Annotated in this window: 45 protein-coding genes (2 of these 45 running past the window's edge); 17 read left to right on the top strand and 28 right to left on the bottom strand. The window is 34.5% G+C overall.

What is annotated here, in order from left to right; genetic code table 11:
• Positions 1 to 11, top strand: the final stretch of a protein-coding gene (locus OZP12_RS17000) for a peroxiredoxin-like family protein (RefSeq protein ID WP_281226271.1). Its footprint begins 529 nt before the window's first position; the window shows 11 of its 540 coding nt (coding positions 530-540); the start codon falls outside the window, past its left edge; the stop codon is at positions 9 to 11.
• Between the two features lie 42 nt (positions 12 to 53).
• Here the strand turns inward: OZP12_RS17000 and OZP12_RS16995 are convergent, their stop codons facing one another.
• From OZP12_RS16995 to OZP12_RS16955, 9 genes are all read right to left on the bottom strand, one after another.
• Positions 54 to 1,403 (bottom strand): DEAD/DEAH box helicase, encoded by a 1,350-nt coding sequence (locus OZP12_RS16995; protein WP_281226270.1) that lies wholly within the window; start codon positions 1,401 to 1,403, stop codon positions 54 to 56.
• A 248-nt stretch (positions 1,404 to 1,651) separates the two neighbouring features.
• Complete coding sequence (locus tag OZP12_RS16990) at positions 1,652 to 2,074, bottom strand: response regulator transcription factor (RefSeq protein WP_281226269.1); 423 nt, start codon at positions 2,072 to 2,074, stop codon at positions 1,652 to 1,654.
• A gap of 854 nt (positions 2,075 to 2,928) precedes the next feature.
• Positions 2,929 to 5,088, bottom strand: a complete 2,160-nt coding sequence (locus tag OZP12_RS16985) for a glycoside hydrolase family 20 protein (protein WP_281226268.1) — start codon at positions 5,086 to 5,088, stop codon at positions 2,929 to 2,931.
• A gap of 298 nt (positions 5,089 to 5,386) precedes the next feature.
• Positions 5,387 to 6,658, bottom strand: coding sequence for a YaiO family outer membrane beta-barrel protein (locus OZP12_RS16980; protein ID WP_281226266.1), 1,272 nt, complete (start codon positions 6,656 to 6,658; stop codon positions 5,387 to 5,389).
• Positions 6,659 to 6,686: 28 nt separating this feature from the next.
• Positions 6,687 to 8,117: a glycosyltransferase family 2 protein gene (locus OZP12_RS16975; RefSeq protein ID WP_281226265.1), complete on the bottom strand. Its 1,431-nt coding sequence runs from the start codon at positions 8,115 to 8,117 to the stop codon at positions 6,687 to 6,689.
• A complete protein-coding gene (locus tag OZP12_RS16970; protein ID WP_281226264.1) occupies positions 8,117 to 9,178 on the bottom strand; it encodes a HEAT repeat domain-containing protein in 1,062 nt (353 codons plus the stop codon). Before OZP12_RS16970 ends, OZP12_RS16975 begins: the two co-directional genes overlap by 1 nt.
• A 180-nt stretch (positions 9,179 to 9,358) precedes the next feature.
• Positions 9,359 to 10,123, bottom strand: a complete 765-nt coding sequence (locus OZP12_RS16965) for a TIGR02757 family protein (RefSeq protein ID WP_281226263.1) — start codon at positions 10,121 to 10,123, stop codon at positions 9,359 to 9,361.
• A gap of 4 nt (positions 10,124 to 10,127) precedes the next feature.
• Positions 10,128 to 11,825: an LIC_10190 family membrane protein gene (locus OZP12_RS16960; RefSeq protein WP_281226262.1), complete on the bottom strand. Its 1,698-nt coding sequence runs from the start codon at positions 11,823 to 11,825 to the stop codon at positions 10,128 to 10,130.
• 9 nt (positions 11,826 to 11,834) lie between these two features.
• Complete coding sequence (locus OZP12_RS16955; RefSeq protein WP_281226261.1) at positions 11,835 to 12,530, bottom strand: ABC transporter ATP-binding protein; 696 nt, start codon at positions 12,528 to 12,530, stop codon at positions 11,835 to 11,837.
• Positions 12,531 to 12,693: 163 nt separating this feature from the next.
• Here OZP12_RS16955 and OZP12_RS16950 point away from each other — a divergent pair, with 163 nt between their 5' ends.
• Positions 12,694 to 12,993 carry a hypothetical protein gene (locus OZP12_RS16950; protein WP_281226260.1) on the top strand — a complete coding sequence of 100 codons (300 nt, stop codon included), beginning with the start codon at positions 12,694 to 12,696 and terminating at the stop codon, positions 12,991 to 12,993.
• A 26-nt stretch (positions 12,994 to 13,019) separates the two neighbouring features.
• Here the strand turns inward: OZP12_RS16950 and OZP12_RS16945 are convergent, their stop codons facing one another.
• The 3 genes from OZP12_RS16945 to ychF form a co-directional block, all read right to left on the bottom strand.
• The gene (locus tag OZP12_RS16945) at positions 13,020 to 13,541 is read right to left on the bottom strand and encodes an NADPH-dependent FMN reductase (protein ID WP_281226259.1); all 522 of its coding nucleotides are present in this window, start codon (positions 13,539 to 13,541) and stop codon (positions 13,020 to 13,022) included.
• A 57-nt stretch (positions 13,542 to 13,598) separates the two neighbouring features.
• Entirely contained in the window at positions 13,599 to 14,267 is a 669-nt protein-coding gene (locus OZP12_RS16940) for a hypothetical protein (RefSeq protein ID WP_281226258.1), read from the bottom strand.
• A gap of 278 nt (positions 14,268 to 14,545) precedes the next feature.
• Complete coding sequence (gene ychF / locus OZP12_RS16935; protein WP_281226256.1) at positions 14,546 to 15,640, bottom strand: redox-regulated ATPase YchF; 1,095 nt, start codon at positions 15,638 to 15,640, stop codon at positions 14,546 to 14,548.
• Between the two features lie 344 nt (positions 15,641 to 15,984).
• On the opposite strand from ychF, the gene OZP12_RS16930 reads away from it, so the two are divergent.
• Positions 15,985 to 16,728, top strand: coding sequence for a class I SAM-dependent DNA methyltransferase (locus tag OZP12_RS16930; protein WP_281226255.1), 744 nt, complete (start codon positions 15,985 to 15,987; stop codon positions 16,726 to 16,728).
• Here the strand turns inward: OZP12_RS16930 and OZP12_RS16925 are convergent.
• Together OZP12_RS16925 and OZP12_RS16920 are read right to left on the bottom strand one after the other, a co-directional pair.
• Positions 16,712 to 17,875 carry a hypothetical protein gene (locus tag OZP12_RS16925; protein ID WP_281226254.1) on the bottom strand — a complete coding sequence of 388 codons (1,164 nt, stop codon included), beginning with the start codon at positions 17,873 to 17,875 and terminating at the stop codon, positions 16,712 to 16,714. The genes OZP12_RS16930 and OZP12_RS16925 overlap by 17 nt on opposite strands.
• 148 nt (positions 17,876 to 18,023) lie before the next feature.
• Positions 18,024 to 18,374, bottom strand: coding sequence for a 4Fe-4S dicluster domain-containing protein (locus tag OZP12_RS16920; protein WP_281226253.1), 351 nt, complete (start codon positions 18,372 to 18,374; stop codon positions 18,024 to 18,026).
• Between the two features lie 145 nt (positions 18,375 to 18,519).
• Between OZP12_RS16920 and OZP12_RS16915 the strand changes: the two genes are divergently transcribed.
• The 9 genes from OZP12_RS16915 (at position 18,520) to OZP12_RS16875 (ending at position 30,210) form a co-directional block, all read left to right on the top strand.
• A complete protein-coding gene (locus tag OZP12_RS16915; RefSeq protein ID WP_281226251.1) occupies positions 18,520 to 19,578 on the top strand; it encodes an acyl-CoA reductase in 1,059 nt (352 codons plus the stop codon).
• Positions 19,579 to 19,773: 195 nt separating this feature from the next.
• A complete protein-coding gene (serC, locus tag OZP12_RS16910; protein ID WP_281226249.1) occupies positions 19,774 to 20,844 on the top strand; it encodes a 3-phosphoserine/phosphohydroxythreonine transaminase in 1,071 nt (356 codons plus the stop codon).
• A 53-nt stretch (positions 20,845 to 20,897) separates the two neighbouring features.
• Positions 20,898 to 21,863, top strand: a complete 966-nt coding sequence (locus OZP12_RS16905) for a D-2-hydroxyacid dehydrogenase (protein ID WP_281226247.1) — start codon at positions 20,898 to 20,900, stop codon at positions 21,861 to 21,863.
• A 105-nt stretch (positions 21,864 to 21,968) separates the two neighbouring features.
• Positions 21,969 to 22,526 carry a DUF937 domain-containing protein gene (locus OZP12_RS16900; protein WP_281226246.1) on the top strand — a complete coding sequence of 186 codons (558 nt, stop codon included), beginning with the start codon at positions 21,969 to 21,971 and terminating at the stop codon, positions 22,524 to 22,526.
• 572 nt (positions 22,527 to 23,098) lie between these two features.
• On the top strand, positions 23,099 to 23,536 hold the full coding sequence (locus tag OZP12_RS16895; protein ID WP_281226245.1) for a DUF6146 family protein: 438 nt from the start codon (positions 23,099 to 23,101) through the stop codon (positions 23,534 to 23,536).
• Positions 23,537 to 23,730: 194 nt separating this feature from the next.
• A complete protein-coding gene (locus tag OZP12_RS16890; RefSeq protein WP_281226244.1) occupies positions 23,731 to 24,039 on the top strand; it encodes a DUF6787 family protein in 309 nt (102 codons plus the stop codon).
• 431 nt (positions 24,040 to 24,470) lie between these two features.
• The gene (locus OZP12_RS16885) at positions 24,471 to 26,342 is read left to right on the top strand and encodes a DNA topoisomerase IV subunit B (protein ID WP_281226243.1); all 1,872 of its coding nucleotides are present in this window, start codon (positions 24,471 to 24,473) and stop codon (positions 26,340 to 26,342) included.
• Positions 26,343 to 26,356: 14 nt separating this feature from the next.
• A complete protein-coding gene (locus OZP12_RS16880) occupies positions 26,357 to 27,460 on the top strand; it encodes a PDDEXK nuclease domain-containing protein (protein ID WP_281226242.1) in 1,104 nt (367 codons plus the stop codon).
• Positions 27,461 to 27,483: 23 nt separating this feature from the next.
• On the top strand, positions 27,484 to 30,210 hold the full coding sequence (locus tag OZP12_RS16875; RefSeq protein WP_281226241.1) for a DNA gyrase/topoisomerase IV subunit A: 2,727 nt from the start codon (positions 27,484 to 27,486) through the stop codon (positions 30,208 to 30,210).
• 280 nt (positions 30,211 to 30,490) lie between these two features.
• Here the strand turns inward: OZP12_RS16875 and fbp are convergent, their stop codons facing one another.
• From fbp to OZP12_RS16830, 9 genes are all read right to left on the bottom strand, one after another.
• Positions 30,491 to 31,510 (bottom strand): class 1 fructose-bisphosphatase, encoded by a 1,020-nt coding sequence (fbp, locus tag OZP12_RS16870; RefSeq protein WP_281226240.1) that lies wholly within the window; start codon positions 31,508 to 31,510, stop codon positions 30,491 to 30,493.
• 33 nt (positions 31,511 to 31,543) lie between these two features.
• The gene (locus tag OZP12_RS16865) at positions 31,544 to 32,281 is read right to left on the bottom strand and encodes a rhamnogalacturonan acetylesterase (RefSeq protein WP_281226239.1); all 738 of its coding nucleotides are present in this window, start codon (positions 32,279 to 32,281) and stop codon (positions 31,544 to 31,546) included.
• Between the two features lie 20 nt (positions 32,282 to 32,301).
• Entirely contained in the window at positions 32,302 to 33,651 is a 1,350-nt protein-coding gene (locus OZP12_RS16860) for a glycoside hydrolase family 28 protein (RefSeq protein WP_281226238.1), read from the bottom strand.
• Positions 33,652 to 33,662: 11 nt separating this feature from the next.
• Positions 33,663 to 35,705 carry a pectate lyase gene (gene pelA / locus OZP12_RS16855; RefSeq protein WP_281226237.1) on the bottom strand — a complete coding sequence of 681 codons (2,043 nt, stop codon included), beginning with the start codon at positions 35,703 to 35,705 and terminating at the stop codon, positions 33,663 to 33,665.
• Positions 35,706 to 35,717: 12 nt separating this feature from the next.
• Positions 35,718 to 37,349: a glycoside hydrolase family 43 protein gene (locus OZP12_RS16850; protein WP_281226236.1), complete on the bottom strand. Its 1,632-nt coding sequence runs from the start codon at positions 37,347 to 37,349 to the stop codon at positions 35,718 to 35,720.
• Positions 37,350 to 37,366: 17 nt separating this feature from the next.
• A complete protein-coding gene (locus tag OZP12_RS16845) occupies positions 37,367 to 38,587 on the bottom strand; it encodes a glycoside hydrolase family 88/105 protein (protein WP_281226235.1) in 1,221 nt (406 codons plus the stop codon).
• Between the two features lie 28 nt (positions 38,588 to 38,615).
• A complete protein-coding gene (locus OZP12_RS16840; protein ID WP_281226232.1) occupies positions 38,616 to 39,830 on the bottom strand; it encodes a glycoside hydrolase family 88/105 protein in 1,215 nt (404 codons plus the stop codon).
• A gap of 61 nt (positions 39,831 to 39,891) precedes the next feature.
• The gene (locus OZP12_RS16835; protein WP_281226231.1) at positions 39,892 to 40,827 is read right to left on the bottom strand and encodes an alpha/beta hydrolase; all 936 of its coding nucleotides are present in this window, start codon (positions 40,825 to 40,827) and stop codon (positions 39,892 to 39,894) included.
• 121 nt (positions 40,828 to 40,948) lie between these two features.
• The gene (locus OZP12_RS16830; RefSeq protein ID WP_281226230.1) at positions 40,949 to 42,262 is read right to left on the bottom strand and encodes a glycoside hydrolase family 28 protein; all 1,314 of its coding nucleotides are present in this window, start codon (positions 42,260 to 42,262) and stop codon (positions 40,949 to 40,951) included.
• A gap of 435 nt (positions 42,263 to 42,697) precedes the next feature.
• On the opposite strand from OZP12_RS16830, the gene OZP12_RS16825 reads away from it, so the two are divergent.
• The 5 genes from OZP12_RS16825 (at position 42,698) to OZP12_RS16805 (ending at position 52,118) form a co-directional block, all read left to right on the top strand.
• Complete coding sequence (locus OZP12_RS16825) at positions 42,698 to 43,723, top strand: LacI family DNA-binding transcriptional regulator (RefSeq protein ID WP_281226227.1); 1,026 nt, start codon at positions 42,698 to 42,700, stop codon at positions 43,721 to 43,723.
• A 663-nt stretch (positions 43,724 to 44,386) separates the two neighbouring features.
• Complete coding sequence (locus OZP12_RS16820; protein ID WP_281226226.1) at positions 44,387 to 47,605, top strand: SusC/RagA family TonB-linked outer membrane protein; 3,219 nt, start codon at positions 44,387 to 44,389, stop codon at positions 47,603 to 47,605.
• 34 nt (positions 47,606 to 47,639) lie between these two features.
• Positions 47,640 to 49,436: a RagB/SusD family nutrient uptake outer membrane protein gene (locus tag OZP12_RS16815; RefSeq protein ID WP_281226225.1), complete on the top strand. Its 1,797-nt coding sequence runs from the start codon at positions 47,640 to 47,642 to the stop codon at positions 49,434 to 49,436.
• 39 nt (positions 49,437 to 49,475) lie between these two features.
• Entirely contained in the window at positions 49,476 to 51,047 is a 1,572-nt protein-coding gene (locus OZP12_RS16810) for a DUF4957 domain-containing protein (protein WP_281226223.1), read from the top strand.
• Positions 51,048 to 51,113: 66 nt separating this feature from the next.
• Positions 51,114 to 52,118: a pectinesterase family protein gene (locus tag OZP12_RS16805; RefSeq protein WP_281226222.1), complete on the top strand. Its 1,005-nt coding sequence runs from the start codon at positions 51,114 to 51,116 to the stop codon at positions 52,116 to 52,118.
• Between the two features lie 277 nt (positions 52,119 to 52,395).
• Here OZP12_RS16805 and OZP12_RS16800 read toward each other — a convergent pair whose 3' ends face one another.
• The 5 genes from OZP12_RS16800 to OZP12_RS16780 form a co-directional block, all read right to left on the bottom strand.
• A complete protein-coding gene (locus tag OZP12_RS16800) occupies positions 52,396 to 54,009 on the bottom strand; it encodes a UxaA family hydrolase (RefSeq protein WP_281226221.1) in 1,614 nt (537 codons plus the stop codon).
• A 27-nt stretch (positions 54,010 to 54,036) separates the two neighbouring features.
• The gene (locus OZP12_RS16795; RefSeq protein ID WP_281226220.1) at positions 54,037 to 55,479 is read right to left on the bottom strand and encodes a tagaturonate reductase; all 1,443 of its coding nucleotides are present in this window, start codon (positions 55,477 to 55,479) and stop codon (positions 54,037 to 54,039) included.
• 799 nt (positions 55,480 to 56,278) lie between these two features.
• Positions 56,279 to 56,938, bottom strand: coding sequence for a beta/alpha barrel domain-containing protein (locus OZP12_RS16790; protein ID WP_281226219.1), 660 nt, complete (start codon positions 56,936 to 56,938; stop codon positions 56,279 to 56,281).
• A gap of 5 nt (positions 56,939 to 56,943) precedes the next feature.
• Positions 56,944 to 57,393: a NanQ anomerase/TabA/YiaL family protein gene (locus OZP12_RS16785; protein WP_281226218.1), complete on the bottom strand. Its 450-nt coding sequence runs from the start codon at positions 57,391 to 57,393 to the stop codon at positions 56,944 to 56,946.
• Positions 57,394 to 57,403: 10 nt separating this feature from the next.
• A protein-coding gene (locus OZP12_RS16780; RefSeq protein WP_281226217.1) for a sugar kinase crosses the window boundary here: on the bottom strand, positions 57,404 to 57,671 show its final stretch. The gene runs 776 nt beyond the window's last position; the window shows 268 of its 1,044 coding nt (coding positions 777-1,044); its start codon lies off the right edge, out of view; it ends in the stop codon at positions 57,404 to 57,406.

The raw sequence follows: 57,671 nt of genomic DNA, 5'->3' as shown, positions 1-57,671 counted from the left end.
TAAATATCTAAAAGAAAAGCCTAAAAATGTAACTCATTTTTAGGCTTTGGAATTTACTTTTTATTCTTACGCTTCTTTGCTTGATTTTTTAGCATATTTCTATTGACAGAACCATGTGTTTTTTTCTTGGTAACACCAGGGCCGCCTAAATTGACTTTTTGGTTTTTCTTGCTTTTTTCGTGAAAAGCACCATCGCCTTCCAGTTTTTTGGGTTTTATTAATAGTTTAAATTGTTGCCTGTCTTTTTCAGGGCCAATTAATTTATTAGAAACTTCCACATCTTCAGGGAAAGTTTCATAATTCAATTCCATATCCATCAAAATTTCGATGGCAATCTTTGATTCTTCCTCACGAGGAGTAATGAAACTGATAGCGGTTCCGGTTGCATCGGCACGACCTGTTCGACCAATACGGTGCATGTATAATTCCGGTAATTCCGGCATTTCGAAGTTGATAACGTGAGTAATATTCGAAATGTCCAAACCTCTCGCCATGATATCGGTAGTGATCAGTCCGCGAAGATTACCTTCCTGAAATTCCGCCATCGTGTTCAAACGGTAATTCTGTGATTTATTCGAGTGGATTACTCCAAATTGGCCTTCAAAATCTTCCTCGATTTTGTCAAAAACCATATCGGAAATCTTTTTGTTATTCACAAAAACCAATACTCGGCTCATGTCTTCATCTGTTTCCAATAAATGTTTTAATAGATTGATTTTGGTGTTGAAATTCGATACCTGATAAGTAATTTGTGTAATATTTTCCAAAGGCGTTCCGGATGGTGCCAGCGTAACTTCTTCCGGATAATCAAAATAATCATTCAAAATAGCATCCACTTCATCTGTCATTGTAGCCGAGAAGAGAATGTTTTGGCGTTTTTTCGGCATCATCGCCAAGATAGCTGTTAATTGCGTACGGAAACCCAAATTAAGTATTTCATCAAACTCGTCAATTACCAGTTTTTGCATATCCTCAAACCGAATCACATTGTCCAATGTCAAGTCCATAACACGTCCCGGAGTTCCCACAAGGATATCACAACCTTGGTAAACGGTTGTTTTTTGGGTATTGATGTTCACTCCCCCAAAAATTCCGATGGTACGAACGGACATATATTTGGTCAACTTTTCAACTTCCTCCACAACCTGAACCACCAATTCACGGGTCGGAACAAGGATTACGATTTTCGGGGTGTGGCTAGGGGAAAATTTGTATAGTTTCAATAAAGGCAATAAATAGGCAAATGTTTTACCAGTACCCGTTTGTGCAATTCCCATCATATCGCGACCAGACATAATCACGGAAAAAGTTTTTTCCTGAATAGGAGTTGGCGATGTAAAACCTAAATCGTCTATTGCTTTTTGTACCGATTTAGGGAGATTGAATTGTTCGAAAGTACTCATTGGTATTTAAATTTTGTGCAAAGATAGGTTTTTTGAAACTAAGGAAAGATAGGTCAAGATAACTTTGGTTTTATTTGGTAAAATATTGATAGATAGCAAAAATGAGATTCACATCAATTAAATCGTTTAAATGTTTTTTTTAAGTGATTGAGATATGAAAATAGATAAACCTCCGTATTCTATATTGTGGCGATAGTATACGGAGGTTTGTAGTGAATAAAAAAATGAATTTGGAAAATATTTACCTTTTATGCACTAATGTTTTTTTCAGACTCTTTTGGCCCTATAATTTGAATTTTTTTGGCAAATAAACGTTTCACCCTTAGCAACAATTCATTTGGGTTAAATGGTTTTGAGACAAAATCATCGGCACCAAGATTAAAAGCTTCAATAACGGTTCCTTCTTCTTCTCCCAATGCAGAAACTACTATAACCGGTATATTGTCATAATTTTCTTTTGAAAAATTAATGATTTCCAGTCCCGAGCGAAAAGGAAGCATGATGTCAGTGATAATTAAATCTGGAATAAGTACAGGGATTTTTTCAATAGCAGTCAAGCCATCTTTACAAGATGTTACCTGATATCCTTCTTTTTTTAGTATAAATTCAAGGATTTTGATCATTAAAACATCATCCTCAGCAATTAATATTTTATAATTTGAATTGTTCATGTTTTTATGGTTTAATCATTTCCTTTTAGGTTCGTTGGTTTCAAAATGTATGAAAGCAAGTAGATCTGTTGAAATGCTTTACATCATTTTTGCAACAACTGTGCCAAATTGTTTTTTTTTTTTTTTTTGAAGTGTAAAAAAATGTTTGTAAGTGAATTGTATGGTTAAAAAATGTTAAGTTTTTTTAATTAATTTTTTTCGGTAGGGCTGGTATAAAAAATAATTTATCGTAAAACGCTTATAATTTTAATCAAAAAGAACAGTTGTAAAGCTATATTCAAGAGTGGTTTTTCGATAGTCTAGGACTCATAAACAAAATGAGATTAATGTTTATATAATCACTTTTTTTTGAATAACACACTCAGAATCATAATTTTTTTTAGAGCCTGTGTGAATTTTATTTTTGAAATTTATTATTGGATTTTTGAGTGAAACGGCCTAATTTTTTATATAACAGGTCTGCTATTGTATAAAAAATTAACGAAGTCGTAGGCAAAAATCGTAATAAGAGAGCTAGTAGATAAAACATAAACAGGCTCTATGTTATTAAAATGTGTAATCTATAATTTAAATTAGTTTGACTAAATAGTGTTATATAAAGTGGGGACTAATTTTATTTGAATATACTTTTGAAAATGGTTGTTTGTTTTAGTAAGTAATAATTTAAAAAATAGCATTTCGTTAGTAAGAACTTTCTATTTAATCGATAAAATAGCTAATAATATCGATAAAAGTACATTTTTTTATTTTTTTATGCAAATAATTTTACAAATATTTTTATGAAAAACAAATTGTCTTCTACAGGTATATTAGCACAATAAGTTTGTTTTAATTAGTTAGGTATAATCTTTTTTTTATTTATTATACAACTCAATTTCATCAATCATTACCATTGGTTTTTTGTTCTTTCGTTTTCTCCAAATAGGTATTTCTTTTTGATTTTCGATTTCAATTTTCAACAGATTGTATTCTTTAAAGGTGTTGGATTTTAATTCCCAGGATTTAATGGTTACTTCAGTACTTTCATTCAGTTCATCGCTTACTAATTGCGTGATGAGTTGCCATTTTTCCTTTTTCAGTCCGTAAATGCTAATTTTTTTTGGAGTAAAAATCCAATGTCTTTGGTCATTTAAGGAATTGATTCGGATGGTGTTGAAATTTAATTTTTGGGTAGTCAATTCTATTTCCGGATTGGAGCCATACCAACCAATCCAGTTGATAGCCGGATTTTTGTAAGCCCGAATACCATCAACCAATCCATAACTTCCTTTGCCTTTATATTCTTCGGCTGGAGGAGTCAAAAAGCGGATTTCGTATTTTTCTCCCAAATGGTTGCAGGTGTTTTTTTCTATAGCAAGCCATTCTTCATAGTATTTATCTGGGGATAGACCACCTTCACTAAGTTCGTAGATTCCAAATTCATTACAATGTTTTGTGAAGTTTAGCACCCGTTCCCTAAGTTGTTTGCCTTGATCTTTATTGTTTTTGTCAGCAAACATCCCGTGTTTGTCTTTTCCGTAAAATTTAGCCTGCTCAAAGTAAACGTATTCCAAAGCCAGTCTCAATTTTAAAACGCGTTTTGCAAGGATTGGATCATCGCTTACAGCCATTTCGGCCTGATTGATGATTTTATCGTATTGATCCATGGCCTCAGGAGTGAGGAAGGTATTTCTGTTTTGAATTGGATCTGTGTAAATGTCCAGATATCGGTTTGTTTTTTCTTGATATTGTGTAAGCAGATTAATGTATTGTTTAACGAATGGAGCAGCTTTTCCATAGAATCCATTCAAGAAATCATTGGTTATCGCTTCAACATCGGTTTGGGTATTCCAAATTATTTTGGATAAAAGATATTGTCTCAGTTCGTATAGATCCCCAGGCACATCGGCATATCCCTGTACAAAAAGACCTTTCACTTTATTTTGTTCGTAGAGTTTATAGTTTTTTGAAAAAGTTTGAAAATTAGGAAAAGGGGAAAGGTAGTTGGTGAATTCTACAGTATAGTCCCATAAATACAGATGTTGGGTCGTTGTGCTCCAATTTTTAAGGATTTCGAGAAAAGGTTTATTGTTTGAAGTTTCTGTAATTGCTTTTCCTCTATTCAGTTGGATTGGGCAAAAAAGGGTATAAATATTGGGCTCGATTTTCAAATTTACTGGTGCACGATAGGTATGAAGATAGGCTAATGTTGTGATTTTGGTTTTGGGGTATTGTGCGGCTATTTTATTTAGGAAATAATAAAATGAACCTTGAGGACCTCCGTATTTTTCGTTTAAGGCTTTACATCGGTTGCATTCACAATACACGACATCATCATTTTGGCTTACTGAGAAAAATTTTGCATTGGGATTTTTGGCAATGATTTCGCCCATATTTTTGGTAATAATTCGTGCCACCGTATCGTTGGACATACAGAGGGATTCGCCATTTCGTTCTCCTTCGTACAGGGCAAAAAACTCAGGATTGGTTTTGAAATAAGTTTTGACATCAACCAATTTATGAAAGGAATGTCCCCAAATTCCAAAATCATTGATGTACCAGTCCAGTTTGTGCCAATCTCTGAAAGCTTCATCATAACAATCGGGATAAAATAAGGCACGATATTCGAATGAAGGTTTGTAGGTGTGATTTGAGTTTTTGGGAAATGTGACTTGTTTTAATTTTGGAATAAAAGTGTCTTTTGCAGTGTATTTTCTAAACCCCCATGTTTCTAATAAAGTATAAACAGCGTAACGCAGGTTCTTTTCATCCGAACCAATCAAATGGATGTTTTTTTCATCACTTTTGATAATAAAAGTGTTTTCTACTATTTTGTTATCGTTAGAAATTTCCAGAATTATTTTTGAATTACCATTGTTTTTTTTGCCTTCATTTTGAATAAGGAAAGGTTGTTCAAAGGCTTGATCCAAATATGTTTTTAAAAGCGCGGCAGCTTTTTGGGTATCTTGACCAGAGGCAAGTATAGTAACTTCTTGCCCTTTTGCATTCGCTAAATTAAGGGAGTCTTGAGCCATAATTTTGACGTTGAAAAGGAATAATAAAAAAGGAATTGCGGTATAAAAATGTTTTGTTTGCAATTTATTTATTGTTTAGTTCTTTTTTTAGTTTGCACTATTTTGTTTTGTGGCAATCATCCGCGTGAGGGGGTGAAGCGGAGCTCTTTTTTGTCCCTTTTTTAAGGGGCGAAAAAAGCGGGAGCGAAAAACCCGACCCATCTCGTCTTTTTGGACGAGATGGGACACGCCCAAATCAAATTTATTTTATTAGCGAACTAAATATCAATATGGTTTACAAAAATTATACCGTTTTTTTTTAAAATTGATATTGGAACATCAATGCTATTTCGGTTTCGATTTGTTTTGAACCAGGTGTGTATTCTTGATTATTTACGGATATCTGCAATCCTGTTATGTAATGTTCTCCAAATATGTGATTGTAGCCACCCCCAATTCTAAAGGAATCAAGAGATAAACGCTGTTCTATTTGGCCAAGGGTAGTACGCTCATCAGGCGAAGTTCCATAACCGGCAATCAGAGATAAATAATCAAAGCGGGTATTGAAATAATAACGGCTTGTAAGTGTAAAAACGGGGTAGACAGTACTGTTGTCGAACATGAAATAAGATCTCAGATTGAGCCAATAGGAGCCTAAATATTTCCCGACTCCAATAACTGCAGAAGGAAAATTTGTGTCGTCGGTATCAATATATCGAATCCCTAAATCGCCTTCCCATCCTTTTTTGAAGTTATGAAAAAAGGAATATCCAAGCCTTAATTTTGGGAATACAGGGTCGCTACTGTAACCAACACCTGCATACGAATAGCTGTTTTTACTTGTAAAAAAGTAACTTTCGGCTTCATATTGAATACCATCGACCATACTTTGCCCGTTGGCATATCGGTTGGAGTAATTAATTCTGCCAATTGCTGATCCCCAGTTTCGTTGCGCGATATATTGTAAACTTCCAAAATGCCAGGGGCCATAACCTGATCTATCGAATGTGGTGAAGTTGTAGTTGATTCCGATGCGGTCTGAATCGTTTTTGGTGTCCTCGATAAAATAATGCAGTTTAAATTCGGAATCTTTGGGATACAGCGTCTGCATTTCTTTTAAATATGCTTGGCTTTTTTTCTTGTCACCTTGTAATTCGTAGATAGAAAGTTTTTTGTATCGAAAATCTTTTTTACCGGGATGTGCGGTAATTGCTTTATCGACCACTATTTCGGCATCGGTATAGTTTTTTTCTTCGATATCCATATTGATGAGGTAGGTGAAAGCGTCTTCATACACAGGATTCTTGGCGATGACATGGTTGTAATAGTATCGGGCACTGTCTTTTACGCTAGTTAGTTGATAAATTCTTCCTGCCAATAAATGAAAATCCAGATAATCTGGAGCTAATTTTATTCCTAATTGGGTTTTCTTCAACGCCGATTCATAGTTTTTGTCTTTGTTTACTTCTTTTATCGCAACATTCAAAAGACTGTCAACATCAATTTTTTGACACCAAACGACATTATTATTCGTTATTCCCAGTAAAAGAGAAAGGATAAATAGAATTTTGATGTGATTTTTATGTTTCATGCCTTTTTTTAATTTTATATTGAGTAATCTAATTTTGTTTTGGGGTAGTATTAAAACCTTGTCTTTGCATATTTCCCCAGCTTTGCTCTTTTTGTCTAAAAAAATGGTAATATCCTTTTAGGGAAGCGTACACATTTACTGGATGGTAGCAAAAAGGTTCGATTATTGCCATTAGAATAAGCGATATGATCTCTTTTGTATTGGCGTAGTTTTTGTAGATAATTTCGTCTAATAATATTGATATAAATGTTATGATGAGATAAAATAGATATACCGTAGATGATAAGTAGAGAAAATTGTGATAATCCAAATCTAGAACGAAGAAACTTAGAATTAAGACAATTATTCCAACCAACTCCAGAATAGGTATCAAAAACTCAAAGAGAAAGAAATAGGGGAATATCAGGAAAGCCGTTTTGCCGTATTTTGGATTAAAAAAAATGTTTTTGTGCAAATATAAGGTTTGGATTAGTCCTCTTGCCCATCGAACGCGTTGACGAATCAGGACTTCTTTGGTAGAAGGTACTTCTGTCCAGCAAAGAGACTCTGGGATGTATTGAATCGAAAAGGATAATTTGTTGTCATACATGTATTTTCTCATTCGGATGATAAGATCCATGTCTTCTCCTAATGATTTGTGCCAATATCCGCCAGCTGCAACAGCAATTTCTTTGTCAAACATTCCTAATCCGCCGGAAACCAACAACAAACCATTAATTTGGCTCCAGGCCATTCTACCAAAAAGAAAAGCGCGTACATATTCTAATTCCTGGAATCTGGGATACCAACCTTTTGGGAAATGAATTTTGACCAAAAAACCATCTTTGACTTCGCAGGAGTTTGAAATTCGGATACCCGCTCCCGATGCAATGACTCTTTTCGTTCCTTCAATAAAAGGTTTGGCTAGTTTTATAATGGTATCATTTTTTAAAATACAATCTACGTCGGTACACACAAATAAAGGGTGTTTTGAGGAGTTTATTCCAGCATTGGAAGCGTCGGCTTTGCTTTTTCCATTTTCTTTATCAACGACCAATAATTTAGAGTAAAGCGGATTTGTAGATTTATAATGACCTCTTACCTTACCATTGGTTTTAATTTTTTCCTGATAATAAAAATCAACTTTTATTAATTCGAATTCTTGGATCAGTTTTTCAAGCGTATCATCACTGCTGCCATCATTTACTAGCACCACCTCATATTTTGGGTATGTCAGTGAGAGCAATGACTTTACATTATATACAACTGTTGCTCCTTCATTGAATGCTGGAGCGATAACTGAAACTCCTGGAATATAATTGGATTTGATGATGACATTGTTTGGAATGTAATTTTTGGTGTTCAGATATCTTTTTATTGCATAATAGGACAGTATTGCCAAAATGCAATAGCAAATGATATAAGTTAAGGAAAATATTCCTACGAAATAAGCATATATATTTAAGATACTTTCTAGCATTAGATATAAGGTGTTTTAATATGTTTGACCATTTTTTGGACATCCTCATTATCAAGAAAATGTTCATCAAAATAATTTGGGTTTATTTTGTTTAGACAATAAACGGCTTCAAGTTTAATATTTTCGGCTGTTTTATTTTCCAATAATTCTGCGATAAATTCTTCAGAATCTTTCATGCCAATTTCTGAAAGTGTGTTGAATATTTCTAATTTATTTTGTGTGTCTTCTTGCTTAAATTGTTCGATTAATACAGTTTCGGCTTCGTGAATGTATAAGAAATTCACTGCAATAATGGCTTCATAACGAATAGATTTATCATTGTGTTTTAGTAGTTTTATAATGGTTTCATTGTCATTGGTATAGTTGTAAAATACCATTAGTTTAATTCCTAATTTGATGATTGAAACATTTTCAGATTTAATCCATTGATTCAAATTGGTTGGTATTTTTGTTTTTTTCTGGTGTAAAATATCCATGATGTTGATTTCTTCGGCAATAGTGATTTGATGCGAGAAATCAATTAGAGTTTCTAATTTATTAGGTCTCAATGAAATTAAAGTCAAAAAAGCTCTGGATTTGACACTTTTATTTTTATGGTTTAGTAGAGGAACGATAAAAAGATACCCTCGTTTATATCCTAATGATTCCAATTGGTACATTCCAAGACACTTCAAATAGAATCTATGGCTTTTTATAAGTTTTAAAGTGTATTCAAACAAATTAAATTGTTCGTATATAAATTGGAAAGTTTTGGTAACATCACCTTTCAAATTCGATTTCAAAAAAATAATTTCGTTCAGCACTAATTTTTTACACCATTTTTTTTTAAAAGGGATAGTTTTCTTGAATGCTTCAATTTCCGTTTTGAAATAACTCTTTTCAAAAGGAGTAAAAATCATATTGGTTAAAAAGTTGTCGATTTCACTTTTTGCAGCTTCCAGTTTTGGTTTGGATAAGTCGTAAAAAAATCTATTGATGATGAGAGTGGCTATTAATAAGAAAAGCCCACCGGTCATGATGGGGAGGATAATGAGAATTAAATAATATACCAATACATCCATTACAGTGGGGCGTTTTGAATGATATTACAAAAATCAAGCCATTATCGGGCTATTTTTTTATTAAATAATACATAAAGATAATGATTATTCTTAATCTTTTGATTAAAATAATAGAAACAGTTTGTAGTGATAGTGTATTTGTAAATAGACAAAATGAAAAGGGAGCAACAGTTTCTTAGCCTAAAAACCTTCAAAAACGCCCAACCCAAATAAAGCAAAATCATATTTTACAGGGTCGATAGGGTCTAATTCTCTAAGATTTGAATCTAATTCAGTTAATGCTTTTCCGTCGTTTTGCTTTCGGGTTAGTAAACCTAGTTTTCGTGCCACATTTCCGGAATGAACATCCAGCGGACAGGATAGTAGTGAAGCTGAAATGGATTTCCAAATTCCTAAATCAACTCCTTTGTTATCCTGACGGCACATCCATCTTAGGTACATGTTGATTCTTTTCGCTGCCGAACCATTCATTGGATCTGAGATGTGTTTCTGGGTACGATTTTGGTGTGGAATCTCAAAGAATATTTTCTTGAATTCGGAAATGCTTTTTTGCATAGAATTGGATTCCTGATGTTTTGCAAATACAGATTCCAGTCCGCCGTGATTTTGATAAATATGTTGTAATCCTTTAATAAAACCAATGAAATCTTGTCCGTTGAACGTTCTGTGAACAAAAGATTCCAGTCGTTCTAAGTCGGTTTCCTGATGTGACATCACAAAGTCATAAGGTGAATTACCCATCAAATCCATCATTTTATGAGAGTTTTTGATAATCATTTTGCGGTTGCCCCAAGCAATCGATGCACTGAGGAACCCCGCAATTTCGATATCTTCCTTTTGGGTAAATAAATGTGGAATTTGGACAGGATCACTTTCGATGAAATCGGTGTTATTGTACAAAGCTACTTTCTCGTCCAGAAAAGATTTGAGTTCAGTTTTATTCATAGTTTTATTCTTTCGAAGTTTTTTTGGCGTAAAAACCATCTTTTAAATCAGTTGTCCGCATTTGTGGTTTTATGTGGTAATAGTAATTGAAATATTCGATTTGAGCTTTATTTACACAGGGAAGTTTTCCATCGCCTGCAGACCAAAAAAAAGCATTTTCTAAAGGTGAATAATATTTGAGATTTCCGGTTTGTAGGTACTCAAAAGCAGTGTCTGACTTTGTGTTTTTATAGGGAAAAATGATATTCTTAGTTGAAAAATTGCTTGTGGATAAAATGAATTTATTGTTGGTAAAAATGTTTAAATCAATTGGGATAATTAAAATGAATCCTGCGATAAGAATCGATAAGAATAGAGAGATAATTATGGGTTTTTCTTTGTTTACAATTAAAGCAAATAAGAAAAAAGAAAAAAACAATAAAAAATTCATGTAGAATCGGTACTGTGGAGAAGAAAAAAGGAGTAGTACAAGCTGTAAGCACATGATAAAGAAAAGAGACCATATAGCCTTTTTGTGAAAACGCTTGTATATTAATATCGGGCAGATAATAATAAGGGAAATGCTCAATTTATTAAATAAGCCATGGAGTTTTGGTAAAGAAATCCATCTTATGAATAGCTCATAAACAGACATTTTATCGTATTGTTCATTTGTTAAAAAGTAACCATACAGCTTTGTTTCCTGATAATATAATCTAGCAATTGTTTCCGGAATTTTATAATCAGGTTCGAAGAAATGAAAATTAATTATTGGGAAAAATGGAAAACCACTGATAATGGTATTTTTAACCATAAAAAGAGTTAAAACAATAATTGAAATTAGTATTGGTTTTAGAAGATGAGGTACTAGTTTTTTTAGATTTTTGAAGAATAAAAGAATCGGAAGTAAAATTAGAGCAACTGAAGTGGTTTTTATAAACAACGAAAACAGAACCAAAATCACTATCAGATTGAAATTTTCAACAGTAAGTGTTTTGAAATTTTCTAAAAAATAAAAGAAGATAACGAATGAAAAAATATAAATAGGAATATCCGGCGAAGGAGCACTTATAAATTGGAAGAAAAACACGTTTGCCAATGGGAGCAGTCCAATAATTAGGTAATTTTGATTGTTGTTTTTGAAATAATCATTCAATTTTACTATTGAGAATATATTTCCTAGCAAAAGACAAAAACCACTTATATCATTGAATTTATCGTATAAAAATGAAAAATTGAAAGCGCTTTGCAGAATATGCCAACCGCTTGTTTGTGCGAGGAAAAAATGTAAGTTGGCCAAACCTTTTACAAAGCCATATTCGTTAATCCATTTTATGGTTTGGATGTAATACGATTCGTTATCCAATACATAGGGAATGGAAGCGCATTGAGCTAAAATTAAGATTGTTGTAATGGATAATGCTATTTTTAAAGAAAGTGTAAGTGAATATAATTCTTGAAAAAAGGATTTATACAAAAGCCAAATTTCTTTTTGATACTTTAAAAAAATGGCAAGATTAGCGAGTAATAGAATGATGTGAAACTCAATATTTATTCTCCCAAAAATAGCCCAAATACTACTGAAAATAGTGCTTGCAAAAAGCCCTAAAACCGAATGGATAACAAAATTTCGATTTTTTAGTCGTAGGATTTTGTCGGTGATAAAACCGAGATTAATTGCCAAAAAAAAGATATAAATCCAACTTAATAGAATCAGAACCATTTTAAATTATTATTTGTCTGCTATTTGCCCATCAACCATAACTAATTTTCTGTCAGCCATATTGGCTAGTTCTTCATTATGGGTTACAATTACAAATGTTTGTCCAAATTCATCCCGAAGTTGGAAAAACAATTGATGTAAGTTTTCTGCAGAATGCGTATCCAGATTCCCAGAAGGTTCATCGGCAAAAATGACGTCGGGTTTGTTGATTAAAGCTCTTGCTACGGCAACGCGTTGTTGTTCCCCTCCCGAAAGCTCGTTCGGTTTGTGATCTATTCTGTGGGACAATCCCAAGTATTTCAATAATTTTTTTGCTTCCTTTTCGGTTTCAGCTTTTGGTTTATTGGCTATAAAAGCCGGAATGCAAACATTTTCCAAAGCCGTAAATTCAGGCAGTAATTGATGAAATTGAAAAATAAACCCTAAGTTCAGATTTCTGAATTTGGACAATGATTTGTCGTTCATTTTCAAAATATCTTCTCCATTAATGGTTAAAGAAATTGATTTTTTTTCGCTTTCAATTGTTCCTCCGGGGATTGTTGGGCTTGGTTTGTCCAATGTTCCCAAAATTTGCAATAGAGTTGTTTTTCCTGCGCCTGAAGCACCAACAATTGAAACAATTTCACCTTTTTTAATATGTAAATCTACTCCTTTAAGTACTTCAAGCTGATCAAAATATTTATGTATGTTTTTTGCGTGTATCATTTCAAACTGTTTTTACAAAGAAACAAAGTATTTGGTAATTTATCTTAATTCTTTGAGGTTAAAAATTTTCGAGAAACTCATGAAACAATTTAGTTATAGCAAACATAAAATCTGAAAGTTAGCGTTTAGATTTGTATATTTATAATAAATTTAATTTCAAGAAATGGAAGCTAAAAACGCGATAGCAATAAAAAATAACTTAAAAACCAAAAATTTGGTTTTAGGAATTCTCTTCGATGCAATCGGTATGTTGTCTTTTACAATTCCGGGGATTGGCGAATTTGGCGATGTTATTTGGGCACCACTTGCCGGTTTTTTAATGACCAAAATGTACCAAGGCAGAGTAGGGAAAGTAGCGGGTGTTTTGACTTTTATTGAAGAAATATTGCCATTTACAGATGTTGTACCTTCTTTTACCCTGACTTGGATATACACTTATTGGATTAAAGGAGAAAAGAAATAGAAAAACCAAAAGGTTAGTCTCGAAAATTATAAGTTTTTTATGATCTCTTTTAATTGATTATCAAATTCAGAATTTGAAATTTCACCATTTTCTACATCAAAATTATCATTGAAACTTGGTAATGAAAATACAGCTTTTATGTCGGCATTAAAGCGTGGAAAATTGTTTTTTGCGATTTCAAGTACGCTGGCTCCACCTCTCGCACCCGGTGATGTTGCCATCAATAACATTGGTTTTTCCTGAAATATTTTTCCATTTATTCTTGAACACCAATCTACAAGATTCTTGAATGCTGCAGAATAATTACCGTTGTTTTCGGCAAGAGAAACTACTAAAAAATCGGCAGAGGCTATTTTTTCCAAAAAGGCTTTTGCTAATTCATGTTGACCAATTACAGCTTCTTTATCAACGCTGAATAAAGGCATTTCATAATCGTTTAAATCCAGTATTTCTGTGTCTGTATTATTGAATAAACCAGCGGCATAAGTTGCTAATTTTTTGTTGATTGATTTTTTACTTGGACTTCCGGCAAAGGCAATGATTTTCATATAGAATTGGTTTTATTAAAAAGTAAAAATAAAAAACGAACCGACAATTGTCTTAAATTATTTTGTGATTTTCTTGTATTCCCATTCATCTCCAAATTTCTTTAAATTTATAATCAGCTTAAATTCGTTTCTTGAGGGTTTTAAAATAAATAAAGAAGAGTCAATTATTGTTGATTTGATTTTTGTCACTGAATCCATTCTTTTCAAATCTTCTTCAGAGTAAATGTATTTTATTTTAAGCATAGTCTTATCCAGACTAATTGTTTTTATTTTCCAATAAATGGAATCCTTGTAATTTAGGATCAATTGTCCGTCAATTCGTTTTGCTTTTTGTGCATCCGAAAAAATAAAAAATGTATCTATCCTTCTGTTGGAAAATTCGACTGAATCACCGAGATACCTATAATCATAAATATCTTTATTAAATTTGGAAATATATTGATTCCCTTTTAAATAAAATTCTCCTTTTATGGAATCCAATAACCTTTTGTGAAATCTAGATTTGTTGTAATATTCCCGAAGAATCATTTTGTCGGTAATATTAAAATAGACGGAGTCTGCATTCATAAAAAGCCCCCTGAATTTATTTGGAATTTTAGACAATTCCAAGTCATTTATGGGTTGCGGATTTTCAAAACGTATGGCAAAACCAACTTCGGCTGGTTCATCTGCTCTTTTACAGCAAAAAATAGCCAGCAACCCTAGAAGCAAATAGATTTTTTTCATTTCATTAACGAATAAATTTTAAGTGAATTTACGCATAAAAAAACAAAATCAGATTTAAGCACAAATCTTTTGGTTACCCCAGATTGCAGTGGAAAGCATTTTTTCATAAAGCCTATTTTCTTCTTGACTAAAAAGAGCGACCAACGGAAGCTCCTTTATGGTCTTAGAAAAAAAGGCGTTATGGAAAAATCTTGAAACGAAAAGCTGGAATTGGTCCATAAAAAAAACCTGCAAAATTTACTCTTGCAGGCTCTTTTCTATTCTCTATTCTCTAGAAATTAAACGTTGAATCTGAAGTGCATTACATCACCATCTTTTACAACATATTCTTTTCCTTCAACTTTGAATTTACCAGCTTCTTTAGCTTTAGCTTCGGAGCCATATTGAACATAATCGTCGTATGAAATCACTTCGGCACGAATGAATCCTTTTTCAAAATCGGTGTGGATAACTCCAGCTGCTTGTGGAGCAGTAGCTCCAATATTGATAGTCCAGGCACGAACTTCTTTTACACCAGCTGTGAAATACGTTTGTTGTTTCAATAATTTGTAAGCTGCACGGATTAAAACCGATGCTCCTGGCTCAGCAAGTCCCATATCTTCAAGGAAAACCTGACGCTCTTCGTAGCTTTCTAATTCGGTGATATCGGCTTCTGCTCCTACTGAAAGGATAATTACTTCAGCCTCTTCGTCTTTTACCATTTCGCGGACTTGGTCTACATATTTGTTACCACTTACAGCCGAATTTTCGTCAACATTACAAACATATAAAACGGGTTTTGTAGTAATCAATTGGAAACTTTCCATCAAAGCTTCTTCGTCATTGCTTTGTGGAATAACAGTTCTAGCTGATTTCGCCTGCAAAAGAGCCTCTCTGATTCGGTCCAAAAGCGCTTTTTCAGTCTGTGCTTCTTTGTTTCCGGTTTTTGCAGCACGGTTTACTTTTTCCAAACGTTTTTCAACCGTTTCAAGATCTTTTAATTGTAGTTCAATGTCAATAGTTTCTTTGTCACGGATTGGATTTACGTTTCCGTCAACGTGAACAATATTGTCATTGTCAAAACAACGCAAAACATGAATAATGGCGTTACACTCTCTGATGTTTCCAAGGAATTGATTTCCCAGTCCTTCACCTTTGCTGGCTCCTTTTACCAATCCGGCAATATCCACGATATCTACCGTTGCCATTTGTACGCGCTCCGGTTTTACTAATTCTTCCAATTTGTTAATCCTTGGATCAGGTACATTTACTACCCCAATGTTGGGTTCGATAGTACAAAATGGGAAGTTGGCACTTTGCGCTTTTGCATTTGATAAACAATTGAACAATGTTGATTTTCCAACATTTGGTAATCCTACAATTCCTGCTTTCATGTTATGTTTGTTTACAAATAACAGAGAACTGTTATTTATTTTTATGATAATCTTTTTTAAAAGTTTGCAAATATATGATTAAAGCTTGTAACCTGAGTTCGATTCTTAATTTTTTTGATGATTCTAAAAAAGCAGAATGCTGAATTTTAGCCCCGATCGAAGTGAAAATCCTCTTGTTCTGGGGTTCAGGACAAGAGATTGCAACGAAGGAGCGGGAGGATGCTTTCTGAAAATGCAGAATGTTTCTGCTTCAAAAAATAAATAGTAGGCTTATTTGAGGAAAAATAATTTTGAAGTAGATTTCTTTTAATTCCTTAAATTTATACGCAGTAATATTTATTATCATGGAAAATTTATTTATTGGAAAAATGGCCGCGATTTTTGATGCCATGTACCAAAGCTTTATTGATTATGATGAAGAATATGAATTCTATAATAAGTTAATCCACGAAAATAAATGCAATTCTATACTTGAAATTGGGAGTGGGACAGGGAATCTAGCCAAAAGATTTCTTGATAATAACCATAATTATTTGGGGCTTGATTATAGCCAAAGCATGATTGATATTGCTTTGGAAAAAAATAAAACCTGTACTTTTATACATGGCGATATGCGTCATTTTTCGCTGGAAAGCCCCGTTGATGCAATTATTATAACTGGACGTTCAACGAGTTATTTGATAAACAATGAAGATGTGATCGATGCTTTTGAATCGGTTTATAATAATCTGACCCAAAACGGGATTTTTATTTTTGATTTTATCGATGCCAATCGCTTTATTCCTTTGATTAAAGAAAATCAAATAATATTTCATGAAGCGAATTATGAAGGAACAAAATACATTCGGGAAAGCCATTGGGAAACTACTCCGATGGAAAATTTTATGCTGGATTGGAGTGCGAAATATTACAGGGTCGTAGATAATGAAAAAGAAATGTTGTTGGATGATTTTTCTACTGTCAGGGTATTTACATTAAATGAAATGCAGCTGTTTTTATATCTCAATAAATTTGAAATCCTTGAGATAATTGATCGAAAAACTTATGCGTTCGATACTTACGTGATTAAGGCTAGAAAGTTCCTTTGATATTGTTTATAATCTCCAATTCTTTGGCAGTAGGTGTTAAACCCGAAACATTCCAATAGTCTGTCAATATAGAATTTCTTATATTGAAAAGGGTTTTGTCTTTAAAGACATCACTTTCCTTATAAGTGTAGTTTTGAACATTGAAGTTCATTGTTATCAAGTTGTTGAGTACTTCTATATTTTTGACTTCGTTCCCGGTATTGATATTGAAATTAATTTCTTCTTTTGAGCTAATTAAATAGTAGTTTTCGGCATCGACTCTATAATTAGTTTTGAAAAGAGAGCGGGATATGTTTCTGACTCCTTTAGTGTTGTCTTCTTTGACTGCTGATAATGTTGTTGGAGATATTTCAGTTTTTATTTCAATTATTATTTTTCTTTTGGTGTCATAAACTATTTTGTAATCATCCAATAGCTCGGTTGTGCCTTCTAATGGAATGGCGGTTATTTCATTATAGGCTTCATCTAAAGGGGATACTTTCACGAGAAAATTGTATTTTTTTCTTGATTTTTCGTCCAATAGTGGTCTTAAAACCTTGAAGGTATAATATTTCTCCATCATTACATTTAGATTATACCCTAAAAGATCTGAACTGATTATATCGTCAATTAGGCCAAATGATCTGTTTTGCTCGACTAATAAAACCGACTTTATTTTTTTTTGTTCTTTGTATAATTGAAAATTAATTAGGCCGTCATTATAGTAAACATAATCTCCGTTTGATTTAAAAAACTCTCTGGAATAGGTTTTTAATCGCGCAGGAACATTCAGTTTTTTAATCGAATTTTCGACTAATTTTTTGATTATTTGCTGAGGATGTTGTTTGGTTACAACTATATCGTCAAGAGCGTTTTCTTTGCTTTTTAAATAGATTATATTTTCCGATTGATTTAATGAGGCCCATTTCAGAGTAACTGGCAAGTAGGAGGAATGTGTTACTTTAATATTGGAACCGCCTTTTAGTTCAAAAGTCACCTTTCCTTCACTATTAGACATTAAGACTTGTTTTGTTTTTAAAATCAAAATGGAGGCATCTTCAATTGGTGAGTTGGATTCGCTATCCAAAAGAATTAATGTTCTTTCATTCGTCTGTGAAAAAACATTAATGGCTAAAAAAAGATGTAATAAAACAAGTATTTTTTTCATGTTTTAAAATACCGATAATCAATTAGTTTAAAAAATTTGATTTAAAAATATGAAAAAAGATTTAATTATCATTTTTTTAGGAAAAAGAATGATGTAAAAAAAAACCTGCGTAAAGACACAGGTTTTATGAATTTATAAAAGGAAAACTTTATTCGTTATGCAAGAAAGCTTGTCTGTTCAATAAAGTTTCTTCGTCTTCAACATGATTGTCATCAGGAATACAACAGTCAACCGGACATACAGCAGCACATTGTGGCTCATCGTGGAATCCTTTACATTCTGTACATTTTCCTGGTACAATGTAATATATTTCGTCAGAGATTGGCGTTTGAGCCTCTTCTGAATCTACTTCAGTTCCGTCAGGTAAAACTACTTTACCTTTTAGTTTTGTACCGTCTTTATATCTCCAATCATCTGCACCTTCATATATAGCTGTGTTTGGGCATTCCGGTTCGCAAGCCCCACAATTTATGCATTCGTCAGTTATAATAATCGCCATTATCAGTTAATTTTTAAGGTTGTAAGTTCAAAACGGTTAAGTTCTGTAAATGAAATACGAATACTGAACTCAACTTTTGTCTAAAGCTTATAAAAAGCTTATTTTTGCGCAAAATTACAATCAAAACTTTTCATAAACAAGCATTATGACATTAGATACAAAAAAAAACGCATTTGTTAAATTAGGTAATTTCCTAGGTCAATTCGAAGAAGGGAATAGTGTAAAGGATGAAAATGTATTTGGTAATGATTTATTTTTTGAAAAATTCACCGATTTAATTCAGCTTTCACAATCGCATAATGGTTGGTACACGCCTGAACAAGTGTTTTTTTCGATACAATCTTGGGCAGATGCTTTGACTGATGAAAATCTGGACAAATGGCTTTCTAAATATGATTTGAGTAAAGTAGAACCAAAAAAAGTTGCTTTGGTTTTGGCTGGGAATATTCCTTTGGTTGGATTTCACGATTTCTTGTCGGTTTTGATTGCTGGTCATGATGTTTTGGTGAAAACATCTTCAAATGATCAACATCTTTTGCCATTCTTGGCTAATTATTTGATTGCCGTTGAACCTGAATTTAAATCCAAAATCACTTTTGTGGAAGGAAAATTGGAAGGTTTTGACGCTGTAATTGCTACAGGAAGTAATAATACCGCCCGTTATTTTGAATTTTATTTCAAAGACAAGCCTTCTATTATACGGAAAAACAGAAACTCAGTTGCAGTTTTGAATGGCAAAGAAACAAGACAGCAATTAGTTGCTCTTGGAGAAGATATTTTTAGATATTTTGGTTTAGGATGCCGAAATGTTTCTAAACTTTTCGTGCCAAAAGGCTATTCTTTTGATTCCTTTTTTGAAGCGATTTTCGAGTATCAGGATGTGATTCATTATGAAAAATATGCCAATAATTACGATTATAATAAAGCAGTTTTCTTGATGAGTAATTTCAAATTGCTAGACAATGGATTCCTGACGTTAAAAGAAGATCCAAGTTATGGTTCGCCTATTTCGAGTATTTTTTATGAGTACTATGAAAATCTGGATACTTTGGAAAAAGATTTAGAAACCGAAAGTGACAAAATTCAGTGTATTGTGAGTAATAATCTTGTGAAAAACAGTATCGCATTCGGAAGCACTCAAAAACCTAATTTATGGGATTATGCAGATAATGTTGATACTATATCGTTTTTGTCAACAATATAAACATAATGTTTTTTAATATTATTGCGAATAATTTAACAGTTGTTTGTCTCTTATTCCCGAAATTTGCATTTCTAAAAATTTTAGAATAAACACTGCCTGAAATTGACGAGATTCAAAATAACCGAATCGAATCAATATCGGTTTTTATATAATTATCAATTTTGAATTAAATTAAAAACAAATACTAACTACATCATGAAAAAACACAACTACAGCGCAGGACCTTGTATTTTACCGCAAGAAGTTTTTGAAAAATCAGCTCAGGCAATTTTAAATTTTAATGATTCTGGATTGTCGCTTTTAGAAATTTCGCACCGTAGTAAGGATTTTGTTGCCGTAATGGAAGAAGCAAGAGAATTGGTTTTGGAGCTTTTGGATTTAAAAGGGAAAGGTTATAAAGCGATATTCCTTGGAGGAGGAGCAAGTTTGGAATTCTTAATGATTCCTTACAACATGATGAAAGTAAATGGAAAAGCGGCATATTTAGATACAGGAACTTGGGCTTCGGCTGCTATAAAAGAAGCAAAATTTTTAGGAGATACAGTTGTTGTAGCTTCTTCTAAAGAGCAAAACTATAATCATATTCCAAAAGGATATACTATACCTGCAGATGCGGATTATTTCCACTGCACGAGCAATAATACAATTTTTGGAACCCAAATGAAGGGATTCCCGGAAACTGATTTGCCAATTGTTTGTGACATGAGTTCTGATATTTTTTCAAGAAAATTAGATTTTTCAAAATTTGATATCATTTACGCTGGGGCTCAAAAAAATATGGGGCCTGCCGGAGCGACTTTGGTTGTTATCAAAGAAGAAATTCTTGGTAAAACAGGTCGTGAAATTCCAAGTATGCTGGATTATGCTAAACATATCAAAGCGGATAGTATGTACAATACGCCACCGGTATTTTCAGTTTATGCATCACTTTTGACTTTAAAATGGTTAAAAAACTTAGGTGGAATTGAGGCTATCGAAAAAATAAATGACGCCAAAGCAGCTTTGCTTTATGCAGAAATTGACAGAAACCCATTGTTCAGAGGAACAGCGGCCGTTGAAGACCGTTCGAATATGAATGTGACTTTCTTGTTGAATGATGATTCACATTCGGCTAAATTTGATGAGATGTGGAAAGCTGCAGGAATCTCAGGATTGCCTGGACACCGTTCAGTTGGAGGTTACAGGGCATCTATGTACAATGCGCTTCCTTTGGAAAGTGTACAAGTGCTTGTTGATGTGATGCAAGCTTTGGAGAAAGAGGTATAATTGTCTAATGGTTTAAGCGTTTTTTAATGTTTAAATCGTTTAATTTTTGATAAATGAAAATATTAGCAAACGACGGAATTTCAAAAAGTGGTATTGAAGCTTTAGAAAAGGCCGGATTTGAAGTTATTACAACAAAAGTGGCTCAAGAGCAAGTGGCTAATTTTGTGAATAAAAACAATATAAATGTTCTTTTGGTACGTAGTGCAACAAAGGTTCGTAAAGATATTATCGATGCTTGCCCTGATCTTAAAGTTATTGGTCGTGGAGGTGTAGGAATGGATAATATTGACGTTGAATATGCGAAAAGCAAAGGGATTTATGTTTTAAATACTCCGGCTTCTTCATCAGAGTCTGTGGCTGAGTTGGTTTTTGCTCATTTGTTTTCAGGTGTACGATTCTTGCATGATTCCAATAGAAACATGCCTCTTGAAGGAGATACTAATTTTAACGGCCTGAAGAAAGCCTATGCAAACGGTATCGAGTTGAGAGGGAAAACACTCGGGATTATCGGTATGGGACGTATTGGTAAGGCCACAGCAAAAATGGCTATCGGTCTTGGAATGAAGGTAATTTATAGTGATACCGATGTTCCAACAAAAGATATAAAAATTCCTTTTTTTGATGGGCAGTCGATTTCGATATCACTTGCTTCACAATCATTGGAATCTTTATTTGCTGAATCCGATTTCATTACGTTACATGTTCCTGCACAGGATACACACGTTATTGGTGAAAAGGAAATTGAACTGATGAAAGACGGTGTTGGAATCGTAAATTGTGCAAGAGGTGGTGCTATTGATGAAGTGGCACTTGTGAATGCGTTGGATAGCGATAAGGTGTCTTTTGCCGGATTGGATGTGTATGAAAATGAACCCAATCCTGAAATACCAATTCTAATGAATCCGAAAATTTCATTAACGCCTCATATTGGTGCTTCTACATTGGAAGCTCAGGACAGAATTGGTGCTGAACTTGCACATCAAATTATCAGTCTGTTTAATAAATCATTAGTGAAATAAATAACTGACCGAATTTAAATTATCAAGTGGTAATTTGTTAACTTCAATTAACAGATTGCCACTTTTTTTTGATTAAATTTGATGTTTAACTTTAATCAAAAACCTATGTTTGAGCAATTAACACAATTAGTACAACAATTTGGACAAGAAGCAGTTGTTAATAACAATGCGGTTCCAAATGAACATAATGAGGCGGTAATGAATGAAGCAGGAAATTCTATATTTTCTAGCTTACAGCAAATGGCTTCAGGGGGTGGCATCGAAAAACTTGCAGGATTACTCCAAGGAAATAATGCTCAGGATCCTTCGAATCCGGCTGTTCAACAGATCACCCAACAACTTACCGGAAGTTTAGGCGAGAAATTTGGTTTGAGTAGTAGTGATGCCGCAGGTGTGGCAGGTAGTATGATTCCTAAAATACTTGGAGGATTAGTAGGTAAAGCCAATGATCCAAATGACAGTTTTCAGTTAACAGATTTGATTGGGGCTATTTCAGGAGGTGGCACTCAAACATCAGGAATAATGGATGCTATTTCAAAATATGGAACCCAATTTGGTTTGGATCAAAATGCGGATGGAAAACTGGATATGGATGATGCCATAGCGGCAACAAAAAACAAAGGCGGAATCGGAGGCTTTTTAGGAAAGCTTTTTGGGAAATAAATAAACCACTGTGGACTGAAAGTCTCTAGTTTTGGCTTGGTAAAATAAAGTATGCAAAGTTGGATTCCGAAAAAGTTGTGAAATTGCCACAGATTCACAGATTAAAATGATTTTAAAATCTGTGAATCTGTGGCAAATTAATATTTTTAGAAGCTAAAAAGCAAATGCAATAAAGTGCATAATTTTAAACTTTATTTGAGATCAATAAAATTTGAATAAACAATCAGGAAAGGCATTTGCAAAACGTAAATGTCTTTTTTTATGGGTGAAAGTGATGAAATATAAAATGAAATTTATTTCAAAAAAGATTCTTTTTCTGATTAAATTTAAGTTTAAGACAGAATATATCAGCCTAAAATGTTATAACTTTGATAGGTTATACAGTTGAAATTTAATTTTTAACTAATTATGAAGAATTCTTTGGGATTGTTTTAGGATGCTTAAAAACAGTTATTTACTATGAAAAGAGCATCAACGAAAATTGATCGCAAAGACCAATGTTGATTGCGACCCGAGTGATAGCGAATCGGCGAAGCAATTACATATGATCAAAAAAAAATATATGTCAACATATGAAAAAAGTAATTTATATATTGATTGTTCTTTTGATAATTATTGGGTGTAGTACTTCAAAATCGAATGTTGCTACTGCCGACAAACCTAAAGTAGCAACAAAGAGTAGTGACACCGTAAAAATTGTTAATGAAGAACTCGAATACGAAGTGATTATCATTGAACCTGGTTTTGATTTTTGGTTGGCTTCGACAGCTTACCCAAGAGGATATTTATCGCAATCTTATATGGAAACCAAAAATTACCAATATGTATTGGAATGGAACAACCGCGTTCGTCAACCGCAAATTTATAATCCTAATTTATACGAAATGACCATTGATTATAGTCCTACGATTAATTACGGTTACGAAGTGAATTATCTTATTTATAATTATATGATCTATTTCCAAAACAAATACAATCAGCGATTATATGGGCGAGTCCCCACGAGATAAGAAGTTGATTGCTAATTCTTTCTTATTAATTGAAAAAAATAAATCGATAGATTAAGGCATTTACTAATCAGTAAATGTCTTTTTTTTGAGGCAAAAAAGTAAAAAAAATCATGTAGTTTGTCTAAACAAAAAGAGAATTGAAACCAATTCAACAATTAAAATCTTTTATATTTGCAAAAAGGACTAAACTAAAAATGAAAGGATTAAAACAGCGATGGGGACTTACATCTAATTGGCAGTTGGCTATCATTTTTGTCGTTTTTGCCATTACAGGATCGGCCTCAGCCTGGTTGTCCAAACCGGTTTGTGAGTGGTTGGGAGTAGCCAAAGATGAATTGGGGCATTGGTACACTCCTGTGAGATTACTTTTAATTTTTCCGATCTATCAAGTGCTGTTGGTTGTAATAGGTTTTCTTTTCGGACAATTCAAATTCTTTTGGGCTTTCGAAAAAAAAATGCTCAAAGGAATGGGGTTGGGATTTCTTTTTAAGGATAGAAAATAGAGGTTAGAAATCAGAAAATAGAAATCAGAAATCTTGAACTATTATTTTATGATGGGGATTTTATCTCTGATTTTTCATTTCTAACTCAATTATTGATTTTTCCTGGTTTTTGTAAAATCAAAAAAAAAATGGAATGCTGATGCTTAGTCCCGATTACTTAGTCAGTTCGCTTCGCTCGTGTGAAGTGACATTCTATATTCTTTTTTTTTAAAGAAATAGATAAAGTGGAGTGGGAACAAAACTTCTGAGAAAAGTAAATGTTCTTCCTCCTAAAAGAAGAATAATCAAAATGAGTTTTTTAGCTTCTGATTTCTAACCTCTAATTTCTATCTTCTTTTCCTGTCAATATCATTCTTGATAACTTTGGTGCTTTCCTCTTTTAAAATTTGCCGAATTACACTACATTAGCACAAATTCGTTAAAATCCCAAAATGTCAGATCAAAATCAATACACCGAAGATAATATCCGTTCTCTCGATTGGAAAGAGCATATCCGTATGCGACCTGGGATGTACATAGGGAAACTCGGAGACGGGTCTTCGCCGGATGACGGTATTTACATTCTTTTAAAAGAGGTTCTCGACAACTGTATCGATGAATTCGTTATGGGCTCGGGGAAAACTATTGAGGTAGCCATCAAAGACAAAACGGTTTCGGTTCGCGATTACGGCCGTGGAATTCCATTGGGGAAAGTAGTAGATGTAGTTTCCAAAATGAATACCGGAGGAAAGTATGATACCAAAGCTTTCCAAAAATCGGTAGGTTTGAACGGTGTCGGGACAAAAGCCGTTAATGCGCTTTCAAATTATTTTCGAGTAGAATCGGTACGTGATGAAAAGCAAAAAGTTGCTGAGTTTTCGGCTGGGAATTTAGTTACCGAAGAAGACATTGTCGAAACCACAAAACGAAAAGGGACAAAAGTAACTTTTACACCAGATGAAAGCATTTTCAAAAACTATAAATTCCGTTTAGAATATGTAATTAAGATGGTCAAAAATTATTGTTATCTAAACAATGGTTTGACGATTATTTTCAATGGAGAAAAATATTATTCGGAAAATGGTCTTCGTGATTTATTGGAAGAAACCATCAACGAAGAAGATTTAGAATATCCAATCATCCATTTGAAAGACAATGATATCGAGATTGCTTTAACACACAGTAAAACCCAATACAGCGAGGAATACCACTCTTTTGTCAATGGTCAGAATACGACGCAAGGAGGGACGCACTTGGCGGCTTACAGAGAAGCGCTTGTGAAAACGATTCGGGAGTTTTACAACAAAAATTTTGAAGCTTCTGATGTTAGAAAATCGATAGTGAGTGCCATTAGCATCAAGGTGATGGAACCGGTTTTTGAATCTCAGACGAAAACCAAATTGGGTTCTACCGATATGGGTTCTGATGACGGAACACCGCCGGTTTCAGTGCGTACTTTCGTAAATGATTTTATCAAAACCAAATTAGATAATTATTTACATAAAAATCCGCCGACAGCTGAAGCATTATTGCGCAAAATTTTGCAGGCTGAACGCGAAAGAAAAGAATTGTCCGGAATCAGAAAATTGGCGACAGACAGAGCCAAAAAAGCCAATCTTCACAATAAGAAATTAAGGGATTGCCGTGCGCATCTTCCGGACACCAAAAATCCAAGAAACTTGGAAAGCACGCTTTTTATTACCGAGGGGGATTCGGCTTCCGGGTCGATCACCAAATCTCGTGACGTGAATACACAGGCGGTTTTCAGTTTGCGTGGTAAGCCTTTGAATTCCTACGGGATGAGTAAAAAGATTGTATATGAAAACGAAGAGTTCAATTTGTTGCAGGCCGCTCTGGATATTGAGGATGGATTGGAAAAACTGCGTTACAACAACATTGTGATCGCCACCGATGCCGATGTTGATGGAATGCACATTCGATTGTTGTTGATTACTTTTTTCCTTCAGTTTTTTCCCGAATTGATCAAGGAAGGGCATTTGTATATTCTGCAAACACCACTTTTCAGGGTTCGTAATAAAAAAGAAACCATTTACTGTTATTCTGAAGAGGAAAGAAAAGAGGCTATAGAGAAGCTAAAGCCAAAACCGGAAATCACCCGATTTAAAGGTTTAGGAGAAATTTCACCAGATGAGTTCAAGAATTTCATTGGAGACACCATCCGTCTTGATCCGGTAATGATGGACAAGAACACTTCGATAGAGCAGTTGCTGTCGTTCTATATGGGTAAAAACACACCAGACAGACAGGATTTTATTATCAAGAATCTGAAGGTAGAATTGGATGTTGTAGAGGAGGAAGTTTAAAATTTAAGAGTATAGTGTCAGACGGTCTTAAAAATAAAGTTGTTTTCCAACAAGTTGCCGAGTTATTGCAAAATGCCCGACAACAGGTTTTGCGTACCGTAAATTCAACAATGGTATATACCTATTTTGAAATAGGAAGAATCATTGTTGAAGAAGAACAAAATGGAAAAGACAGAGCCGAATATGGTAAACAGCTTCTGAAAGGACTTTCAAGAGATTTAACGAAGGAGTTTGGGAAAGGGTTTTCTATTAGAAATTTAGAATTTATAAGGAAATTTTATTTAACATATTCAATTTCGTCATCACCGATGACGAATTCTAAAATTCAAATTCCGCAGACATTGACTGCGGAATTTGAAAATGAAAAAACGAAATCAGTGATTTCGTTTTCTGAGGAATCAATTTCGAAATCATTGATTTCGTTTTTCAATTTGACTTGGACCCACTATATTTTCTTAATTAGGATTGACGATGAAAAAGAAAGGCGTTTTTACGAAATAGAATCCGAAAAGCACAATTGGAGTGTTCGGGAATTGAAGCGCCAATACGACTCGGCACTTTATGCGAGATTGGCTTTGAGTAGAGATAAAGAAGGAATTTTGAAACTTTCGGAACAAGGGCAAATTATCGAAAAACCTAAAGACATTATCAAAGATCCCTATATTTTGGAATTTTTGGGATTGCCTGAATTACATCAGTATTCGGAAAGTCAATTAGAGGAAGAAATTATCAATAAACTGGAACATTTCTTATTGGAATTGGGACATGGTTTTACTTTTGTCGGGAGACAGCAAAGAATTACGTTTGAGGATAAACATTTCAGAATTGATTTGGTTTTTTACAACCGAATTTTAAAAAGTTTTGTTCTGATTGACCTAAAAATAGGAGAGTTGAAGCATCAGGATTTGGGTCAAATGCAGATGTATGTCAATTATTATGACAGGGAAATGCGCTTGGAGGATGAGAACAAAACGATTGGAATTGTACTTTGCCAAAATAAGAGTGAAGCAGTGGTAAAATATACTTTGCCCGAAAACAACGAACAGATTTTTGCAAGTAAATACAAGACCGTTTTACCAAGTGTTGAAGCTTTAAAAGAACTTCTTGAAAGTAAATAAAATTATAATTTGAATATAATTAAATGAAAGACGAAGAAGACGATAACATAATTCCAAACGACGGCGAGGATAATTTTGATGAAAACCCTATTGATGAAAATCAAGAAGGAGATGACGAAATTATTAACGTAGATGCCAAACATTTTGAGGGGCAGCATTTTTACGAAAATCAGGAAGAAGAAGGAGAGGATGTCATTACCAAAGTTACCGGAATGTACAAAGACTGGTTTCTTGACTATGCGTCGTATGTAATTCTGGAGCGTGCGGTTCCTGCTATCGAAGACGGATTTAAACCGGTTCAGCGTCGTATTATGCATTCGCTGAAAGAGTTGGATGATGGTCGTTACAATAAAGTTGCCAATGTGGTAGGACACACCATGCAGTATCACCCACATGGGGATGCGAGTATTGGTGATGCGATGGTGCAAATTGGCCAAAAGGAATTACTTATTGATTGTCAGGGAAACTGGGGAAATATTTTAACAGGTGATGGTGCTGCAGCACCCCGTTATATTGAGGCGCGTTTGTCAAAATTTGCTTTGGAGGTTTTGTATTCGCCAAAAATCACAGATTGGGGAGTATCATATGACGGTAGAAAAGCAGAGCCAATTAATCTTCCGGTAAAGTTTCCGTTGCTTTTGGCTCAGGGAGCAGAAGGTATCGCCGTTGGTTTATCGACTAAAGTTTTGCCACATAATTTCAACGAATTAATTGACGCTTCAATTAAAATATTAAAGGGAAAATCGTTTACGCTTTACCCTGATTTTATGACGGCTGGTATTGCCGATGTTTCCAATTATAATGATGGGATGCGAGGCGGACGTGTACGTGTGCGTGCTAAAATTTCGCAATTGGACAAAAATACTTTGGTGATTACGCAAATTCCGTTTTCGACCAATACATCGAGTTTGATTGACAGTATTTTGAAAGCCAATGATAAAGGTAAAATCAAAATCAAGAAAATCGAGGACAACACCGCTGCCGATGTTGAAATTTTGATTCATCTTTTCCCAGGCGTTTCACCGGATAAAACCATCGATGCTTTGTTTGCGTTTACGGCCTGCGAAACTTCTGTTGCGCCTTTGGGATGCGTAATTGAGGATAACAAACCATTGTTTATCGGTGTTTCCGAAATGTTGAAAATTTCAACTCACAGAACGGTTGATTTGCTTAAACAAGAACTCGAAATTCATTTAGAGGAGTTACGAAATAAATGGCATTTTTCTACTTTGGAGAAAATCTTTATTCGTGAAGAAATGTACATTGACTTCAAATTGTATGGGGACAGGGAATCGCTTTATAAGTATTTGTATGACCGATTTGAGCCTTTCAAAAAATCATTTGTGAGAGAAATAAATGATGATGATTTACACCGATTGACTCAAATTCCGATGATTCGTATTACCCGTTTCGACTCAGATAAAGCTGATGAGCTTATCACGAAACTAGAAGACGAAATGAAGGAAGTGGAATACAATTTGGAACATCTTACTGATTTTGCAATTGCTTATTTTACGAAATTAAAGGAGAAATACGGTAAAGGACGTGAACGCCAAACTGAGTTGCGTAGTTTTGATAATATCGAAGCCACAAAAGTAGTTTTAAGAAATACAAAATTGTACGTAAACAGGGAAGAAGGTTTCGTGGGAACCAGTTTGAAAAAAGACGAGTATGTTACGGATTGTTCTGATATTGATGATGTAATTGTCTTTCTGCGAGACGGTAAAATGATGGTTACCAAAGTGGATTCAAAAACCTTTGTGGGGAAAGATATTATACATGTCGCAGTATTCGACAAGAGCGACAAACGCACCATTTACAATATGATATACCGAGATGGAAAATCCGGTCCATCTTATATTAAACGATTTAATGTTTCGGGGGTTACGAGAGACAAAACCTATGATTTGACCAATGAGACAAATGGTTCGCAAACACTCTATTTTTCATGTAATCCAAATGGGGAAGCTGAGGTAATCACTATTTTATTACGTCAGATCGGAAGTATCAAAAAATTGAAATTCGATATTGATTTTGCTTCTTTGGCGATTAAAGGTCGTGCATCCAAAGGTAATTTGGTAACTAAATATCCAATCAAGAAAATCGAATTGAAAGAAAAAGGTATTTCAACGCTTTTACCAAGAAAAATTTGGTTTGATGATACGGTGCAAAGGCTGAATGTAGATGCAAGAGGAGAGTTGTTGGGAGAATTTAGACCAAGCGATAAAATCTTGGTGATTTCGCAAGCTGGAAAATCAAAGGTGATTACGCCAGAATTAACGACTCACTTTGATGAAGATATGATAGTCTTGGAAAAATGGATTCCTAAAAAGCCAATTTCAGCCATTTATTATGATGGTGAAAAAGAGCGTTATTATATCAAACGTTTCTTGATAGAGACCGAAAATAAGGAAGAATGTTTTATCACGGAACATTCTAATTCGAGACTGGAAATTGTAGCTACTGATTATCGTCCTGTAGCCGAATTGGTTTTTAATAAGGTAAAAGGAGTTCAGAAAGAAAATATGACTGTTGACATTGAGTCTTTTATTGCCGTAAAAGGTTTTAAAGCACTCGGTAACCAATTAACGACTGATAAACTGAAACAAGTTAATCTCTTGGAACCATTGCCTTATGAAGAGCCGGAAGAAGTTATTCCGGAAGAACTCGAAGTAGAGGGTAATACTGAAATTGAAGAAGGTGAAATCCAACTAGAAGATGACGGTCAGATTACTTTGAGTTTGGATTAAAGTTTTTTGAAATAATAAACCATTAAGATTAAGAATCATTAAGACTAAATGAACCTTAATTTCTTAATGGTTTTTCTTTTTTTGGAATGCTTGCAAGAAAACCATTTGTTACTTTTTTAGCCCCGATTACTTCGTCAGTTCGCTTTGCTCGTGTGCAGCGAAAATCCTCTTGTGTCTCGTCCTTAAAGACGAGACACAAGAGATTGAAACGGAAAGCGGGAACCATGTTTCCAAAAAATACCTTATGCTTCTGCTCCAAAAAATAAATATCGAGTTTTGATTAATATTTACTCAACTTGGCTTGCAGCATGCAATCTTCAATTTTGTTGACCATATTGATGCTTCCGCAAAAAAAGGCAGACCTTTCGTGTAATTCAGTTGGTGTAATTTCCAATATCCTGTTAACTCCATCAGAAGCTTTTCCTCCGGCCTGCTCAACTATAAAAGCCATCGGATTACATTCGTATAGAAGTCTAAGTTTTCCTTTTACTGCTTTGGAACTGGTAGGGTACAAATAAACACCTCCTTTTATGAGGTTTCTGTGGATATCCGAAGCCAAACTGCCAATATATCTTGAAGTATAAGGTCTGTCTTCTTCTTCCATTTGGCAATATTTGATATAATCTTTTACGCCTTGTGGAAAATGAATATAATTCCCTTCGTTTACGGAATAAATCGAGCCGTCAACAGGGACTTGCATTTTTGGGTGAGACAGGTAGAAAGTACCGATGGCGGGATTGAGCGTGAACCCGTTTACGCCACAACCCGTAGTGTAAACGAGCATCGTTGAGGTTCCGTAAATTACGTATCCGGCAGCAACTTGATTGATTCCCGGCTGTAAAAAATCCTCTAAAGTAACAGGAGTTCCTACTGGGGTTATTCTTCTGTAAACCGAAAAAATAGTTCCAACCGATGCATTCACATCGATATTTGAAGAACCGTCCAATGGATCCATTAAGAGGACATATTTATTGTTGTGACTGTTGTCACTTCCTTCGACTGTTATAAAATCGTCGTTTTCCTCAGAAGCGATTCCGCATACAATTTCCCTGTTTATAAGGGTTTGAATAAAAACTTCGTTAGCATATACATCCAGCTTTTGCTGATCTTCTCCCTGAACATTTTTTTCGCCAACACCACCGATGATATCTACTAATCCGGCCTTATTTACTTTGTAGCTAACTACTTTGGCCGCTAATTTTATCGAATTGAAAATTCGGGATAATTCCCCCGATGAATAGGGAAAATCTTTCTGATTTTCAATAATGAATTCTCCTAATGTTTTGTTGTTGTCCTGCATGTTGTAGTTGTTTTGTAGTTGGTTTAATTTATGCTATTTTTTTATATACTTAACTATGTCAAGATTGGTTTTTTTTAATTCATCGACAACAATTTTTGCGATGGCTGTTGCGCCTTTTGGAGAAAGGTGAGTGTCATCAGCCTTACCTTCAGGATATATGGCTAATTCTCCCGGTTTATAGTGTAAGTGTAATTCTTTTGATTTTTCTGGCCCGTATGATTGCTCCAATAATTCGCTGTAATATTGTAAGTCGATGAACGGTACTTTGTATTCCTGTGCTACCAATCTGGTTTCAAGAGGATAGTCTCCATGAGTGTCAATCAGGACTCCTTTTTCATTAAAATTTCGTCTCGCAATTGAAGATAATAAAATTGGAATGGCGCCTTTTGCTCTGCTTTCTTCCACAAAACGAATCAAATTATGACGATATGCAGTATGCGGGTTTGTGTAACGTGTGGAATCTTTGTCTTTTTGGTCATTATGTCCAAATTGAATAAAAACATAATCACCTGGCTTTAGAGCTTTATAGACAGCTTCCCAACGCTTTTCGTTGATAAAACTTTTGGTACTTCTTCCATTCATGGCACGGTTGTCTATTACTATATTATCAGTAAAGAATTCAGGAAGCATTTGTCCCCAGCCTCGTTCAGGATTTCCATTTTCGGTTGGTTTATTGGCCATTGTGGAATCGCCAATTGAGTAGATCGTTTTCTTTTGTTGCCCAAAGCAATTAATCGATAGTAAGCTTAGAATCAGTATGAAATATTTCATTTTTTTTAGTGTTAAAATTATTATTTGGCGGATGATGGTGTTGTGGCTTTTTCACCGATTGTTATCTCGTTTATGGATACTTTTTCAGAATTGGTAACTGTCATTCCGTTTTTTGCCGAAAGGATATTTATGTTGTCCAGTTTGATGTTTTCCACTTTTTTATTTGGATAACCTTCAATTACGATTCCGGTATTGGTTACTTCATTACAAGAAATATTGGAAAAAGAAACATTTGATATTTGAGAAGGATATAATCCGCTGCCTTCTCCGTGGTAGTTGGCTGTTATATAAATGCAGTCTTCTACTTTTCCAAAAGCAAGGTTGTTGAAATAAAGATTTTTGATAGAACCGCCTCGATCCGAATTTGTTTTTATGAAGATTCCTCTTTTTAAATATCCACGGAATTTACTGTTTTCAACATATACATTTCGAACACCTGCTGACATTTCGCTACCAATCACAATAGCATGCAAGCCTTTGAATTCGCAATTTCTGATAACAATATTTTCAGAAGGCGTGGTCGAATTGCTGCGCCCTTCATCATCTCTACCAGATTTGATGGCGACATTATCATCGGCATTATCAAATTTGATATTTTCAATCAAAATATCGCTGGAATATTCAGGATCAATACCGTCATTGTTGTAGTTATGGGCATTGTATTTTAATCCGCGCAATGTTATGCTTTTGCTTTTAAGTAAATGAATGCACCAAAAGGGAGAATCTTCTATTTGAACATTTTCAAAAAGAATCTTTTTCGAATTGATAAACTGAATCAGTTGGGGTCTCAAATAATGGCCTTCACCAAAAACACGTTCTTTGACAGGCGTGTTTTTATGATTCATTTCGCGGCTTAACATTTGGTCTTTCTTTTCATGGGCTTTCCATTCAATCCAAGTGTTTTTGCCCTCACCATCGATAATTCCGTTTCCGGTTATGGCAACGTTTTCAACATTGTTACCGTAAATCATTGGACTGTAATTGTAAAGCATTGTTCCTTCCCAACTGGTTAAAACAAGTGGATAGTCTTTTGAATTGGAACCAAAACGGATTTTTGCTCCGTCTTCGAGATGCAATTTTACATTGCTCACAAAGTTGATTGGCCCATTGAGGGTATAAACTCCTTTTGGAACAATAATGGTTCCTCCGTTGTTCTTTTTGCAAAGATTCATTGCTTTATCAAAAGCAGGTTTGGCATTGCTGATAGAATCTCCTTTTGCGCCAAGCTTAGTCACTTCAATTTTGAATGATGGAATTACGGGCAACTGAATTCGTTTAACAATCGCATTGACACTATCGGATGGGAATGTATTATTTTGTGCAAAACAGCTTAACGAAAAAAGGAATATAAAGACGATTTTATATTTCATTGATTTTAGTTTTAGTTAGTTCTCAAATACCATTTTTTGGTTCCAACGGGAATGTCTGAATCTAATATATTTTCGATCGAATAATTTTTGGCTTCCGAATCTTTTAATTGATGTGACCAAGAGACTCTGTTTTTTGGTTGATAACCTTCGCCTGAGCATTTGTATTCGGCATAAAAACAGTTTGTTGCAGCCTCCGATTTTGACCAAGCACTCCAACCTTCAGGAAGTATGTGTTTTCCGATTTCACAATTCAGGAAAACGGTTTTAGCGTAAGGTCTCCAAGGTCGTCCAAGATAGGCTTTGGTTACTTTTTCGTCAGCGGTAAGCTTACAGTTTTTGAACACATAGCCATAAGGAATTTCGTTCTGAGTCGATGCCGCGGTGGCATACGAATCGCTTTTGCTGTGAATGTTACAGTTTTCGAATAGGACAGTAGCATCACCAAAAATAAAATCAGTAGTACCTTCTATATAACAATCTTTGAAATAATTTTTATTCCCTTCTCCCGCAGTATAAAGCGTATCCTGATTACCTTCGAATGAACAGTTGCTAAATTGCACCCTGTTGGCACTAACATTTACTGTGACAGCTTGTCCTACTGGCCCCGAAGTATTTTTAATGGTGAGATTTTTGGCAAAAAAATCATTCCCATCAATTGAAAGAGTTGCAGTGTAAAAAGTGCTGTTTCGCCCCAGATTTATTTTACCGAAATAATCATCAAAAGTTATGATTGTATTTTCGCGGCTTTCGCCAATGAATGAAATTCGGGTATTCCAGGCGTGAACTTTTACTTTTTCATAATAAGTTCCGTTTTTTATTAAAATACTTATTCTTTGGGCAGGATATGCTTTTGAGGCATTGATTGCTTCTTGAATGGTTTTGAAATCGCCGTTTCCTTTTTGATCCACCACAATATTGAATTCATCTTTTAAAGTGACTTCAGATTTTTTTTTTGGAGGAGCTACAGTTTCACCTTCAATTTTTTTTTTCCAGTTTTCGTACTTTTTTAAAACTTCTTTTGGCTGATTGGTGTACCAACTGTAACCAACTCTGCGCTCTTGTCCAATTTCGGCTAGAGTCGCTTTTTTTATTCCATCACGGTCGCAGAAGAAAGGAGTATTGTCGCTTAATTCCATAAAACGCGCCCAAAGTGGAGAAGCATTTGGATCTTTAACCATTACCTTTTCCATAATTTTACTGTTGGGAACTGGGACACGCTCTTCTCTAAGATCAGTAATTTTTGTTTTTTCGAACCATGCAACAGCACTGTTAACCGCAGTAATGATTTCCGGAGAAGGATTTTTTACAGACATTAAAAGCAATACCAATTTTGCCGATTCCTGACCGCTCAAAGAAGCCAGTTCAAAAGCTCTTGCATTGGCAGGAAGTAAAGTAACTTCATCATGTTGTGCGCACCAAGCGGTTAGAACACCGTTTTGTTTGTATTGGGTTTTTAAGATACAGTCAATTCCTTTGTTGAAAGCTTTTTGAGCTTTTTCAGCAGTAGCATCAGGAGCTTTTATACTGTAATAATCTGTTTTTTCGGCTACCTCTTTTAGCACATTCATGATATTTGCCATTGAATTATCATTGTACGTAATGTGTGTGTAATATCCTTTTTTCAACGGGTAAAATTGTGGCCATCCACCGTTTTCATATTGCGCTTTCAGCAAATAATCTACACCTGCCAAAAAAGCGTTTTTGTACCTTTCATCAGGAACCTGTGCATACATTTTGGACAGAAATAACATTTCCTGACAAGTGGCGCCATTATCGGTGGTTACTTCCTTTGTGTCCGCTTTAAGGGCAATTAATTTTTGCTTTTCGGCAGGTGTCAAAGGATTTTGCATCTGGATGTTCTTTGGCCAACCTCCAATATTGCGTTGATACAGCAATACATTTTCGGCGACTTCTTTGGCTTCATTGGTTGCAAACCAAGAGGGTTCTTTGTCATTTATTATCGATGGCCATTTTTGGTTGCTAATTTGCGAATACAAACAAGTATTTAATCCAATTAGAACCGCAAGAACTATTACTATTTTTATTTTCTTCATTTTTTCAAATGTTTATTTTGTTATTCTGAACCAGTCGATAGCGGCATTTCCGGCATCATTGATGACACCTTCACGAAGCGCTACAAAACCTATTTTAGCGCCAATCCATTTGCCTTCTCTGGCTTTGAAACTTTCACCTATAGGATTGAAATTTTGTCCGTCTTCGCTATAGAAAAAATCACAGATTCCTCCGGGTTTTACTTTCGCCTGTAAGTAAATGGTTTTGTTTGAAACAGGAACTGCTTTTCCTTGGGTTTCAATACCTTTTTTGTCTACATTTTTGGCTGTTTTTTGCGAAAGAAATAGTTTTCCTCCTTCTTGTTTAAGGCATAAAAAACTGTAATCCAATCCCATGATTACCAATCCTGTATATTCACCGTCAAATCTCGAATTGAAGGTTAGTTTTGTTGTAGCGGTAAACTCATTGGCAGGAAATTTTTGCAACAATAAATTTGGTACATCAAATAAGCTTGTAGCATCTTTTGGAACAGGAATACAATTCAAACTATAATATCCCATAGCTGTTGGTAGTCCCCAAACAATCTGCGGATTTGCATGCCATTGCCATTGTAATCCTAGTTTTGGAGTGTTGAATTCGTCACTTTCAGGAGGTGTTTGGATAGGGAATACTTTTTTGCCAACATTTGGTTTTTTATAAGTCATAACCGGTTCTCCAATTCCGTTTTTGTCTTGGTCAGAGCCAATAACCGGCCAGTCGTTTTCCCATTTCATTGGCTGAAGGTGAACGACTCTCCCATACGCAAATTGATCCTGAAAATGAAGAAACCAATCTTCGCCTGTTTGTGTTTGTACCCAAGCACCTTGATGAGGTCCATTAATGGTAGATTTTCCTTGATCCATTACTTTTCTTTTTTCGTAAGGCCCAAAAACGTTTTTAGACCTCATAACAATTTGCCAGCCCGTAGCTACACCTCCCGAAGGTGCAAATATGTAGTAATAACCGTTTCGTTTGTAAAATTTAGGACCTTCAACGGTTGGTTCGTCTGGGTGACCGTCAAGAACCATGACATCATCATTATTTGCTGCGGTACCTTCAGAGTTCATAGTACAAACCGCTAAAGCACTTTTTATTCCGGCTCGGCTTCCGGCAAAGGCAAAGGCCAAATAAGTTTTGCCGTTTTCATCCCAAAGAGGAGTAGGATCGATCAATCCTTTTCCTTCTTTTACCATTACGGGTTCAGACCAAGGGCCTTCTATTTTTTTTGATTTAACAACATAGATTCCAAAATCCGGGTCAGGGTAATAAATATAAAATTCGTTGTTGTGGTATCGAATGCATGGTGCCCAAACTCCATTTCCGTGTTGTACTTTGTTGTAAATATCCAATGGTTTTTGTTTGGAAAGGGCATAGCCAATCAATTTCCAGTTAACCAAATCTTTTGAATGTAAAAGGGGCAAGCCCGGAATGCAATTGAAAGACGAAGCCGTCATGTAATAATCATCCCCAACCCGAATCGCATCCGGATCGGAATAATCGGCGCAGAGGATTGGGTTTTTATAAGTTCCGTCGCCATTGTCGGCTACCCAAACTTGTGAATATTGTTTTTCATTCTTTTCCTGAGCCGAAACTATTTGAAAGGCAAAGCACAGTAAAAAAAGAGTTGTTATTTTTGAAAATTTCATTTGAATGAATATTATTTTTATCTGTTCAATTCTAATGCTGCCAAGATGAAAGGACCAGTAGCTTTTGGATCATTGTCTTTTTTCTTTTCGTTTACATAATATTCATAGGAACCATCTCTGTATGGAGTTCCTCCTAGACCGGCTACTTGACAAGCTTGAGTCAATGTTATTGTTCCGTCGGCATCAACTTTTATTAATTGCTTAGTCAAACCATCAAAAGCATTATTGGCCAATTTTTTAAATTTTGCAGGTAAATAACCTTTATTCGCTCCTTTTGCGAAAGCGTAAGCAAACATCGAAGATCCAGAAGCTTCCAAATAGTTTCCTTTTTCACCACCTTTATCAGTTACTTGGTACCACAAACCAGATTTGTCTTGGAATTTGGCAAGACTTTCGCAAGCATTGTTTAAATAGCCTACTAATTCTTTTTGTTTTGGATGATCTTTTGGGAAATAATCCAATACGTCAACAAGTGCCATTACATACCATCCTAAAGCTCTTGACCAGAAATTTGGTGAATTTCCAGTTTCTTTGTTAGCCCAAGGCATTTTTTTGCTTTCGTCCCAACCGTGATACAATAGTCCTGTTTTTGGGTCTGTGGCGTGCAACTGAATTTGTTCAAATTGTTTGGCTACGTCGTCCAAGTTTTTTCCGTTTTCAAAAGTGACAGTGTATTGAGCATAGAAAGGCTCTCCCATGTACAAACCATCCAGCCACATTTGGTTTGGATATATTTTTTTGTGCCAAAATCCACCGCTGTTGGTTCTTGGTTGACCTTCAAGTTGTTTTTTGAGCGTTTGCAGCGCAGTTAAGTAGCGGTTATCTTTTGTTGTTTTATATAGATCAAACAATAAGCGTCCAGCCACAACCATATCAATATTGTAGTTGTCTAATTCGTAAGTTTTGATTGTACCATCATTTTGTACCAAAACATCTGCGTAAGCTTTTATGTAAGCAGCATATCTTGGGTCAGGATTCTTTTTGTTTAATTCTTCAATTGAATGTAAAACCAAGCCATGAACATAGTCCCATTTTGGATTTTTGGCATCGTCAATCATATAAGATTCCGGATGGCGTTTCATCAAAGTCAAGGCCATTTTATCCGACCATTTCATATTTGATGAAATTTTAATTTCAGCACTTTTTGCGGGTTCTTGAGCGATAGTTTTACAGCTTAGAAGTGCAAATGAAAGAAAAAGCATTGTTGCTTTAAAAAAGGATTGTTTGCTGTTTGACATGATGTTGTGTTTTATGTTTTATAATTTTCTACTTGTTTAATTCTATTGCAGCTAAAAGAAAAGCTCCTAGTCCATGTGAATTGTCGGTTGTGATTTTTTCATTGATATAATATTCAAAGGAGCCGTCTCGATATGGATTTCCGCCCAATCCGGCGCTTGCGCATACTTGAGTAATATGGATTTCGCCGTATTTGTCCACTTTTATAAGTTTGCCTGTCAAACCATTGAAACCTTTATTGGCAACCTTCTGAAATTTGACAGGTAAATAACCTTTGTGCACCCCTTTTGCGAAAGCGTAAACTAACATAGAAGAACCCGAAGCTTCCCAATAATTTCCTTTTTTGTTTGGTAAATCGGGAACTTGATACCATAAGCCGGATGGATCTTGGTATTTGCTAACAACAGTTGCCAGTTCGTTTAAATATTGTACCAATTCTTTTTGTTTTGGATGGTTTTTTGGGAAATAATCCAATGCATCAACCAATGCCATTGCGTACCATCCAAGAGCTCTTAACCAAACATGAGGTGCAGTCCCGGTTTCTTTGTTAGCCCATGGCATTTGTTTACTTTCATCCCAGGCGTGAAAATATAAACCGGTTTTTTTGTCAAATGCATGGTCATGCAATAATTCAAATTGATGGGCTACATCGTTTAATTTTTCACCTTTTTCAAATTCGGAAGTATAACGGGCGTAAAAAGGTTCACCCATGTATAAACCGTCAAGCCACATTTGGTTTGGATAGATTTTTTTGTGCCAAAAGCCTCCCGATTGCGTTCTTGGATAATCGTCAAAGTTTTTTCTTAAAGTTTTTAATGCAGTAAGATACTTTTCCTCTTTTGTTTTATTATATAGCCCGAAAAGAATTTTTCCTGCATTTATATTGTCGAGGCTGTGGTTTGAGGGGTCAAAATTTTTGATTGTACCTGCCTCATCAATGAATTTGTCGGCATAACCTTTTATATAATCGAAATATTTAGGATCTTTGGTTTTGTTGTATAACTTTTCATAACCGGTTAAAATCATTCCAATTTTATAATCCCATTTTGGTTCCGGATGATTATCGATTTGCCAAGCTTCAGGATGTCTTTTCATTATGGAAAGAGCCATTCTTTCAGACCATTTTAAAGAGGACGGAATCACGATAGAATTCTTTGTCTCAACTGGATTTTGCCCCGAAACTCTTAGGTTGACGAAAATCAACAACCCTAAACAGATAAATAGGTTTTGAAAATTATGTTTCATTTGATTTATAGTTTTTTTGTTGAGTAACTCTAATTTATATCTAACTATATTTGGCAAATCATTATTTGAAAACTTTATTTAAAAATTGAGTGGTGTAAGTTACTGTTTCATCAAACCAAGGATTTAGGAACCAGAAAGAATGAGGTGAATTTTCAATTGTTTTGACTTCATTATATATTTTATATTTGTTTAAAATAGCAATCATATCATCCCTTCCCGCATGAAATCGCTCCTTGCTGCTATTTATGAATAGGGTAGGAGGTGTGTGTTTGTCGGTGTGGGTTAAGGCTGATGCTTCTTTCCAAATTTCTGGTTTCTCTTCATAACTACCACCTAACCATAAACCCGCTATTTCACCTTCTTTGGATTCGGGGTGCTTAAAGGCTAGTATGCCATCAATATCTATAATTGCTTGGACAGCAGATGATGTTTTGTTGTTTTTTTCTTTTTCTTCAAAATGGCTGTTGTTGTTTGTTGTGCCTATTAGAGCTGCCATTTGTCCTCCCGATGAACAGCCTAAAACAGCTATTTTGGATGGATTAACATTAAATTGGGCAGCATTGATTTTAATGTAACGAATTGCTTTTTTTACATCAAAAATGGCTGTAGGATATTTTGCTTCCTGTGACAATCGGTATTCTATCGTGAAGCATGAAAAACCTTTTGAAGCCACCTCTTGAGCAAAGATTTCCATTTGCGACTTGTTTCCTGATTTCCACCCTCCGCCGTGTAGTATCACGATTGCAGGATTTTGAGTGTTGTTACTACAAAAATAAGCGTCTAAACGTAATTTTCGACCACTTATTTCTGAATATAGTATCTCTTTTTTCTCTTTAATGTTAGAATACTGCCTGGGCTGTACAATGCTAATGAACGGGTACGTTTTCTTTTCCTTATTGTAAACACTTTTTGGGGTGTAAGTTGTGTCAATAACAAACGAAGTCTGAGCTTGAATAGCTGTCGAAATCAAAATTAATAGTAGTGCTATTTTTCTCATTTTATTATTGAGGTTTTATTCGATTGTTTTTAAAGAGATTTGATGGACTTGTTAATACCCAGTTTATTACCTTAAAAATAGTGTTTTTTAGTTAAGTCATTGGTATAGTGTGTTTTGAAAATTATTTTTTCACCAAGGTTCCATTGATATAGGTATCAATTAGGTTTAGATTTTCAACGTTTTCAATTAAATAAGGAAGTTCTACTTTTTCGATAACAACATTTTTGAAAGTTATATTTTTGACGGGTGATTCTTTGTATCCTTTGGCCGAAATGGCATATTTTCCTCCGTTTTTCACTTTTACGTTTTCCAAATAAATATTCTCAATTCGTGGAATAAAATCGCCGTTTTGGTTACCATGTACATTGTAAAACATATCAGCTTTTAGTACGGCTTCTTTAACTTGGCCAATTTCAATGTTTCTCACATAGAAATTTTCAATTAATGCACCTCTTTTTGAATTGGTTTTCAATCGGATGGCGATATCAAGGTTTGGACTGTTCATTATGCAGTTTTCAACGTACACATTGCTAACTCCACCCGAAATTTCGCTTCCAATGGTTACTCCTCCGTGTCCGTCGAACATTGTGCAATTTTGAACTATGATATTTTCGCTTTTCATAGCAACTCTTCGGCCATCAGCATCACGACCTGATTTTATGGCGATGCAGTCATCGCCGGTATTGAAAGTACAGTTTTTAATAATAATATTTTTAGAATATTCTGGGTCACAGCCATCATTATTTGGACCGTGGCTATTAATTTTTACTCCGTCAACAATCATATTTGTTGTTTTCATTGGATGAATAACCCAAAATGGAGTATTGACTATAGTTATGTCTTTTACAAGAACATTGTTACATTCAAAAAATTCGATAAAATTGGGTCTCAGGTAATGTCCGTCGCCGAAAATTCTTTTTTCAACAGGAATATTGTTTTCAGCCATATCAACCAAAGCCTGTCGGTTGAGTGGATCAGATTGTGAAGGCATTCCTTTTTTCCAACCATAATGTTCACTGCCACACCAGGACCACCAGTTTTCGTTGTTTGCTTGTCCGTTTAAAGTTCCTTTGCCTGTTACAGCGACGTTTTTCTTCTTGTAAGCATATACTAAGGGAGAATAATTCATGTATTCAGTGCCTTCGAATGAAGTGTGAACCAAAGGGTAGTAATCTTTTGGGTTGGTGCTGAAAAGTATTTCGGAACCTTCTTCTAAATGAAGGTTTACATTGTCTTCAAGGTGAATTGCTCGTGAGTTGTATTTTCCTTTCGGGATCAATATAGTACCACCACCGCTTATTGAACATTCGTGAATAGCTTTTTTTATGGCGTCAGTATTGTCTGTCTGTCCGTCCGCTTTTGCACCAAAGTTTAGAATATTAAACGTTTTGTTTTGAAAAGTTGGGACTTTTGTTTCATTGAGAATTGTTTGCATGTTGTCCCATGCCTTTTTTGTTTGCTGATTGGTTTGAGAAAAAAGGAACGATGTTATAAAAAGTATACCAATAAACGTAAAAATAATTTTTTTCTTGTTTTTTAAGGTTATCTGAAGGTTGATTTGTCTTTTCATATTTTTTTTCTTACTAAAATTAACGCACACTCTTGTAATCGATTACACAAACCTACATATAATTTTAATATAAAAAAATGAAAGAGCTTTAAAAAAGACAGAAATAAAATAAAATGCTGTTATTTTTTAGATATTTAAAATAAAATGCTATTTTCGATGAATATTTATCGTTGAGTAAAATGTTCTTTTTAAGCGTTTCATGACGGTAAATGTTTTTGATGCAATCGATAACATATAATTTTTTTTTTATTTTTTTTATTTAATTTTACGCTCAAATTATTTTATCATAAATTCCATATAATGGATCAAAAAACCACCATCTACGATATAGCCAAAAAGCTGGATATCACTGCAGCTACTGTATCGAGAGCCTTGAATAACAACCCTAAAATTAGCGAAGTTACCCGTAAGCTAGTACTGGAGACAGCTGCCAAAATGAATTATAAGCAAAATAGACTTGCTCAATCTCTTAGAAGCGGAAAAAGTAATAATGTTGGAGTTATAGTTCCACGTATTGACAGTAATTTTTTTGCCTCGGCAATTCGGGGGATTGAGGAGGAATTGCATCCTGAGGGATACCATATTATTATTTGTCAAACTCATGAGGATGAAAATAGGCAGGTCGAGAACATTACTACTTTGTTGAATGCGCAAGTAGATGGGATTTTGATGTCAATCACTAATTTGTCGAAAGAGAATGAATATATTATAAAGAATGTGGTGCGCAAAAATGTTCCTTTGGTATTTTTTGATAGAAAGAAAAATATGGACGGTGTGAGCTCAGTGACTATCAATGACTTTGAAGGCGGATATTTGGCAACAAAGAATTTGATTGAACAAGGGTGTAAACGAATTGCGCATTTAACTGGGGATCAGTCGTTAGAAATATATGCAAACAGAAAAAATGGTTATGAAAAGGCGTTATTGGATAATGGCTTGGAGCTAAATAACGATTATGTTTTTAGAGCTAGAAGTAGTGTAGATGCAGGAAGACAAGCTGTTGATAGATTGTTGAGCTTGGAGACTCCTCCCGATGGGATTTTTTCTTCGAGTGATTTTGCAGCTTTAGGAGCCATTCAGGAATTAAAGGAAAGAGGGATTAAAGTTCCTGAAGAATTCTGTGTTTTTGGGTTTGGTAATGAGCCATTTACCCAGTTTATGGAGTTGTCTATATCTTCGGTTGATCAATCTCCGTTAGAGATGGGTAAGATGGCTGCAAAAGTTTTTCTTGAACAAATAAATAATACTGATAATGTGAAAATTGAGAAGAAAGTGGTGCTTACACCTGAATTGCATATTCGTAAATCTTCTACGAGAATCAAGTAATAATTTATTTAGAACTCATGTTTAAAACTGCCGGAATCGTTTCCGGCAGTTTTTTTATGCAAAAATATCAAAAAGGAATATGTGTTTTAAGTGTGAATTAACTAATGTTATCGATTGCCTTATTTATGTATTTTGAGCTTAAATGTTAATAAATGTTAAGATTTTATTGTGTGCTTGATGTGTTTTTTTGATTAATAAAGGGTGGATTTGATATTTTTTTGATTTTTGTTTTAAAATTATCAGAAAAAATATTCATCATTTATGCGGTATGTGTAAATAATCTGTATTTTTTTTATCGTATTTTATTTTTTTGGCAGTTTTTATTTTTTTTAATCAAAATTAATTTCTACGTTTGTGTAATCGATTACAATTTTATGATATTCTTAACAGCAAATGTGTTTTGTATGTGAGATTTGTGAGAAAGTTGATAAGATTGAGATAGAATATTTTTTGCTGAAGTGAGCATTTCTAAAGTAAAAGTTTACTAAGAAGACTGTAAGATTTAAGTTTCAGAGAATCTAAAAAGGAATATTGTATAGAGTATTAAGTGTAAATCAATAATAATTTAATCCCCACTATTTTTTATTTAAAATGAAAAAAATGTAACCCTAAAAAAATTAGAATAAATAAAAACCAAACCAAATTAACCAAAAATGTTATACTATGAGTATTAAATGTGTATTAAAAAATGGCAAGAAAATCAGTTTTGTCATTATGCTTTTGATGGGCTTATTGACGAGTAATCTGATAAGTGCCCAAAACGGTAAGACTGTTAGTGGTATCGTCAAAGATGAAACAGGATTACCTTTACCAGGTGTGAATATTCTCGAGAAAGGAACTAAAAATTCTGCGAGTACTGATTTTGATGGAAAATTTTCGATAAAAGTAACAAATGATAATTCTGTTTTGTCATTTAGCTATGTTGGGTTCGAAGCCAAAAATGTTAGTGTCGGAGGGAAAAAAACTGTAGAAGTTTCGCTTCAAAGTTCTACTAACAAACTTAATGAAATTGTTGTAGTTGGTTACGGAACATCTAAAAAGTCTGATTTGACTGGATCCGTTGCTGCAATTAGTGGAGCAGATTTGAAAAAAGTTCCAACAGCAAGCGTTGCGGAAGCTTTGACAGGTCGCGTTGCCGGTGTGCAAGTAACTTCGACAGAAGGTTCTCCTGATGCAGAGATTAAAATCAGAATCCGTGGTGGAGGGTCATTAACACAAGATGCCTCGCCTTTGGTTATTGTTGATGGATTTCCTGTAAACAGTATCAATGATGTGCCATCTTCTCAAATTGAGAGTATGTCAATCTTGAAAGATGCTTCTTCAACTGCTATTTATGGATCAAGAGGTGCAAATGGTGTAATTATCATAACTACTATTAAAGGAAAAAATAATAAAATTGCTGTTACCTATAATGGTTTCTACGGAAATAAGACATTGGCAAAACCTATTCAGGTTCTTGAGCCAGAGGATTTTGTAAAGTGGCAGTATGAGTATGCTTTGATAAAAAAGGATTTGCCTTCGTATGAGAAATACTTTGGGAAATGGCAAGACTATGATTTGTATAAAGGTGTAAAAGGAGACAACTGGCAAAAACAGGTTTATGGTAATTTAGGTCAGGTACAAAATCATGATGTTGGAATTCGTGGAGGAAACGAGGCGATGAGTTATAACTTTAATTATACTCACTATGATGAGAAAACCATTATGGAAGGCTCTAATTTCAAAAGAGATAACTTGTCACTTAATTTGCAAAATAAGGTAAGTGATAAAGTTGACCTTGGATTTATTGTGCGCTATGCGAATGCGACAATTAATGGATCGGGTGCTAATGAACAAAAAGAGGTTTCATCTGCAGATTCACGTTTGAAACACGTTGTTGGATATTCTCCAATCCCATTGCCAGGATTAACAACTGATGATACAGACGAAGCACTTTCTACTTACCTTACGAATCCTTTTCTGGCTATAGCCGATAATGATCGTACACAAAACAAAACTAACTTCAATATGGTAGGAAGTTTTGGATGGAAAATTATCGATAATCTTCAGTTTAAATCTGATTTTGGTTTAGACACTTATGACAACATGGATTTCCGTTTCTATGGACGTTCAACTTATTATGCTAAAAACGTACCAGCAGCTACATTGCAAGGTTTGCCATCATTGGTTATGAGTGATGAAAAAGATAAACGTTTTAGAAATGCCAATACGTTAAATTACGACTTCAAAAATTATATTAAAGGAGATCATAGTTTGAAACTTCTTTTAGGAGAGGAGATGATTAACTATAAGAGTAATATTGTAACTTCAACTATACAAGGTTTTCCAAAATTGTTCAGTTTTGCAGATACTAAGAATTTGACTAGTCAAGGAATTCCTCAGTCAGTTGATAATTATTATGCACCGGATGATAAACTGTTGTCTTTCTTTGCACGTGCTAATTATGATTTTAAAAACCGTTATTTATTGGCAGCTACGTTCCGTGCCGATGGTTCCAGTAAATTTTTGGGTGATAACGTTTGGGGGTATTTCCCATCTATTGCAGGTGCATGGAAAATTTCTGAGGAAAGCTTCATGAAAGATGTATCATGGATCAATTCTCTTAAAGTGAGATTGAGTTACGGAACAGCTGGTAATAACAATATTCCAACAGGACAAACGGCACAAACTTTTAATTCATCTGCTACAAGTTGGATTAATGGTGTTAATAATTTCTGGGCAGCTTCAAAAACAATGGCTAACCCAGATTTGAAATGGGAAACTACAACAACTAATGACCTTGGAATTGACTATAGCTTGTTCAAAAACAGGCTAAGTGGTACTGTAGATTTTTATAAAAATGTTACTAGTGATCTATTAACACGTTTCCCGGTTCCTGGAACAGGTTATGATGTTCAATACAGAAATATGGGTGAAACGCAAAATACAGGAGTTGAGTTTACTGTAAATTGGGCGGCTATTCAACAACAAGATGCTAGTTTGAATTTTAGTTTCAATATTGGATTCAACAAAAACAAAATCAATTCACTTGGGGTAATGGATAACTTCGGGCAACCAAGTGGTTGGGCATCAACTTCAATAGGCAATGATTATGCGGTAAATGTTGGACAGCCTATCGGTATAATGATGGGATACAAAAATGCTGGCAGATATGAAGTTTCAGATTTTGATTATGCAAATGGAGCTTATACTTTGAAAGCAGGAGTTCCTAGTAATTCAACTGTTGTAGGAACCCCAGTTCCTGGTTCAATGAAATTGGTAGATGTTAACGGTGACGGTGTTGTGAATGCAAATGATATCACGGTTATTGGTAATGCAAATCCTAAAAACACTGGAGGTATGGTGATTAACGGAACTTTCAAGAACTTTGATATTATGGCTGCGTTTAACTGGAGCTATGGAAATGATATTTATAATGCAAACAAAATTGAGTTTACTACAACTGCAAGTTCGCCAAGTGGACAATACAGAAATTTAACATCTGAAATGGCTGACGGTAAGAGATGGACAAATCTAGATCCTGTTTCTGGTACATTGGTAACTGATCCTACTACTTTAGCTGCAATGAACCAAAACACAACTATGTGGTCTCCTGTAATGGACCGTTACGTATTCAGTGATTGGGCTGTTGAAGATGGTTCTTTCTTAAGATTAAATACCTTCACATTGGGGTACAACACCCCAGAGGCTATCTTTAAAAGATTCGGTATGAATAAATTGAGATTCTATACTACTATGACTAATGTATTTTGTATAACAAATTACTCAGGTCCAGATCCAGAGGTTTCTACAAGAAGACAAACTGCGTTGACTCCGGGGGTAGATTATTCTGCTTACCCACGTAGCAGACAAATCATCTTTGGTGTAAACCTTTCTTTTTAAGTAAAATTAGTATCTCATAAAATATCCTAGAAATATGAAAAAAATAATTATAATAGCAGGAATAGTTTTTTCAGGACTTATTACTTCTTGTAATGATGTTGCTGATGAATTTCTGACAACAGAAACAAAATCGACCGTAGACGAATCCATTCTTTTCTCAACACCGGATTTGGCTAAAGGTGCGGTTGATGGGATTAAAGTGCCATTTGCTGAAACCAACTCTTACAGAGGTCGTTTTTTAGGTTACTATGGTATGAATTCAGATATTGAATGGTTCAATGCTTCGTCAACCGTTGATAACAAATCGGATCTATGTACATATGATGCGAAAGCGAATAATACAGAGATGAACACAACCAACAATGTTTGGGCGATGTCATATTCAGGTATTGAGCGTGCTAATATTTGTATTAGAGGACTGCGTAAATATGGAAATCCTGTAGCAGGATCAGAGTTAGGACAACTTTTGGGGGAAGCACTTGCTTTGCGTGCCATTTATTATGCTGATTTATTGAGAGCTTGGGGTGATGTACCAGCTCGTTTTGAGCCAATTAATTCGGAGACTATTTATTTACCTAAAACTAACAGAGATGTTATTTACAAACAATTAATCGCTGATTTAGGTGAAGCTGAGAATTTAGTTGCTTGGCCTAATGCGAGTACATATACATCAAGTGTAGAAAGAGTAAACAAAGCTTTTGTTAAAGCATTCCGTGCTCGTTTGGCTTTGGTTGCCAGCGGTTATCAACAATACCCTGATGGTATTCACAGAAGTAATGATCCGGATCTTGCAAAAGATAAAATGTATGCTTTGGCATTAAGCGAATGTAGAGATGTAATCAATAGTGGGACTGTTCACTTGGAGTCTTCATTTGAAAATTTATGGAGAAAATACAACCAAGAAGATTTAACTGCTAATGCTGAACCATTATGGGAACTTCCTTTTGCTGATGGTCGCGGTAGAATGTTGTTTACGTTTGCTGTAAAGCACACTTCAGCATCAGATCAATATCAGGCTAATGGAGCTAATAGAGGTGGAGTAGGTGGTCCATTACCTCACATTTTTTATGATTATGATCAGGCAGATACTCGTAGAGATGTAACTTGTGTTCCTTACAAATATGGAACTGCTGTAGCTGGTAAAGCGAAACAAGAATTGGGAGCATTTAATACTTGGTATTTTGGTAAATATCGTTACGAATGGATGAAACGTTATGTTACATCTACGAATGATGATGGAGTGAACAAAATATATATGCGTTATGCTGAAGTATTGCTTATGGCAGCTGAAACTGCAAACGAAATTGAAGGGCCAACTGCTGCTGCTCCTTATTTGAAAGAAATTCGTAAAAGAGCTTTCCCATCTACTGCTTGGGCTCAAAAAGTTGACGCATACGTAAATGCTTTGACTACGAAAGATGCTATGTTCAATGCTCTTGTAGATGAAAATAAATTTGAATTTACTGGAGAAATGGATCGTAAGATGGCACTTATCCGTTGGAATTTATTAAAAGTTAAATTGGATGAAGCCAAAGTTAAAATGACTAATCTGGCTGCACGTACTGGTGAATATGCAACTGTTCCTAGTACTTTGTATTTCAAATACAAAGCTGATAACGAAACATTGGAAATTTATGGACTTAATCGAGGTGAAAACGTTGTTCAAGATCCGGCTGTTTATACTTCGTTTGCTTGGTCTGCTTTAGATGCTACTAAGATCAATTCGCTTTATAGAGTGGGAGTAAACCCTGATGCAAGACAATTCTGGCCTATCTGGCAGGTGTTTATTGAAGGAAGCAACGGGAAATTGGTTAATGATTACGGGTATTAATAACCTGATAAAGTATAAATAATATAATTCATTCTGATTATGAAAAAAACTAATATAATAAAGGGATTATTAGCCATTTTGCTAATGGCTTTAGCTTTTACTTCTTGCGAAGATTATAATGTACCATTGCTAGAGGATATTGGTGCTAGTCGTGTGTTTTCTCCTATAGGACTTACGGCAAAAGTGACTAATCAAACTACCGTAACACTGAGTTGGACTCCTGTTGCAAATACAGATCATTATGTAGTTGATTTTAGTGCTGATGATCCAAATTTTACAACTATTTACAAAACGATTAATGTTACGGACAAAGAACTTCCTGTTTCGGTAGCTTTAGAAGGTTTGACTAACTATTCAATTCGTGTAAAAGCGGTTAGTTCTACGGGATTGGATGACTCTAAATATTCTACGATTACAGCCCAAACATTAAGTGAACAACTTTTCTTGGCGACTGTTGATGGAGATATTCAGGCGACTAAAGCTGTTTTGCGTTGGGTTCCAAATAGTAATGTAACCAACATTACTTTGACTCCGGGAAATATTAATCACGTTATCACAGCTGCAGAAAAAACTAGTGGAATAGCGACAGTAACGGGATTAACTGGCGAAACAACTTATAATGCAAGTTTAATGAACGGTACTAAGCTAAGAGGAACAAAAACTTTTAAAACTGCTGTAGATATTGGAGATGGTATTTTAATTCACCCAACTGATGATTTAAATGATAAAATCACAAATGCTGCTTCGGGTGCCAAATTATATTTAGAGCCTGGTGATTATACAGTGTATAAAGGAGTGGTAACTTTAACCAAACCGATCTCTATTTATGGTCTTCGTAGTTATGATAAACCAAAAGTGCATCTAAATTTCAATCTTGCCGCTGGTGCAACCGATTTGAAATTACAGGATTTAGATATAAAAGGAGATGGTGTTGCGCTTGCATCGTCTGATGTTATTAAGATTGACGCAACGGCAAGTTCAGGCGGAAATTATGGTGACATTCTTATTACCGGTTGTAATATTCATGATTGTAATCGCTTGATTTATGGAAATTTTGCTTCTAAAGTAAATTCATTCAAAATTGATAACAGCATTTTAACCAATTTCTCAACAAGCAGCGCTGATTTTATCGATTTCAGACTTGCTTATGTTGCTACTATTTCACTTACGAACTCAACGTTTAATAATTGTGTAACTGCTCGTGATTTTATTCGTGTGGATGCTGCTGCCGGTTATTCAGGTACAGGATTGACTACAAATGTGTTAGTTGATAAATGTACTATTTCTAATAAAGGAATGACTGTTGCTACAAACAGAATGTTGTATTTGCGTTTTCTAAATAATGTATCAATAGTTCGAAATACATTATTTGCGGATAATTCATTAGCAATCTATAGCAACCAAACAAATACTGCAGCTCCAACATTTTTGAATAATAATTATTTTAATTCAGCTAACTTATGGACGGTGAATGGGACTATAAAAGTTGATGGTTCGACTACATTAACCAAATTAGATCCTCAATTTGTTGATGCTGTAAATGGTAATTTTAAAGTGCAAAATCAAACATTAATTGACAACAAAGTAGGTGATCCACGTTGGTTGCCATAAACTATAAAGTTTAATTTTTAACCTGAGTTGGATTCGTCAAACTCAGGTTTTTTTATTTGTTTAATTATGATGGAAAAAATGAAATTGAAGCGTTTTTGTTTTTCGCTTTTATCTATATTCTTGTTGAGTTGTTCGGCTGGAAAATCAAACGGTTCGGTTAGTAAAGAACCTATAAAATATGACATTGTTGTTGACGCAAAAGGGTCAGGGAATTTTTTGACGGTACAAGAAGCGATAAATTCAGTTCCTCTTTTAACTCAGAAAGAGATAAGGATTTATATTAAAAATGGTGTCTATAAAGAAAAGATAGAAGTGCCAAAAGACAAAATAAACATTACTTTAATAGGTGAGGACAAAACTAAAACAATACTGACTTATGATGATTTTGCTTCAAAGAAAGGGGCAAGAGGTTTGGGTATTGGTACGGCTGGTTCTTATAGTTTTGCGATAACTGGAGATAGTTTTAAAGCAATCAATATTACTTTTGAAAATTCGGCTGGAGCGGTAGGGCAGGCAGTTGCTGTTAGGATTGATGGTGATAAAGTATTTTTTGAAAATTGTATTTTTAAAGGCTTTCAAGATACTATTTATACACGAGCGGATAGTAGCAGACAATATTATAAAAATTGCTATATAGAAGGTGCTACAGACTTTATTTTTGGTGCATCGACGGTTTTATTCGAGGGCTGTGAGATCTTTTCAAAAAAGGGGGGATATTATATTACAGCAGCTTCAACAACGATAAATAGACCCTACGGATATGTTTTTATGAATTGCAAATTAACTGGCAATGCCGATAAAGGAACTGTTTATTTGGGACGTCCTTGGCGTAATGATGCTAAAACTGTTTTTATCAAATGCGAAATGGGTGAGCATATTAATCCATTGGGATGGCACAATTGGAACAAACCCGAAGCGGAAGCAGCTACATTTTATGCAGAGTATAAAAGCAGGGGCAAAGGAGCTTCCCAATCATCCCGAGTTAAATGGTCGCATACATTGACAGATGCGGAAGTTTCCGATTATACGATTGAAAAGATTTTAAACGGATGGAATCCTATTCAAAAGTGATTTATTAATTGTAATCTGTAGTCTATCGTTGTTTTTTGTTTATACTTATGAAAACAGGATGTTGATTTTTAGCCCCGGTTGAAGTGAAAATCCTTGTAAGCCTTGGTTTGGCTTGCAAGATTGCAACGGAAGACGGGAGGATACTTCCTAAAAAGACAAATGTTGTGCTCCAAAAAATAATAATAAATTCAAGTTTAGTATAAAATTCAAAAAGCCGTTAGAAATTAATCTAACGGCTTCTTTCTTTAATCTAAAAAAACTCAAAACAAAAAAACTCTTATAATGATACTCCTCTTTTCCAAGGAATAAATACATCTTGTTTCAACTGATCAGCTTTTGTTTCTACGTTTCCGCTCGCCAATTCTATAATATAATCTACAAGTTCTTCTCCAACTTCGGTAATATTTTTTTCACCAGTAATTACAGTTCCGGCATTGAAATCGATAATATCCGACATTCTATTGGTTAATGCCGTGTTCGAAGCAATTTTCACAACAGGTGCTACCGGATTTCCCATCGGATTTCCTAAACCTGTGGTAAATAAAACAACTGTTGCTCCCGATCCAACCAGTCCTGTGGTGCATTCGGCGTCATTTCCTGGTGTGTTTAGAAGATTTAAACCTGGTTTTGAAATATATTCGCCGTAATCTAAAACATCTACAATAGGTGCAGTTCCACCTTTTTTAGAAGCACCGGCAGATTTCATAGCGTCGGTAATTAATCCGTCTTTGATATTTCCTGGCGATGGGTTCATATCAAATCCTGAACCTGCATCTACAACCGATTTTTCAAAAGCTTTCATCAAGGATAAAAACTTGTCTGCTTTTTCTTCGTCAATACATCGGTTCATTAATTCTTGCTCAACACCGCATAATTCCGGGAACTCTGCCAAAATGGATTTGGCTCCCAAAGCTGCGAAAATATCTGAAACAACTCCCAATACTGGATTGGCCGATATTCCTGAAAATCCGTCGGATCCACCACATTCCAACCCAATACTTAATTTTGAAATAGGAGCAGGTTTACGTTCAATTTTGTTGGCTCTTTTAATGGCTTCATAAGAATCTTTAATCACCATTTGGAACATTTGATCGGTAGTTCCAATTTGTTGTTGCTCATAGATCAAAATTTCTTTATCACAATTTGGGCTAATTGATTTCAATGCAGCTTTAAAAATATCTACTTGCAAATTTTGGCAACCCAAACTTAAAATAGTTGCACCGGCAACATTTGGATTGTTCACATATCCTGCCAAAAGTTTTGCCAACAATTCCGAATCTTGTCGAATTCCGCCACAACCACCTTGATGATTGATGAATTTTACTTCGATATTATCTAAAAGATTTTCGTCTCGATATCTATCGGAAACTTCTTCTACGCTTTTTTCTTCAATTAAAGAACGTAATAAATTCTTGTAAGAAACTTCTTTTTTTGGCAGTAATTCGTTTTCGAAAATATCTTTCAGTTTTTCGATATTTTTATTTTCACAAAAAACCAGGGGAATAAATAACCAAACGTTTTTGGTACCAACTTGTCCATCTGCACGGTGGTATCCGTTGAAAGTTTTGTCTTTCCAACGATCTACATTTGGTGGAGTCCAACCTAAATTTCCGTTTTTACCAAAAACTTTTTCACTTTGATGTTTTACATTTTCGGTGGTAATTACTTCTCCTTTTTTTATAGGCTTTACAGCTTTTCCTACCAAAACGCCATACATTATTATCTCATCACCAATTGCAAAATCTTTCTCTGTGATTTTATGTTTTGCTTTAACATCAGTAGTTGGTGATACGGTAGTTCCTTCAAACATAATTTGTTCGTTTTGTACCAAATCGGTTAAAGCGACAATTACGTTATCTGCTGGATTTACTTTTATTAATTTCTTTTGCATGATACTGTTTTTTTTGAAAATTCTAAATTAGAATTGAGAACTGAAATTATTGAATCCTTTTTCGATTCCATTGGCCTCAATTTCACTCAAAGCTACCACTAAAGCTTCTGATAAACCGTTAATTTTTGTTAAATCTTCACCCCAGAAGTCTGTGTTAGACAGTGTTTTAGCAACAACTAAGTCTAAAGATCCTAATTGCCAAATGTTTTTAAATTCTTCAACCAGTTCTGGAGTGTCTTTTACTGGTAATGCTTCGTTATTCCAAGTTCCTTTGTAGAATTGGATTAAACAAGCTAATGAAAAAGTCAAATTAGTAGGAATTTTTTTATTAGCATTATAGTAACCTAATAAACTTGGTAAAACTCTCACTTTGAATTTTGAGATTGAATTTAAAGCAATATCAGCAAGTGCATGCTTGATAAATGGATTTCTGAATCGATCCATTACCTCTTCACAATAGGCAGTGATTTCATTTTTGTCCATAGCAAGGGTTTCACTAATTTCAGCAATAACGTTGTCTACGAATTTACCTGTGAAATCTCCGTTCACAGTTTCCATTACTAATTTGTTTCCGTACAAAAGAGAACAAGGTACCATAGCAGTATGTGCACCGTTTAGAATACGAACTTTAATCATTTTGAAAGGACGTATATCGTCAACAATTTTCACATTCAAATCTGTTTTATCGAATGGTAATTTTGCTTTTAAATCATCTCCTCCTTCGATAGCCCAAAGGAAAAATGGTTCTGCAGCAACAATTAAATTATCTTGATAATCTAATTTGCTGTTGTATTCTTCAATATTAGCTCTTGGATATCCTGGAACGATTCTGTCAACCAAAGTACTGTGGTATGTACAAGCATCCGATACCCAGTTTTTGAATGCATCTTCTAATTTCCATAGATCAACATATTGTAAAATGATTTTTTTCAGAGTCTCTGAGTTATAATCAATCAATTCACAAGGGATGATAGTTACTGCTTTAGAAGCATCTCCATTGAAATGTTTGAATCTTTCATATAACAATACAGTCAACTTTGCAGGGAATGATACAGGTGGCTGCATATCCGGAGTATCAGTTCCGATAAATTCAATTCCAGCTTCAGTAGTGTTTGAAACAATAAATTGAAGTTCTTCTTCTTTGGCTAATGCTAAATAATCTGCAAAATCAGTATACGGATTTATTGCTTTTACAACATTGTCAATTAACTCAATATCTTGTATTTTTTCTCCTTTTTTGATTCCATTCATAAACAAAGTATAAAGACCATCTTGGTCATTAATCATGTTTACCATACCGTCTTTCAATGGTTGAACCATTGCAATTCCAGCATTGAAATCAACTTCTTTATTTAGTTTGTAAAAAGCGTAATCAACGAAAGCTCTTAAAAAGTTACCTTCTCCAAATTGTACCACTTTAATAGGGTTCAGTTTTTCTAATCCTGTATTTTTTCTATTTAATGTTTTCATTTTAGTTCTTTAAAAAGATGTTTTTTATATAATGATCCTACGGATTCTTTGTTTTTGGTTTGAATTACAATAAGCGACCGATGTCTTAAGAATGTCTGTTTTCAAACTTTAATGAGGATTGGGAATGAATTCTTTGTTCCTATTATTCTAGTCGCTTATTAAAATCCTTTTTATGTTGATGATATTTAAAATATCAGATATTTTGTATTTTAAGAGCTAAGCAATTTAGATTCCCTTATTTTCTGGGATATTTTATCTTTAAAGTATTTGATACTTATTTTTGTTAGTTCTCTCGTATTCTGATGATTACACTTAATAAGTGTCTTTTTTACAATTAATGTAATCGATTACACAAACGTAGAAATTAATTTTCATTAAAAAAAATAAATTGATATAAAAAAAATAAATAATTAATAATAAAAAATACGATTGCGGCAATTAGTGTGTCTATTTTTGTTAAAAATAGAAAAAATGATATTGAAAATAGTCAATTTCATTTTAAAATAAAAATGAAATTGAGGCTAAAGCTTTTTAATTCTGATTTAGAATTGTGTAATAAACAAAATATTTGATTTGTAGATTTTACATTAATAATTGTCTGTTTTTTCAATTAATAAAGTGAAAATAGTTTAACAGATATAATAACGTATGATTTCAAAATTTTGTATTAAAATTGATGTTTTTATGACAGTTGCAACAAGTTTAAAAGATTTAAATAATCTAAAAGTATTGAGAAACTGCTTTTTTTTAAGCCGGCTTTTAGTTTGTAAATGGTACAAACCAAAAGCCAGCAATAAAATTATTTAATTGATTGGATTAATTCCAAAACAGTTTTAGTGTCAGCTTCAATTTTAGCATAATTTTTGTCTGCCATTAATGGTTTGCTGATCAATTTACTTCCCATTCCTACTGCCGAAACTCCAGCTTTGAACCAACCACCGATGTTTTCAGCAGTTGTATCTACACCACCTGTTGGCATAAAAATAAGATTTGGGAAAATATCTTTTATTCCACTCAAAAACTCAGGCCCTAACATATTTCCAGGGAAAAGTTTAATGAATTTTACTCCTGCATTTTCAGCAGCAATAATTTCAGATGGAGTCATACAACCTGGGCTGTATAAAATTCCTTGACCGATAAGGAATTCAGCTACTTCAGGAACAAAACCTGGACTGATAAAGAAATCAGCTCCAACTGCCAAATACTCTTCAGCTTGTTTTTTGTTTTTGATAGTTCCGATACCTAACAATAAATCTGGCATTTCAGCATTACGAACTTCAACCATTTTAGTGAAGTTAGATAAAGCAGTTTCTCCACGGCTTGTATATTCAACCGCTTTGATTCCAGCTCTGTAAATAGCTCTTAATACTTCAATTGTTACGTTCTCATCTGCATTGAAATACAAAGGAAGCATCCCTTGTTTTACGATTGCATCAGTTACATTTTGAATTTTACTCATTGTTTTTAGATTTTAACTTTAAATACCAATTTTTTGATTTCACCTTCACCAATCATTGGAGCGTGAACATCTCCTGGATAAAATATCACAAACTGTCCGTCTGTTAATTGAAAGTCCATATCTGGAGTATCATTGAAAAAACGTACATCTTTCTCTGGATTATAGTCTCCATTTGGTGTAACGCATTTTTCTCTTGGTTTCCAAGCTATGGTTTCCAATCCTTTCACACAAACCTGAATGTCGATATTTTTATCATGGCATTCAAATTTAGCCAAACTAGTTTCTCTAGTTTTTCCGTTTGCAGTACTTACAATTACTTTTAAACCTTCCTCGATTTGGATTGTTCCGTTTTCTAGGGTAGCAATGTCATTTTGATTCATGAAATCAAATGCTTTTGCAAACAAAGGGTGTAAGCTAGTGTATTGGGATCCGTTTTTTAGTGTATCTACGATCATGATTTCTTAATTATCTAGCAACTCTACCAGAAGCATCACCACCCATAAGTTTAGTTACTTCATCAACAGTTACTAAGTTAGCGTCACCTTTGATAGTGTGTTTCAAGCAAGATGCAGCAACAGCAAAATCTAAAGCGTTTTGATCGTCATCTGGATAAGTCAATAATCCGTAGATCAAACCTCCCATGAATGAGTCTCCACCACCAACTCTATCAACGATATCAGTAATTTGGTATTGACGAGTTTGCAACATTTGTTTTCCATCGTATAAAACTCCA

The organism is Flavobacterium aquiphilum, assembly GCF_027111335.1.
GTDB classification, from domain to species: Bacteria; Bacteroidota; Bacteroidia; order Flavobacteriales; family Flavobacteriaceae; genus Flavobacterium; species Flavobacterium aquiphilum.
The sequence above is the reverse complement of the archived record's forward strand: the minus strand, read 5'-3'. Positions and strand labels throughout refer to the sequence as shown.

Excerpts from the sequence above, each read along its gene's own strand:
- OZP12_RS16995 (WP_281226270.1), bottom strand. The coding sequence starts at position 1,403 with ATGAGTACTTTCGAACAATTCAATCTCCCTAAATCGGTACAAAAAGCA.
- OZP12_RS16990 (WP_281226269.1), bottom strand. The coding sequence starts at position 2,074 with ATGAACAATTCAAATTATAAAATATTAATTGCTGAGGATGATGTTTTA.
- OZP12_RS16985 (WP_281226268.1), bottom strand. The coding sequence starts at position 5,088 with ATGGCTCAAGACTCCCTTAATTTAGCGAATGCAAAAGGGCAAGAAGTT.
- OZP12_RS16980 (WP_281226266.1), bottom strand. The coding sequence starts at position 6,658 with ATGAAACATAAAAATCACATCAAAATTCTATTTATCCTTTCTCTTTTA.
- OZP12_RS16975 (WP_281226265.1), bottom strand. The coding sequence starts at position 8,117 with ATGCTAGAAAGTATCTTAAATATATATGCTTATTTCGTAGGAATATTT.
- OZP12_RS16970 (WP_281226264.1), bottom strand. The coding sequence starts at position 9,178 with ATGGATGTATTGGTATATTATTTAATTCTCATTATCCTCCCCATCATG.
- OZP12_RS16965 (WP_281226263.1), bottom strand. The coding sequence starts at position 10,123 with ATGAATAAAACTGAACTCAAATCTTTTCTGGACGAGAAAGTAGCTTTG.
- OZP12_RS16960 (WP_281226262.1), bottom strand. The coding sequence starts at position 11,825 with ATGGTTCTGATTCTATTAAGTTGGATTTATATCTTTTTTTTGGCAATT.
- OZP12_RS16955 (WP_281226261.1), bottom strand. The coding sequence starts at position 12,530 with ATGATACACGCAAAAAACATACATAAATATTTTGATCAGCTTGAAGTA.
- OZP12_RS16950 (WP_281226260.1), top strand. The coding sequence starts at position 12,694 with ATGGAAGCTAAAAACGCGATAGCAATAAAAAATAACTTAAAAACCAAA.
- OZP12_RS16945 (WP_281226259.1), bottom strand. The coding sequence starts at position 13,541 with ATGAAAATCATTGCCTTTGCCGGAAGTCCAAGTAAAAAATCAATCAAC.
- OZP12_RS16940 (WP_281226258.1), bottom strand. The coding sequence starts at position 14,267 with ATGAAAAAAATCTATTTGCTTCTAGGGTTGCTGGCTATTTTTTGCTGT.
- ychF (WP_281226256.1), bottom strand. The coding sequence starts at position 15,640 with ATGAAAGCAGGAATTGTAGGATTACCAAATGTTGGAAAATCAACATTG.
- OZP12_RS16930 (WP_281226255.1), top strand. The coding sequence starts at position 15,985 with ATGGAAAATTTATTTATTGGAAAAATGGCCGCGATTTTTGATGCCATG.
- OZP12_RS16925 (WP_281226254.1), bottom strand. The coding sequence starts at position 17,875 with ATGAAAAAAATACTTGTTTTATTACATCTTTTTTTAGCCATTAATGTT.
- OZP12_RS16920 (WP_281226253.1), bottom strand. The coding sequence starts at position 18,374 with ATGGCGATTATTATAACTGACGAATGCATAAATTGTGGGGCTTGCGAA.
- OZP12_RS16915 (WP_281226251.1), top strand. The coding sequence starts at position 18,520 with ATGACATTAGATACAAAAAAAAACGCATTTGTTAAATTAGGTAATTTC.
- serC (WP_281226249.1), top strand. The coding sequence starts at position 19,774 with ATGAAAAAACACAACTACAGCGCAGGACCTTGTATTTTACCGCAAGAA.
- OZP12_RS16905 (WP_281226247.1), top strand. The coding sequence starts at position 20,898 with ATGAAAATATTAGCAAACGACGGAATTTCAAAAAGTGGTATTGAAGCT.
- OZP12_RS16900 (WP_281226246.1), top strand. The coding sequence starts at position 21,969 with ATGTTTGAGCAATTAACACAATTAGTACAACAATTTGGACAAGAAGCA.
- OZP12_RS16895 (WP_281226245.1), top strand. The coding sequence starts at position 23,099 with ATGAAAAAAGTAATTTATATATTGATTGTTCTTTTGATAATTATTGGG.
- OZP12_RS16890 (WP_281226244.1), top strand. The coding sequence starts at position 23,731 with ATGAAAGGATTAAAACAGCGATGGGGACTTACATCTAATTGGCAGTTG.
- OZP12_RS16885 (WP_281226243.1), top strand. The coding sequence starts at position 24,471 with ATGTCAGATCAAAATCAATACACCGAAGATAATATCCGTTCTCTCGAT.
- OZP12_RS16875 (WP_281226241.1), top strand. The coding sequence starts at position 27,484 with ATGAAAGACGAAGAAGACGATAACATAATTCCAAACGACGGCGAGGAT.
- fbp (WP_281226240.1), bottom strand. The coding sequence starts at position 31,510 with ATGCAGGACAACAACAAAACATTAGGAGAATTCATTATTGAAAATCAG.
- OZP12_RS16865 (WP_281226239.1), bottom strand. The coding sequence starts at position 32,281 with ATGAAATATTTCATACTGATTCTAAGCTTACTATCGATTAATTGCTTT.
- OZP12_RS16860 (WP_281226238.1), bottom strand. The coding sequence starts at position 33,651 with ATGAAATATAAAATCGTCTTTATATTCCTTTTTTCGTTAAGCTGTTTT.
- pelA (WP_281226237.1), bottom strand. The coding sequence starts at position 35,705 with ATGAAGAAAATAAAAATAGTAATAGTTCTTGCGGTTCTAATTGGATTA.
- OZP12_RS16850 (WP_281226236.1), bottom strand. The coding sequence starts at position 37,349 with ATGAAATTTTCAAAAATAACAACTCTTTTTTTACTGTGCTTTGCCTTT.
- OZP12_RS16845 (WP_281226235.1), bottom strand. The coding sequence starts at position 38,587 with ATGTCAAACAGCAAACAATCCTTTTTTAAAGCAACAATGCTTTTTCTT.
- OZP12_RS16840 (WP_281226232.1), bottom strand. The coding sequence starts at position 39,830 with ATGAAACATAATTTTCAAAACCTATTTATCTGTTTAGGGTTGTTGATT.
- OZP12_RS16835 (WP_281226231.1), bottom strand. The coding sequence starts at position 40,827 with ATGAGAAAAATAGCACTACTATTAATTTTGATTTCGACAGCTATTCAA.
- OZP12_RS16830 (WP_281226230.1), bottom strand. The coding sequence starts at position 42,262 with ATGCAAACAATTCTCAATGAAACAAAAGTCCCAACTTTTCAAAACAAA.
- OZP12_RS16825 (WP_281226227.1), top strand. The coding sequence starts at position 42,698 with ATGGATCAAAAAACCACCATCTACGATATAGCCAAAAAGCTGGATATC.
- OZP12_RS16820 (WP_281226226.1), top strand. The coding sequence starts at position 44,387 with ATGAGTATTAAATGTGTATTAAAAAATGGCAAGAAAATCAGTTTTGTC.
- OZP12_RS16815 (WP_281226225.1), top strand. The coding sequence starts at position 47,640 with ATGAAAAAAATAATTATAATAGCAGGAATAGTTTTTTCAGGACTTATT.
- OZP12_RS16810 (WP_281226223.1), top strand. The coding sequence starts at position 49,476 with ATGAAAAAAACTAATATAATAAAGGGATTATTAGCCATTTTGCTAATG.
- OZP12_RS16805 (WP_281226222.1), top strand. The coding sequence starts at position 51,114 with ATGATGGAAAAAATGAAATTGAAGCGTTTTTGTTTTTCGCTTTTATCT.
- OZP12_RS16800 (WP_281226221.1), bottom strand. The coding sequence starts at position 54,009 with ATGCAAAAGAAATTAATAAAAGTAAATCCAGCAGATAACGTAATTGTC.
- OZP12_RS16795 (WP_281226220.1), bottom strand. The coding sequence starts at position 55,479 with ATGAAAACATTAAATAGAAAAAATACAGGATTAGAAAAACTGAACCCT.
- OZP12_RS16790 (WP_281226219.1), bottom strand. The coding sequence starts at position 56,938 with ATGAGTAAAATTCAAAATGTAACTGATGCAATCGTAAAACAAGGGATG.
- OZP12_RS16785 (WP_281226218.1), bottom strand. The coding sequence starts at position 57,393 with ATGATCGTAGATACACTAAAAAACGGATCCCAATACACTAGCTTACAC.